This window comes from Vibrio sp. SCSIO 43009, assembly GCF_023716525.1.
Lineage (GTDB): Bacteria > Pseudomonadota > Gammaproteobacteria > Enterobacterales > Vibrionaceae > Vibrio > Vibrio alginolyticus.
In genome coordinates, this window is the sequence record NZ_CP071843.1 from 1,670,103 (window position 1) to 1,727,773 (window position 57,671).

General features: G+C 45.1%; 53 protein-coding genes (2 of these 53 cut by a window edge). 20 read left to right on the top strand and 33 right to left on the bottom strand.

The genetic code is table 11. The annotated features are described in order from the left end of the window. Positions 1–474 carry the beginning of a tryptophanase gene (locus J4N43_RS22985; protein WP_005384172.1) on the bottom strand. 927 nt of this gene lie to the left of the window's left edge, so only the first 474 of its 1,401 coding nucleotides appear in the window; the start codon lies at positions 472–474; the stop codon falls past the left edge of the window. 298 nt (positions 475–772) lie between these two features. Next, entirely contained in the window at positions 773–2,017 is a 1,245-nt protein-coding gene (locus J4N43_RS22990; protein ID WP_053349382.1) for an NADH:ubiquinone reductase (Na(+)-transporting) subunit B, read from the bottom strand. Positions 2,018–2,176: 159 nt separating this feature from the next. On the opposite strand from J4N43_RS22990, the gene J4N43_RS22995 reads away from it, so the two are divergent. From J4N43_RS22995 to J4N43_RS23005, 3 genes are all read left to right on the top strand, one after another. Beyond that, a complete protein-coding gene (locus J4N43_RS22995) occupies positions 2,177–3,565 on the top strand; it encodes a cytochrome ubiquinol oxidase subunit I (RefSeq protein ID WP_053349383.1) in 1,389 nt (462 codons plus the stop codon). A gap of 10 nt (positions 3,566–3,575) precedes the next feature. Beyond that, positions 3,576–4,574, top strand: a complete 999-nt coding sequence (gene cydB / locus J4N43_RS23000; protein ID WP_053349384.1) for a cytochrome d ubiquinol oxidase subunit II — start codon at positions 3,576–3,578, stop codon at positions 4,572–4,574. A 174-nt stretch (positions 4,575–4,748) separates the two neighbouring features. Beyond that, positions 4,749–5,141: a hypothetical protein gene (locus J4N43_RS23005; RefSeq protein ID WP_053349385.1), complete on the top strand. Its 393-nt coding sequence runs from the start codon at positions 4,749–4,751 to the stop codon at positions 5,139–5,141. A 46-nt stretch (positions 5,142–5,187) separates the two neighbouring features. On the opposite strand, the gene J4N43_RS23010 is transcribed toward J4N43_RS23005, so the two are convergent. From J4N43_RS23010 to J4N43_RS23030, 5 genes are all read right to left on the bottom strand, one after another. Continuing rightward, a complete protein-coding gene (locus J4N43_RS23010; RefSeq protein WP_033906248.1) occupies positions 5,188–5,670 on the bottom strand; it encodes a hypothetical protein in 483 nt (160 codons plus the stop codon). Beyond that, on the bottom strand, positions 5,667–5,984 hold the full coding sequence (locus J4N43_RS23015) for a GrpB family protein (RefSeq protein ID WP_053349386.1): 318 nt from the start codon (positions 5,982–5,984) through the stop codon (positions 5,667–5,669). Before J4N43_RS23015 ends, J4N43_RS23010 begins: the two co-directional genes overlap by 4 nt. 144 nt (positions 5,985–6,128) lie before the next feature. Next, a complete protein-coding gene (lhgD, locus tag J4N43_RS23020) occupies positions 6,129–7,361 on the bottom strand; it encodes an L-2-hydroxyglutarate dehydrogenase (protein WP_053349387.1) in 1,233 nt (410 codons plus the stop codon). An 8-nt stretch (positions 7,362–7,369) separates the two neighbouring features. Beyond that, positions 7,370–9,493: a TRAP transporter permease gene (locus J4N43_RS23025; protein WP_158159450.1), complete on the bottom strand. Its 2,124-nt coding sequence runs from the start codon at positions 9,491–9,493 to the stop codon at positions 7,370–7,372. Positions 9,494–9,581: 88 nt separating this feature from the next. After that, positions 9,582–10,592, bottom strand: a complete 1,011-nt coding sequence (locus J4N43_RS23030; RefSeq protein ID WP_017635521.1) for a TAXI family TRAP transporter solute-binding subunit — start codon at positions 10,590–10,592, stop codon at positions 9,582–9,584. 836 nt (positions 10,593–11,428) lie between these two features. Between J4N43_RS23030 and brnQ the strand changes: the two genes are divergently transcribed. Together brnQ and J4N43_RS23040 are read left to right on the top strand one after the other, a co-directional pair. Then, positions 11,429–12,739 carry a branched-chain amino acid transport system II carrier protein gene (brnQ, locus tag J4N43_RS23035; RefSeq protein ID WP_005374201.1) on the top strand — a complete coding sequence of 437 codons (1,311 nt, stop codon included), beginning with the start codon at positions 11,429–11,431 and terminating at the stop codon, positions 12,737–12,739. A gap of 103 nt (positions 12,740–12,842) precedes the next feature. After that, positions 12,843–14,051, top strand: coding sequence for a GGDEF domain-containing protein (locus J4N43_RS23040; protein WP_005374203.1), 1,209 nt, complete (start codon positions 12,843–12,845; stop codon positions 14,049–14,051). Positions 14,052–14,094: 43 nt separating this feature from the next. Here the strand turns inward: J4N43_RS23040 and J4N43_RS23045 are convergent, their stop codons facing one another. Then, positions 14,095–15,444, bottom strand: a complete 1,350-nt coding sequence (locus tag J4N43_RS23045) for a sigma-54-dependent transcriptional regulator (protein WP_053349389.1) — start codon at positions 15,442–15,444, stop codon at positions 14,095–14,097. A 178-nt stretch (positions 15,445–15,622) separates the two neighbouring features. Between J4N43_RS23045 and J4N43_RS23050 the strand changes: the two genes are divergently transcribed. Together J4N43_RS23050 and J4N43_RS23055 are read left to right on the top strand one after the other, a co-directional pair. Further along, complete coding sequence (locus J4N43_RS23050) at positions 15,623–17,683, top strand: sensor histidine kinase (protein ID WP_053349390.1); 2,061 nt, start codon at positions 15,623–15,625, stop codon at positions 17,681–17,683. 147 nt (positions 17,684–17,830) lie between these two features. After that, entirely contained in the window at positions 17,831–19,222 is a 1,392-nt protein-coding gene (locus tag J4N43_RS23055) for a glycoside hydrolase family 1 protein (protein ID WP_053349391.1), read from the top strand. Positions 19,223–19,321: 99 nt separating this feature from the next. Here J4N43_RS23055 and J4N43_RS23060 read toward each other — a convergent pair whose 3' ends face one another. Beyond that, complete coding sequence (locus J4N43_RS23060; protein WP_053349392.1) at positions 19,322–21,358, bottom strand: PhoX family protein; 2,037 nt, start codon at positions 21,356–21,358, stop codon at positions 19,322–19,324. Positions 21,359–21,624: 266 nt separating this feature from the next. Here J4N43_RS23060 and J4N43_RS23065 point away from each other — a divergent pair, with 266 nt between their 5' ends. Both J4N43_RS23065 and J4N43_RS23070 read left to right on the top strand, forming a co-directional pair. Beyond that, positions 21,625–21,963, top strand: coding sequence for a YggL 50S ribosome-binding family protein (locus tag J4N43_RS23065; RefSeq protein WP_005374208.1), 339 nt, complete (start codon positions 21,625–21,627; stop codon positions 21,961–21,963). A gap of 1,337 nt (positions 21,964–23,300) precedes the next feature. Beyond that, positions 23,301–24,200, top strand: a complete 900-nt coding sequence (locus tag J4N43_RS23070; protein ID WP_053349393.1) for a LysR family transcriptional regulator — start codon at positions 23,301–23,303, stop codon at positions 24,198–24,200. Here the strand turns inward: J4N43_RS23070 and J4N43_RS23075 are convergent. Both J4N43_RS23075 and J4N43_RS23080 read right to left on the bottom strand, forming a co-directional pair. After that, positions 24,168–24,512: a DUF5329 family protein gene (locus tag J4N43_RS23075; RefSeq protein ID WP_033906240.1), complete on the bottom strand. Its 345-nt coding sequence runs from the start codon at positions 24,510–24,512 to the stop codon at positions 24,168–24,170. The genes J4N43_RS23070 and J4N43_RS23075 overlap by 33 nt on opposite strands. 95 nt (positions 24,513–24,607) lie before the next feature. Next, on the bottom strand, positions 24,608–25,621 hold the full coding sequence (locus J4N43_RS23080) for an MBL fold metallo-hydrolase (protein ID WP_053349394.1): 1,014 nt from the start codon (positions 25,619–25,621) through the stop codon (positions 24,608–24,610). Between the two features lie 155 nt (positions 25,622–25,776). Here J4N43_RS23080 and J4N43_RS23085 point away from each other — a divergent pair, with 155 nt between their 5' ends. From J4N43_RS23085 to J4N43_RS23095, 3 genes are all read left to right on the top strand, one after another. Further along, on the top strand, positions 25,777–26,391 hold the full coding sequence (locus tag J4N43_RS23085; protein ID WP_025768062.1) for a TetR/AcrR family transcriptional regulator: 615 nt from the start codon (positions 25,777–25,779) through the stop codon (positions 26,389–26,391). 329 nt (positions 26,392–26,720) lie between these two features. Beyond that, positions 26,721–27,626, top strand: coding sequence for a 30S ribosomal protein S6--L-glutamate ligase (gene rimK / locus J4N43_RS23090; protein ID WP_005374224.1), 906 nt, complete (start codon positions 26,721–26,723; stop codon positions 27,624–27,626). Between the two features lie 65 nt (positions 27,627–27,691). After that, positions 27,692–28,120: an ATP-dependent zinc protease family protein gene (locus tag J4N43_RS23095; RefSeq protein ID WP_005384193.1), complete on the top strand. Its 429-nt coding sequence runs from the start codon at positions 27,692–27,694 to the stop codon at positions 28,118–28,120. Positions 28,121–28,185: 65 nt separating this feature from the next. On the opposite strand, the gene J4N43_RS23100 is transcribed toward J4N43_RS23095, so the two are convergent. Then, the gene (locus J4N43_RS23100; protein ID WP_044129549.1) at positions 28,186–28,911 is read right to left on the bottom strand and encodes an MBL fold metallo-hydrolase; all 726 of its coding nucleotides are present in this window, start codon (positions 28,909–28,911) and stop codon (positions 28,186–28,188) included. A 323-nt stretch (positions 28,912–29,234) separates the two neighbouring features. Here J4N43_RS23100 and speA point away from each other — a divergent pair, with 323 nt between their 5' ends. The 4 genes from speA to J4N43_RS23120 all read left to right on the top strand — a co-directional run bounded on the left by speA (position 29,235) and on the right by J4N43_RS23120 (position 36,159). Continuing rightward, positions 29,235–31,145 carry an arginine decarboxylase gene (gene speA, locus J4N43_RS23105; RefSeq protein WP_033906546.1) on the top strand — a complete coding sequence of 637 codons (1,911 nt, stop codon included), beginning with the start codon at positions 29,235–29,237 and terminating at the stop codon, positions 31,143–31,145. A gap of 1 nt (position 31,146) precedes the next feature. Further along, complete coding sequence (speB, locus tag J4N43_RS23110; protein ID WP_005374233.1) at positions 31,147–32,067, top strand: agmatinase; 921 nt, start codon at positions 31,147–31,149, stop codon at positions 32,065–32,067. 409 nt (positions 32,068–32,476) lie between these two features. Further along, entirely contained in the window at positions 32,477–33,682 is a 1,206-nt protein-coding gene (gene emrD, locus J4N43_RS23115; RefSeq protein WP_053349395.1) for a multidrug efflux MFS transporter EmrD, read from the top strand. A gap of 311 nt (positions 33,683–33,993) precedes the next feature. Then, a complete protein-coding gene (locus tag J4N43_RS23120) occupies positions 33,994–36,159 on the top strand; it encodes a S9 family peptidase (protein WP_053349396.1) in 2,166 nt (721 codons plus the stop codon). Between the two features lie 215 nt (positions 36,160–36,374). On the opposite strand, the gene J4N43_RS23125 is transcribed toward J4N43_RS23120, so the two are convergent. The 10 genes from J4N43_RS23125 to J4N43_RS23170 form a co-directional block, all read right to left on the bottom strand. Then, positions 36,375–37,370 carry a porin gene (locus tag J4N43_RS23125; RefSeq protein ID WP_017635534.1) on the bottom strand — a complete coding sequence of 332 codons (996 nt, stop codon included), beginning with the start codon at positions 37,368–37,370 and terminating at the stop codon, positions 36,375–36,377. 215 nt (positions 37,371–37,585) lie between these two features. After that, complete coding sequence (locus tag J4N43_RS23130; RefSeq protein ID WP_053349397.1) at positions 37,586–38,455, bottom strand: metal ABC transporter solute-binding protein, Zn/Mn family; 870 nt, start codon at positions 38,453–38,455, stop codon at positions 37,586–37,588. A gap of 22 nt (positions 38,456–38,477) precedes the next feature. After that, on the bottom strand, positions 38,478–39,353 hold the full coding sequence (locus J4N43_RS23135; protein WP_109168823.1) for a metal ABC transporter permease: 876 nt from the start codon (positions 39,351–39,353) through the stop codon (positions 38,478–38,480). After that, a complete protein-coding gene (locus J4N43_RS23140; RefSeq protein WP_017635536.1) occupies positions 39,353–40,081 on the bottom strand; it encodes a metal ABC transporter ATP-binding protein in 729 nt (242 codons plus the stop codon). Before J4N43_RS23140 ends, J4N43_RS23135 begins: the two co-directional genes overlap by 1 nt. Continuing rightward, positions 40,081–41,007, bottom strand: a complete 927-nt coding sequence (locus J4N43_RS23145) for a metal ABC transporter solute-binding protein, Zn/Mn family (RefSeq protein ID WP_130546497.1) — start codon at positions 41,005–41,007, stop codon at positions 40,081–40,083. Before J4N43_RS23145 ends, J4N43_RS23140 begins: the two co-directional genes overlap by 1 nt. 22 nt (positions 41,008–41,029) lie before the next feature. Further along, entirely contained in the window at positions 41,030–41,581 is a 552-nt protein-coding gene (locus J4N43_RS23150; protein WP_042523417.1) for a DUF6162 family protein, read from the bottom strand. Continuing rightward, on the bottom strand, positions 41,578–41,898 hold the full coding sequence (locus J4N43_RS23155; RefSeq protein WP_005374251.1) for a hypothetical protein: 321 nt from the start codon (positions 41,896–41,898) through the stop codon (positions 41,578–41,580). Before J4N43_RS23155 ends, J4N43_RS23150 begins: the two co-directional genes overlap by 4 nt. A gap of 42 nt (positions 41,899–41,940) precedes the next feature. Further along, on the bottom strand, positions 41,941–42,771 hold the full coding sequence (locus tag J4N43_RS23160) for a DUF4198 domain-containing protein (protein ID WP_025768070.1): 831 nt from the start codon (positions 42,769–42,771) through the stop codon (positions 41,941–41,943). Between the two features lie 15 nt (positions 42,772–42,786). Continuing rightward, a complete protein-coding gene (locus tag J4N43_RS23165) occupies positions 42,787–43,326 on the bottom strand; it encodes a DUF2271 domain-containing protein (RefSeq protein ID WP_025768071.1) in 540 nt (179 codons plus the stop codon). Between the two features lie 20 nt (positions 43,327–43,346). Then, a complete protein-coding gene (locus J4N43_RS23170; RefSeq protein WP_021035904.1) occupies positions 43,347–43,976 on the bottom strand; it encodes a PepSY-associated TM helix domain-containing protein in 630 nt (209 codons plus the stop codon). 379 nt (positions 43,977–44,355) lie between these two features. Between J4N43_RS23170 and J4N43_RS23175 the strand changes: the two genes are divergently transcribed. After that, a complete protein-coding gene (locus tag J4N43_RS23175) occupies positions 44,356–44,844 on the top strand; it encodes a hypothetical protein (RefSeq protein ID WP_042523421.1) in 489 nt (162 codons plus the stop codon). Positions 44,845–44,910: 66 nt separating this feature from the next. Here the strand turns inward: J4N43_RS23175 and J4N43_RS23180 are convergent, their stop codons facing one another. From J4N43_RS23180 to J4N43_RS23220, 9 genes are all read right to left on the bottom strand, one after another. Then, a complete protein-coding gene (locus J4N43_RS23180) occupies positions 44,911–46,083 on the bottom strand; it encodes a tetratricopeptide repeat protein (protein WP_053304673.1) in 1,173 nt (390 codons plus the stop codon). After that, positions 46,080–46,700: an energy transducer TonB gene (locus J4N43_RS23185; RefSeq protein WP_005374256.1), complete on the bottom strand. Its 621-nt coding sequence runs from the start codon at positions 46,698–46,700 to the stop codon at positions 46,080–46,082. The genes J4N43_RS23180 and J4N43_RS23185 overlap by 4 nt, the downstream gene beginning before the upstream one ends. Next, a complete protein-coding gene (locus tag J4N43_RS23190; protein ID WP_005374257.1) occupies positions 46,700–47,104 on the bottom strand; it encodes an ExbD/TolR family protein in 405 nt (134 codons plus the stop codon). Before J4N43_RS23190 ends, J4N43_RS23185 begins: the two co-directional genes overlap by 1 nt. Next, positions 47,101–47,655: a MotA/TolQ/ExbB proton channel family protein gene (locus tag J4N43_RS23195; protein WP_017635540.1), complete on the bottom strand. Its 555-nt coding sequence runs from the start codon at positions 47,653–47,655 to the stop codon at positions 47,101–47,103. The genes J4N43_RS23190 and J4N43_RS23195 overlap by 4 nt, the downstream gene beginning before the upstream one ends. Continuing rightward, on the bottom strand, positions 47,655–49,022 hold the full coding sequence (locus tag J4N43_RS23200; RefSeq protein WP_053350833.1) for a MotA/TolQ/ExbB proton channel family protein: 1,368 nt from the start codon (positions 49,020–49,022) through the stop codon (positions 47,655–47,657). Before J4N43_RS23200 ends, J4N43_RS23195 begins: the two co-directional genes overlap by 1 nt. Continuing rightward, positions 49,023–49,790 carry a DUF3450 domain-containing protein gene (locus tag J4N43_RS23205; RefSeq protein WP_005374260.1) on the bottom strand — a complete coding sequence of 256 codons (768 nt, stop codon included), beginning with the start codon at positions 49,788–49,790 and terminating at the stop codon, positions 49,023–49,025. 74 nt (positions 49,791–49,864) lie between these two features. After that, positions 49,865–51,958 carry a TonB-dependent siderophore receptor gene (locus J4N43_RS23210; protein ID WP_158159449.1) on the bottom strand — a complete coding sequence of 698 codons (2,094 nt, stop codon included), beginning with the start codon at positions 51,956–51,958 and terminating at the stop codon, positions 49,865–49,867. A 207-nt stretch (positions 51,959–52,165) separates the two neighbouring features. Then, complete coding sequence (locus J4N43_RS23215; protein WP_158159448.1) at positions 52,166–53,539, bottom strand: sensor histidine kinase; 1,374 nt, start codon at positions 53,537–53,539, stop codon at positions 52,166–52,168. Continuing rightward, positions 53,539–54,204 (bottom strand): response regulator transcription factor, encoded by a 666-nt coding sequence (locus J4N43_RS23220; RefSeq protein ID WP_005386018.1) that lies wholly within the window; start codon positions 54,202–54,204, stop codon positions 53,539–53,541. The genes J4N43_RS23215 and J4N43_RS23220 overlap by 1 nt, the downstream gene beginning before the upstream one ends. Before the next feature lie 230 nt (positions 54,205–54,434). On the opposite strand from J4N43_RS23220, the gene J4N43_RS23225 reads away from it, so the two are divergent. After that, complete coding sequence (locus J4N43_RS23225; protein WP_005386019.1) at positions 54,435–55,145, top strand: glycerophosphodiester phosphodiesterase family protein; 711 nt, start codon at positions 54,435–54,437, stop codon at positions 55,143–55,145. Between the two features lie 35 nt (positions 55,146–55,180). Here the strand turns inward: J4N43_RS23225 and J4N43_RS23230 are convergent, their stop codons facing one another. Continuing rightward, on the bottom strand, positions 55,181–55,663 hold the full coding sequence (locus tag J4N43_RS23230) for a L,D-transpeptidase family protein (protein WP_054574480.1): 483 nt from the start codon (positions 55,661–55,663) through the stop codon (positions 55,181–55,183). A 241-nt stretch (positions 55,664–55,904) separates the two neighbouring features. Between J4N43_RS23230 and J4N43_RS23235 the strand changes: the two genes are divergently transcribed. Together J4N43_RS23235 and J4N43_RS23240 are read left to right on the top strand one after the other, a co-directional pair. Continuing rightward, positions 55,905–56,900, top strand: coding sequence for a 2-hydroxyacid dehydrogenase (locus tag J4N43_RS23235; protein ID WP_053350830.1), 996 nt, complete (start codon positions 55,905–55,907; stop codon positions 56,898–56,900). 85 nt (positions 56,901–56,985) lie between these two features. Beyond that, positions 56,986–57,342, top strand: coding sequence for a YibL family ribosome-associated protein (locus J4N43_RS23240; protein WP_005374274.1), 357 nt, complete (start codon positions 56,986–56,988; stop codon positions 57,340–57,342). Positions 57,343–57,505: 163 nt separating this feature from the next. Here the strand turns inward: J4N43_RS23240 and J4N43_RS23245 are convergent, their stop codons facing one another. Next, positions 57,506–57,671: the 3' portion of a hypothetical protein gene (locus J4N43_RS23245; RefSeq protein ID WP_005374275.1), read on the bottom strand. Its footprint extends 866 nt past the window's final position; only the last 166 of its 1,032 coding nucleotides appear in the window; the start codon falls outside the window, past its right edge — the gene reads right to left on this strand; the stop codon is at positions 57,506–57,508.

Below are 57,671 nucleotides of genomic sequence, written 5' to 3' on the forward strand. Positions count from 1 at the left end.
CGTAGTGGTGTCGAATGCTTCTTCCGTTACCACGTTAATCGCTTTACCGCCATTGAGTTCAATGTGACCCGCTGTGGTATCAAAATGGTAGTTCGAGATAAATACTGGCGTTTCGCCACCACGCACCTGACGCATACGCTCAATCAAAGCGGGGAACAAAATTTGCTCGGCACCACGCCCTTGGTGTGCAGGCACGGTGAGCTTATAACCGAAGAAGTGCTCCACTGCATCACACAGGTTGTAGTAATTTCGACTCCCCGCATAGGATTCATCCCCCATCATGATGCCAGCCCACTGATTATCACTCATGGCACCAGTTCCTGAGTCAGTCAGCAAATCGATATAAACATCATCACTACGAAGAAGAAATGGATTATAGCCCGCTTCTTTTAACGCGACTTCACGGTCTGCCAAAGTCGTCATTTTGATTGGCTCAACCATTTTGATACGGAAAGGTTCTGGAATACGTTTCATTGTTAATTTCCTTATACGCATTGCCCTACGCAGTTTCACGTAAGACTAAAAAACAAATAGATAGAATGCTTTTCAATGCGATTGCATTGAGGAAATCAACGAGAAGAGATTTTACTAAGAAGAGACAAGCAGTAGTCTAGGTTATACCAGAACGACAGCACCAAACGGCTATCGAGAATATCCTTTATTCTCATCGTCTTCGTCCTCCTGATAAAAATAAAAAGTCAGAAACCCCATGTGTCTGACCTTTTCAATATAGTGCAGTTTTCAATCAATTTTCAGTGAGGTCACCCTCATTTTAAGAAGGTCTCGCCCTTTTCATTCTGCGTTTGATATTACTTTCTTTGACTAGGTAATCGAAAAGTGGCGCGAATAAGTTAGCAAATAGAATCGCTAACATGATGCCTTCTGGATAAGCCGGGTTCAGCACTCGGATAAAAATCGTCATCACGCCGATTAATACTCCGTATGCCCATTTCCCGTTATTGGTAAAAGCAGCCGAGACAGGGTCTGTCGCCATAAAGAAGGTACCAAACGCAACCCCACCAATCACGAAGTGCCAGTAGAACGGCATGGAGAACATGGGGTTAGAGTCTGAACCGATCGCATTCAATAGTAATGAAGCTCCGATTAAACCGACCAACACGCCCGCAACAATTCTCCACGATGCAATCTTCATAAAGATGAGAACCAAGCCTGTTAGTGCGATCAACAACGTGGAGACTTCACCCATCGAGCCTGGTAAATTACCAACAAAAGCATCTCCCCATGAAATTGTTTGTCCTGTCATATTATTTATCAAAGCACTTTGCCCGCCTTCATACCATTGACTAAGTGGAGTAGCGCCAGAGTAACCATCAGCCGCGACCCACACAGCACCACCGGACATGTTGGCAGGATAGGCAAAGTATAAGAACGCTCGCCCTGCTAAAGCTGGATTTAGGAAGTTTCGTCCAGTACCACCGAAAATCTCCTTCGCCACAACAATACCGAAAGTGATACCTAAAGCCGCTTGCCATAGTGGAATTGTCGGGGGAAGGATCAGCGCAAAGAGTATAGAGCTGACAAAAAAACCTTCATTTACCTCATGCTTTCGCACAATAGCAAACAGAACTTCCCAGAAACCACCAACGATAAACACCGTCGCATAAACCGGGAGAAAGTAAGTAGCACCAAGCCACATTTTACTTCCCCACCCCGCTTGTGAAACCGCATCTAACGAGCCCCATACCCAACTCAGTTGCCATGAAGAAACAAGCGCTTGCTGAGCTGAGGCTTGATCCATTCCATACAACAAGGCATCACTCGCTTGCTGGCCTATGTTGTACATGCCCCAGAACATGGCAGGGAAGACCGCCAGCCACACCATGATCATAATACGTTTTAAATCGATGCTATCTCGAACGTGAGTCATGCCCTGGTTTACCTTACCAGGCGTGTAAAAAATGGTTTCGACAGCTTCGAAAAGTGGGTAGAACTTGTGATACTTCCCACCTGGACCAAACTTAGGTGTCGCTTTCTCGAAGTAATGTTTAAGGCTCATAACGCTCCTCCTTTATCTAAAAGATGGTACGCACATGTGTAAAAAGCGATCGTTTTTTAATCTCTTCGTCTTCCTTCTTCGTATTTCACCTTGTTCGCCACTCTTCTGTCTCCTCTTTAAATCCGGCGAACTGTTTATCCAACGAAAAAGGGACCGCTCATGGACACACTCGCCATTGACCTAGCTAGATTCCAATTTGCCTTTACTGTCTCTTTCCACATTATTTTTCCAGCTTTTACGATTGGTTTGGCAAGTTATCTCGCTGTATTAGAGGGCTTGTACTTAAAAACGGGCAACAAACAGTACATGCAAATCTATAAGTACTGGCTCAAAATCTTTGCCATCAGTTTTGGTATGGGTGTGGTGAGTGGCATCGTGTTGAGCTATCAATTCGGTACTAACTGGAGCGTGTTTGCCGACAAAACAGGCCCAATCCTAGGCCCGCTAATGGGTTATGAAGTTTTTACTGCGTTTTTCCTCGAAGCTGGGTTTTTAGGCGTGATGCTTTTCGGTATGGATAAGGTAGGTAAGAAGCTTCACTTCGCCGCGACTTGTATTGTTGCATTCGGGACGTTTTTGTCTGCGTTTTGGATACTTTCGGTTAATAGTTGGATGCAAACACCAGCGGGCTATAGTATCAACGAAGCCGGACAGTTTGTCCCAGAAGACTGGTGGGCGATTGTCTTCAACCCTTCTTTTCCTTACCGGCTCGTTCATATGTTGCTCGCCGCTTACCTTACTACTGCCTTTGTTGTAGCTGGCGTTGCCGCTTATCACTTACTAAAAGCAAACCATAACCCTCTAGCCAGAATTATGTTCTCGATGGCAATGTGGATGGCTGCCATCGTGACACCAATTCAAATCGTTGCTGGAGACATGCATGGATTAAACACCCTTGAACATCAACCCGCCAAAGTCGCCGCGATGGAAGGGCACTATGAGTCTCACCAAGGCGCGCCATTGATCCTCTTCGGTATCCCTAACGATGAAGAAAAACGCATGGAATACGCACTGGAAATCCCCAAGCTCGGTAGTTTGATTTTAACTCATGACCTCAACGGTGAAGTGAAGGGATTAGATGCTTTTCCAGAGGAGGAACACCCTCCTGTATCTATCGTTTTCTGGTCTTTCCGAGTAATGGTCGCGCTTGGTTTTGGCATGCTTGTTATTGGTTTGTGGAGCCTTTGGCTAAGAACACGTCGCAAACTTTTTGATTCAAGGGCACTTCAACGTATTTGTGTCCTGTTTGCCCCAGCGGGGTTCATTGCAGTTTTAGCAGGCTGGATAACTACCGAAGTCGGTCGACAGCCTTACACCGTATACGGTCTTTTAACCACAGCCAATTCGGCATCGCCTATTGATGCCGCCGCGGTGAGCGTCTCCCTGACGGCGTTCATCGTGGTTTACTTTGTGGTTTTTGGAGCTGGCTTCTTCTATCTCCTACGCTTGATGCGTAAGTCTCCAACTCGATATGAAGAAGGTCTAGATAGCCGACTTCCTGATGGCACGAAAACCGATGCCATCACACATTCTAACCATCTAACCTAGGAGCTAACTCATGGATTACGCATTAATTTGGTACGCTTTGATTGGGCTCGCCGTTCTGATTTATGTCGTGTTAGATGGCTTTGATCTCGGTATTGGTATCCTATTTCTCAGCGCTAATGACGATGAAGAGCGCGACATGATGATGAACAGCATCGCTCCTGTTTGGGATGGGAATGAAACTTGGCTAGTTCTTGGCGGTGGTGGGCTTTTTGCCGTGTTCCCCCTCGCCTACGCGGTCATTATGCCAGCACTCTATGCTCCCCTGATTTTAATGCTGCTCGGGTTAATTCTGCGCGGGGTTTCTTTTGAGTATCGCTTCCGAACACAACGCGGAAAGTTTTTATGGGATAGCGCTTTTTTCATTGGTTCACTCACCGCGGCATTGATGCAAGGCATTATGCTCGGAACCCTGCTCCAAGGTATAGAGGTTAGTGAACGAGCATACGCAGGTGGATGGTTTGATTGGCTTTCACCATTTAGCGTATTTTGTGGCCTGGCGCTTGTTTGTGCTTATATTCTGCTCGGTTCATGCTGGTTATTAATCAAGCTTCCAGAAGAGCTGATGGGGCGCTATTACGTGGTCGCGCGACGATGGGGACTAGCGATGGTAGCCTGTATATTCATCGCCAGTTTGTGGCTGCCATTGAGCCAAAATATCGTATTTGAACGTTGGTTCTCATTACCAAACTCGCTACTGTTTTTCATTTTACCAATTATTGCTGCGGCACTTATTTGGCAGCTATTCAAAGCATTGCTCGACCACAAAGCCGTCCGAGCCTACGTTCTTGCGATCGGCCTGTTTCTTGTGTCCGCGATGGGTTTCGGTGTCAGTACATTCCCTTACTTGGTCCCATTCGCACTCACTTATCAAGACGTCGCCGCGCCAGACAAAAGTTTGGCATTTTTACTTGCCGGTGCGATGGTATTACTTCCTCTGATCATAGCCTACACGGCTTATTCGTACTGGGTTTTCCGCGGCAAGATGAAACGTGGAGAAGGATATCACTGATGAAACTAAAACCCATTTTGTGGTTCATTGGCATTTGGCTGGTAAGCGTGGTCGCCTTGTTTATCATCAGTTCGTTGATACGAACTGCGATATTGTAGGCCCAGAGTCTACTGCACCACATCTGAAGCCATTGAGGTCTATACTCAAACAAGAGTAAAACAACGGAGTGTTTTTATGACCTTAAAGCGGTTTCTGGTAACTTTGATTCCTTTGACGGTTCCACTGTTTTCACCAAATGCATTGGCCGTAGACAAGCAGATGTCATCCGCCATGAAAAGTAAAATGCGGTCTATTTGCTCCGCAACAGACGAGCAGGGCCATTGGCAACTTGCTGAAGCAACTCCTGACGCCAGACGCTCACTCAACATGGTGCTTTATCAAATGAATGCCGATGATAAATTGAAAGCAATTCATGAGGTGAGAACGAAAATGGTCGGCGGCACCCATTATGCGTTTGAGTTCGAGTTGCAAGATGGTCAAGTCTGGAATGCAATTGTATTGCACAGTGCCCGAGGCGATTACATGATCGAAAGACACGCAAAGAAAGGCGAACTCTGCCCTAAATAGCAATAGACACTACGACTCTACAGCCGACACAATAAAGTCGACTGATTCAGTCGCCTTTATTGTTGGTATGTTTAGGTATCGCTTCAAAAGCTTGGGAAAAGTAATAGCTTTCAACCTGAGGCCTAACTAAATCACAAGCTAACCCAAGGTCATCATTTTTTGTGAAAGGTAAATGTTCTGATAGAACCTCTTTTGACTTTTTATCAACCGTTTTAAAAGATTCAATAATTCTTAGAGGAACGTGAAACTGATGATCTCTCACGAGAAAGAAATAGTATTGGAGATGCTCGCCATATGTCGCAGCGTTATTAATCTCGCTACCAATTTTCACAGCTTCAACACGACTGCCTTCACAATCAAATTTAAACACATTGGTAATTTCTGCTTCCATAGAGCCTGGTACATAAACGATATAGCCAGCACTGAGCTCATGACCAATTAATACATAGCTCTCGTCGCGCTCATGCAGTTGATACGCAAAAGAATGAAATGCACTACAAAGTAAAATGAATCCAAGCCGTTTCTTCATTTTGTCTTCAACTCATCTATGACTTTACGTACGAAGTTTGCCTTAGCATCCGTATATTTTTCGATGGTAATTTCAGCTTGTTCCATCAAAGAAAGTTTTAGAGAAACATGAGGAAAGTGCGCAATACCTAGTACCATATCGATAATAGGTTTGGCAGGCATATCCAAAATGGCAGTACTGCCAATATGCTCGATTTGAGTTGACATCATCTCCGTCACTAACGCCAGTTCAGATCGGCTGCGTGCAAAATCCTGTCGACATGCAGGATCATGCTTAACAACACCTACGTTGTAATGGGCTAAACCTAATTTCATCCATCCCTCTCCTAATAAATCCAAATATCATAAGAAGGAAATTATCCAATCACCAAAGTAAAAGCCAAACTTCCGGCACACCCGACACTAATTACTCAACAAATAGAGTCATCTCTGGTGTACTTTTGGTTTGGCTTTCTACTGTTAAACCGTCTCGGTTTTCGCCTCTATCTTCTCATTCACCTTATCGCAAATGTACTCCCCAATCGGCATTGCAGATGTCGCTGCTGGAGAGGGGGCGTTGCAAACGTGCAGGCTTCTTGCGCTCTCTGCAAACAAAAAGTCATGAACCAAGGTTCCGTCGGATAACACCGCTTGCGCGCGAATACCCGCAGGATATGGTTTGAGGTCTTCGACCTTGATGCTTGGGCAGTACTTATTGACCAGTTTGAGATAGCCCGGCTTCCACCACGAGTTCTTGAACTCATCCAATCCGGTTTTTAGATGCTTTTGTGTTACCTTCCAGAAACCGGAGAAGCTCAGCATTTGCATGGTATCTTGCAAGCTGAAGTTAACCTTGTCGTACCCTTCTCGCTTCCAGCCTTGCACCGCATTTGGACCTACGGTCACACTGCCATCAATCATGCGAGTCAGGTGGACGCCCAAGAATGGCAAATCAGGGTCGGGAATTGGATAAATAAGATGATTCACCACTCGGTCGTGTTTGCTATCTAAGCGGTAGTATTCACCACGATAAGGGATGATCTGAAAGTCAGTTGGAATACCCATCATCTTAGTCATGCGATCCGCCATCAAGCCGCTGCAAGTAACCAAGAACTTGGTATTAAGTTGCATGGTTTGCCCGTCTGAAATGCAGGTCAGTTGAACTTCTTCATCCTTCTCTTCGGCAGCCACCACTTTGGTTCGCAGACTGATTTGGCCGCCAAGCTTTTTGAACTCTTCCGCCATCTGCTCAGTGACCAAACGATAGTCCACAATACTGGTGGTTTTGACATAAATCGCGCCCAATCCCGTGATGTTTGGTTCAGCCAGTTTAAGTTGGACTTCATCGAGTAGCTTTACGTCGATGCCGTTGACATGGCAGCGCTCATAGAGGGCATTCATGCGCTCGACTTCTTGCTCATTGGTCGCAACCAGTAACTTGCCACAGTTCTCCACCGGAATATCGTGCTCGGCGCAGAAAGAAATGGTTCGCTCTACCCCGCGCTTACAAAAGTCCGCCTTTAAGCTGCCCGGCGCGTAGTACACCCCGGCATGAATCACGCCGCTATTGTGTCCGGTTTGATGCTGGGCAAAACCGGACTCTTTCTCAACCAATAAAATGGATTTGTCTGGATGACGTTGCTGTAGTTGCCATGCTGTCGACACACCAACGATACCGCCACCAACAATGATGTAGTCATAGACTGATTTCATACGACCTCTTATAAAACCGATAGTTGAGATTGTTGCAATTTGAACTTGCGACCACTGTAAATGAACACCGCGACAAATACCGCGCAGCTTGCCACACGAACCAACATTGGGATGTCGTGCCAAACCAGCAAAGTACCTACCACTACCAACAAGAGACGCGTCAGAATGTTTAGAGGACCTTCCAAGTAGCCTTCAATCGCACCAATCAATGCATAGGTACCGATGATGGCAAAGAAGCCCACGGTAATTACCGACGTCACATCCCAACTGACTAAGCCTGTGTAAGCAATCAACAGCGGGACAAGATACAAACCTTTGGCGATTTTCCACGCCATCAAACCGGTGCGCATTGGCGGTGTTTTTGCGATGGTTGCCGCAGCAAAGGCGGTCAAACACACTGGGGGTGTAACGTTACTGTCTTGCGATAACCAGAAGATGATGAGGTGAGCAGCCAGCAATGCCAAACCTACCGCTTCCATACCCAAACTTTGCTCTAGTAGGGTTTCCATAAAGTCCGCAGGCACTAGCGCCACCATTTCTTTCGCGGTTTCCAACGCCATTGGTGCATTAAGCAGTTCCAGCTTTTCTGGCGCCGCCAACATGAAGATCGCTTTTGCTTGTTCAGGCAATTGACCTGACACCATCAATTCAAGCAGTTGGTTTTCCGCAATCAACTTGTAAAGCGCAGGGGCAGACAGTGTGCCCAATACAATATACGCCGCTGTCACGGGTAAACCCATCCCCAAAACAAGAGAAGCAAGCGCAATCAGAACGATCATGATGAACAAGTCGCCATTCGCCCAACCGTCGATCATCAATGAGAACGTGTTGCCGATGCCCGTGGTGCTGATCACGTTGATCACCAAACCAATACCCACCAGCAATATGGCGGTTGTCGCCATATTTTTCGCACCTTGTGATAGCGCTTCGATGATCGCTTTTGGTCCCATCTTATGATCTTTCGAGAACCAAGAAGCCACCACCACAGAAATGATCGACAAGCCCGCAGCGTAAGTTGGCGTAAAGCCTTGAACCAACAAAGTAACCAACACCGCCAGCGGGATAAGATTGTGCCAACCGCTGATCAACACTTTCAGTAGAGACTCATCGCTGGTCGTGATTTTTTGCACGCCGCTGCGTTTGGCTTCGATACGCACAAAGAACGCCACAGACAAGAAATAGATAAGAGCAGGAATGAAAGAAACGGCAATAATATCAACATAAGGAATTTGCGTGTAAGACGCCATGATGAAAGCACCCGCGCCCATCACTGGTGGCATCAACTGACCACCTGTCGACGCCGCAGCTTCAACCCCCGCCGCAAAGCGTGAAGGGAAACCTGCTTTTTGCATCAAAGGAATACTGATAACACCGGTGGAAACCGTATTTGCCACACTTGAGCCAGATACTGAGCCCATCAATCCCGAGCCAATCACTGCTATAAAACCGGGACCACCAATGATTTTGCCAGCCGCAGCACGTGCCACATTGATGATGTAATCACCGACACCAGAGCGAACAAGAAACGCACCGAACAGAATGAACATGAATACGAAAGTCCAACTGATGCGTGAGATAGAGCCAAACATGCCCTCAGAAGAATAGAAGCTGCGGTAGAGCAAGGTTTCCATGCTCAAACCCGGGAAGTGGAAAATACCTGTCGCCCACTTACCCCAAAGCACAACGTAGCTTAAACACACCACAATCAACACTGGAATAAACCAGCCCATGGTGCGTCGAATCAGTTCGATAACAATCAAAATTGCCATGATGGCGAAGACCCAATCGCTGGTCACGAACTTCACACCGCGTTCATATAGCGCATCTTCGGCATAGGGAATGTAGAGCAAACACGCGACCGCGCCCATGGCAATCAACACATCGATGCCGAGTGCAATCTTACTCTGCTTGAGAGAGATATGAGCCGGATACCAAAGCGCACAAATCACCGCAAAGCCAGCAAAGTGGGTCGCGGAAATCCATAACTCTGGTAACGTCGATAAGGTATTAAACCAAATGTGCAAAGCAGACAACACCACGCCAAACACTGTGATTGTGGTGGTTACCCACGGAAAATCAGTGCGCGTGGGCAGCTCAAACTTCTGCAATTCCTTTTCTATTGAGTCGCTCATCTCATACTCCAAGCTCTGGCGGCTTTTTCCATCTTAGAAATCGGTAGGGATAAAATGCCCCGAGCCGAAACTCGGGGCGAAGTTGGCGTTATTTCGCCATTAGGTCTGATGGGATTTCGATGCCCATTTCTTTGTAGTAACGCACCGCACCTGGGTGAAGAGGCACTGGCAAGCCAGCGATCGCTTTCTCAATCGCCATTGCTTTTGTTGCTTTGTGGATGCCTTGTAGGAAAGGCAGGTTCTCGTAGATCGCTTTGGTTAGCTGGTAAACGTCTTCTTCCGAGATATCTTCACGAACTGCCAAGAAGTTAGGCTGTGCAATGGTGGTGATCGGCTTATCTAGACCCGGGTACGTGTTCGCTGGGATCTCGTACTTCGTCCATAGGTTGTAATTGCCGTTCGCCTCTTTGATTTGTTCGTCAGTAAACGAAAGAATCGAAATGTCTTTACCCAACGCAGCAAAAGCTTGAGTGACCGCACCAACAGGTACACCCGCAGGCGTGTTCATGCCGTCAATGGTGCCGTTTTGAAGTGCGCTCGCACTGCCGCCGTAACCCATGTAAGCAAGATTGAATTTATCAGGGTCGACCTTCAGACCTTTCATGATTTGGCGACCAGAGTTCTCAGTTCCTGAGTTCTTCTTACCGATAGAGAACTTCTTGCCATCTAGGTTGTTCAGATCAGTCACTGTGCCCGTTTTTGCTAGGTCAGAGCGAACAATAAAGTGCTCAACGTTTTGCCAAAGCATAGAGACTGAGCGCAGTTGTTCTTGGCGACCGCTCTTCTCATAAGGACCTTCACCAGACCAAGCCCACGCACCGTAAAGACCTTGTAGAATCGCGAACTGTGCTTCGTTTTCATTCAGCAGTTTAACGTTTTCACCAGAGCCCGCAGAGCTGATTGCAGAAAGGGAGAAGTGGTGCTTTGGTGCCAACTTCACTTTGCTTAACGTCGCCAACGCTACGCCCACAGGGTAGTAAGTACCACCTGTCGATGCCGTTGCAAGAATATAGCTACGATCTTCTGCCGCAGCGTTAGCAGCAATACCAAAAGAAGTCACAGCGACAGCCAAAGCTTTTACCAGCTTATTCATTTTCATTATTACTCTCCGTGTAGTCGTTTCACGATTGGGGATTTACATCATGTTAAACCTTTATTAACAACACATTCCCTAGAGCAATTGAAATGCCAACTTTTAACCCTTTGTATTTATTGAACTAAGAGCTGAAAGACATCAAAAATGAGCAAAATCATGCTGATTTGATAGCAAAGTAATGAGCAAGATCTTGCTCATTGAAGAGGAGAAGGTTGCACGCCTAGATCGCAAAAGGTTAATAAAATGTGATCAAGACAAAATAAATGCACGATTCACTAATAAGCAATATTTTGCCGATGCAATTTTGGATTGAATTGCAACTAATGAGAGTCTTAACAATAAGAAGAAAAAGCGCATCATTCTAAACTGCTCAATTTATCAGCTGAGGTTTATAGCCTAAACGACTACAAATAGCACAAAAATACAGCAAAACAAGCCATGTTACAAAAATGAAAAGTCATTTATTCTAATTTTTAATTTAAAAAGCAGCTCGATCCACCAGTTCAGAAATAAACATTGACCGTATCAACTTATTTTCTACTTCGGGGTTGTGCCAATGGCCCTATGTTCGTTAGTGTAACAACACGCCAAGGCAAACGTATTCCTTGGTATTTTTTCGTCTTTAAGGATCACCCATGTCAGCAACTGCGCAATTACAATTCGCTTTAAAACGCCCATCTGGCGTTGCTGCTGCGATCCTCCTGCTCTCTCTGAAACTGATTCAGAGCTGACAGGCTATATCTAAACTTTCTGTCAGCTTGAGAAGAAGCTGACGGGAACACCACATACTCCTCCCATTCCTTTCAGTTTCTTCCAAGCGAAACATAAGAGGAATAACAATGTTAAGCGCACGCAATATCGCCGCTTTGGGCTTCATGACTTTCGCCATGTACTTAGGCGCGGGTAACCTGATCTTCCCTCCATTTTTGGGTTACCAAGCAGGTGAAAACTTTCTGAGCGGGATGTCTGGCTTCCTCTTGACGGGTGTAGGTCTGCCTGCGATGGCACTGGTGATGGTGGCTATCGTAAACGGTTCAGACAAATTAACCGCTGCCCTACCTAAACCTTTGGCGACCAGTTTTTGGGTGATGGTGTTTATCGTGATTGGCCCTGCGTTCGTGATCCCACGTGCAATTACCGTGGCTTACCAATTTAGCTTTGCGCCAATGTTTGGTGATGCAGCTTTGGTGCCTTTCACTATTGCCTTCTGTGCTATCACCATTCTATTTGCCCTATATCCGGGTAAATTGGTCGACAACCTAGGCAAGATCTTAACGCCTGCCTTGATGGCAATCTTGATCATCATGTCTGTGACGGCTTTGGTTTCTCCTGCAGGTGAGCTAACTGCCGCAACGGGACCATACCTATCTGGTGCATTTGCTGAAGGCTTAACCCAAGGTTACATGACCATGGATGCATTAGGTTCTATCGGTTTTGGTTGGATTATCTTCCGCGCGATTCGCAGCATGGGTGTGGATTGCCCGAAAGCCACCGCAAAATACACGCTAATCGCAGCTTTGATGTACGCGGTTGCCATGGCGTTTGTTTACATCTCATTGGCTTACATTGGCTCGACAAGCTCATACTTGGGTTCTGAGTTCAGCAATGGTGGCGACATTTTAACGGCATTCACCTTCAGCCACTTCGGCGCGTTTGGTTCACTACTACTAGGTGCCGTGATGGTATTGGCGTGTTTGACTACTGCTATCGGCGTAACCACCGCAGGCAGTGAGTTCTACGACAACACTTTCAGCAAAGTGAACTACAAAGGCTGCGTTATCACGACCATGGTATTGGCTGGTTTGATCGCCAACGTAGGTCTAGAGCAACTATTGGCTATCACATTGCCAGCGGTTGTGGCGCTTCACCCAGTCGCGATTGCGTTGATGATCATGGCACCAGTGCGCAACAAGATGTCGCAAATCATGGTGGTAGCAACCGCATTCACTGCTCTAACGTTTGGTTGTGTTGATGCGCTGCACATCCTAGGTTACATGCCAAGTTCCACTGATGAGTGGATGGGTAATTACATGCCTCTGTACAATGACTTTGCTAGCTGGATTGTGCCTAGCGTATTTATGATGATTGTTGGTCTGCTGTTTACGACGAAAACCAACCAAACCGAACAATTCGAGCTGGTGAATGAATAGCCGTTTAACATAAGACATCGCTCAATAAGTGCGTTACTATGTAGCTCGCTTATTGATATCAGGCAAAGGAGTTGCCTGAATGAAAGATTGATATGGGTCGCCTATGGATAATCAGTATCTAGACATCAGAACACTGAACTTTATCGTTATTCTGTTCTCTTGCATTTACTCTATTAGTCTGCTTTGTTATCAATACACTCAGGGTAGAGTCAAAGGCTTAAAAACCTTCTCGATATCACTACTGTTTATTGGTTTAGGCCCTTTTTTACTTGGCTTTAGAGGCTCTGCGCCAGACTGGCTGACCATCGTCATAGCCAACACTCTCATATTAGTCGGCTTCTTGCTTACGCTATATAGCGTAAGCATTTTTCGTCAATACCCTTTAAAATTGGCTCACTGTCTTACCTTGTTAACACCTGTTTTCAGTGGTTCATTTTACTATTTCACCTTCCATGACCCTTCTATCAAAAGCCGCATTATTTATCTGAGCATGTATATTTGTATCGTCACCTTCTTTAGTGGTGTCGCCATGCTTAAAGGTACCCAAAAGGACTTAAAGCTCCCTGTTAAAGCAATGGCTTACTCTTTCTTTGGATTTAGTTTTTTTATGGGATTTAGGGCGCTTTGGAGTACTTTTTCAGGTGAGTTACCAAGCTTTATGGTCGCAGGCCTTATCCATCAGCTGACGTTCTTATTTAGCATCTGCCTGATCGTTGCTTTGAGCTTTAGTATGCTGTGGTTAATTAACGGACGCTTGGTGCAATCCATTAATGATCTCTCTCATTTAGATGCACTCACAGGGCTATATAATCGTCGAGCCATGGAAGAAATCGTTCCAAACTTGGTTAGTAAAGCACATAAAAAAAGCCAAGCAATCAGCATTATTATGACTGATGTCGACAAGTTCAAAGCGATTAATGATCACTATGGTCACACGGTTGGCGACTCCGTCATGGCAACGATCTCCACTATTTTTAAAAAGCATCTTCCTGAGTCCGCCTGCATTGTGCGATTTGGTGGTGACGAGTTCATGATTGTTTTGCTCGAAAAAGCACAGCAAGCCAAAATTGTCGCAGAGCAAATTCGCCTTGCGGTCGAAACTGAAACCGCTTTGCAATCATTTAAAACTGAAGTGACCATGAGCTTTGGTATCAGTCAGTTATCTGAGGGGCAATCACTTCAAGAGGCGCTTGCTGAAGCAGACGAAGCGCTATATAGCTCTAAACATACTGGAAGGAACCTCGTTACCTTGTTTGGAGAAGGTAAAGACCTAAATTATAAGTTTGTCCCAGCTCCAGCCAAAAGCGCATAACGTGTTTGTTATGCCAGTAATTTCGAATTAGCTAGAAATCGCACTAAGTATAGTCGGAGCGATTCAAACCAAACTTCTGCATCTTTTGGTTAAGGGTTCGACGTGGTAAATCCAACTCCTGCATCACCTCATTGATGCGTCCATGATGCCTGACTAAAGAATCATGTAGCACCTTACGTTCAAAGTTATGTAGCTGAATCGCCAACGGCACGCCCGCATGCGTCTCTTCGGTTGTTGAGGATGGTCGACTGGAGAGAATTTCCATCACAGAGACGGTTTCATCCAATGCAAAACGCATCGCTACATTCCTAAGCTCACGTACGTTACCGGGCCAAGAGTAAGCAAGAATGGCCTTTCTATCGGCTTCACTCAGCAGACGACTCTCAGGATTACTTTTCAGAGCAAAGTGTTCGAACAAGATCAACGCATCTTCTTCTCGCTCACGTAGCGGTGGCAAATAGATCTGCGCCACATTAAGACGATAGTACAAATCCTGACGAAACTCGTCATGATCATTGAGATCTTCTTTCGCGGCGGCGATCACTCTCAAATCAACTGAGATCTGTTGGTTGCCCCCAACGCGCTCTACCGTATGTTCCTGTAATGAACGCAACACTTTCACCTGCATGGACAGCGGCATACTCTCGATTTCATCAAAGAATAAAGTGCCTTTATCCGCGTATTCCAACTTACCAATGCGCTTTTTACCCGCTCCGGTAAATGCCCCTGCTTCATGCCCAAACAGCTCACTTTCAAACAGGTTCTCAGGAATAGCGCCACAGTTGATTGGCACAAAATGATAGGATCTGCGTTGGCTTTCATTATGCAAACTGGTCGCCACCAGCTCTTTACCACAACCTGTTTCGCCGTAAATGATCACGTTAGTATCAATGCGTGCTAACTTGGCTACTTGTTCTCTAAGCTGTTGCATCACTCGGCTTCGCCCAATCAACACCTCTTCTAAGCCGCTAACGCTAGATAGGTACTCTTGGCGATCTTGAGTAGACGTTTGTGCGCGATAGCTCTCGACCGCTTCGGTTACTCGTTGGGATAAACGCTCAGGTTGGAAAGGTTTCTCAATAAAATCGAACGCACCGTTTTGTAACGCCCCTACTGCCATATCGACGTCACCATGTCCGGTGATCAAGATAACTGGCGTTGGGACGTGATTGGCAATCAGGCTTTCTAGTATCGACAAACCATCGGTGTCTGGCAGGCGAACGTCACTGACAATCGCATCAAATTCTTGGCTCAGAATGGCCGCTTTGCCCTCTTCGCCTAAACTGAATGAGGTCACATCGAACCCCGCCAGTTGCAGCCATTGGCTGGTAGCCTGACGAACAATGTCATCGTCTTCGATAAGTGCAATTTTAGGGATGTCGTCAAAAGCCATGAGTTACTGCCTGCTTTATGGGGTGGGAAAGAAATCGATCTTTATTAACGGTAGCAAAAACCACTGAGGAGAAAAGGAGCTAGATCTCACTTCTTGCTTACAAGTCTTTAACATCCAACCAGTTAGGCGCACTCTTTAATGACTGTTGGTGAGAACGCACTAGCTGAATGGAGTCGGTATGCAGCGCAAAAGGAATGGCAAAACATGGCTTGTGGTCGCAATTGCGGCAGTGCTGATGTTGTCTTGCTATAGCGCCAGCAGAGAGGTTGCCCGTCAGTGGTTGAGTGTACAAACTCAAACCGAAGCTCAACAAAAACTACTCGACTATATTGGTGAAGTTCGCCGTGCACTCAAACGCTTCTACCACTTACCTTACCTCGTAACCAATAACCCAGAAACCATCGCGTTTGTGAAAGGGAATCTGACTTATTACGAGCCATTGCAAACCCAACTGACTCAGCTAGATAAAGCCGCCAATACGGAAGGTTGGCTAATCCTGTCTAACTCTGGCGAAGTATTGGTCTCGAGTTTAATCGAAGAGCGCTTTAGCCTGTCTGACCGAAAAGCCATTGTGGAACAAATTCACAACCAAGGCGGCGGTGTTTCCTTGGTGAACAAAACCAAAGGTTCGAGCCCATTGTATTATCTTGCAGCCCCTATCTACGATGGTCTGGATATCGCTGGCATTGTGGTGGTGCAAATCAACCTTAGCTTGTTGACCGAACAGACCATTACTAGCCAAGACATCATCACGTTGCAGAATCGTCAACAACGCTTTTTCCTATCGAGTAGCGCGCTTTATAACGCTGACTGGTTTAACGAACCGAGCAACACCGTTCAGTTAGAAACGCAACGCTTATACGACAACACCAATATCAGTGTGTGGACGCTCAACCAGCAACGCTATTTTGCGCACACCGTTAAATTGGATGATTTGAATTGGTACGTAAGCTACCTCACCCCTTCTAAGCCGATTCAACAAACCATCAACGTGATTGGTTGGAGCGTCGCTGTGTTGCTCTTATTGGTTGTATTACTCGTCATCATTGGTCTACAACGTCGCCAAAAGCACATCAACCAACAACGAATTCAAGCCCTGTTGGAAGAGTCCCAATGCCGCTTGAAACAGATGATCAATAAGACCCACGTTGGTTTGCTATTGATTGATGAACAAGGGCAACTGTTCGATCTCAACCCAATGGCAAAGCGCTTGTTCTGTTTGCCAGAAAGCGTCAATCGACATGCTTTTGCTTGGGAGTTATTCGATGCAGGCAATCCCAATTCCACCACACTCAAGTTGCTTAAGGATTTACCTAAACATAAAGAGCTCGCAGAGATCAGCACGGTCGAAACCATTGCCAGACGCAGTGACGGTAGCGTCTTCCCTGTCTTGTTCTCACTGACCAGTTTCCCTTGGCATGGCGAGCAGTATTTCCTTGCGACGATCATCGACATCAGCAAGCGGAAAAAAGCCGAGCAATCACTGCAACAGGTCAACCAAGAACTGGCGCAGCGAGTAGAAGAGCGTACTCAAGCGCTAAAAGAAGCGCAAAGCCAGTTAATTGAATCGAGCAAAATGGCCGCCTTAGGTCGCATGTCGAGCGCGATTACTCATGAGCTCAATCAGCCACTGACAGGCTTGCGTACCCTGCTCACCACGAACGAACTGTTGGCGGAACGCGGCGAAACAGAGATGATGAAAGCCAACAATGTTTTGGTGCAGAAGCTGATTGATCGTATGGCAAGCATGACCAGTCAGCTAAAGACGTTCGCCTATAACAAACCAGAAAGCCTACAAGCAATTTCTCTTACTTCCGCACTCGAAGAAACCCTACGCGTTTATCAAACCCAACTAGACAAAGTGGATGTGCGTGTTCGAGTTCCTCATGACTTACCTAACATCTTGGGTGAAGAACAACGACTGCTTCAGGTGCTCGGTAATCTTGTCTCGAATGCGCTAGACGCAATGAGCAACGCCACCAACCCGCAGCTCAGCTTGATCGTCAACCCAACCGGCAATCAGGTCGAACTGATCGTCAGTGATAATGGCTGCGGCGTGTCGAATGAGATGCTTGAATCCATGTTCGAACCCTTCCAAACCTCAAAGAAAATTGGTGAAGGATTGGGGCTGGGTTTAGCGATTACGGCCAACAATATGCGTGATATGAACGGGCAAATTACCGTGCATAAGAATGAACAAAGTGGGCTGACTTTCACTTTGTTGTTCAAATCAGCCTAGGTTGATATTGATTACAAAATCATCATTAGAACTAGGCATCCCCGTTGTTTGAGAAAAACACGATCTCGATACAAGAATCCCTCCTTGACCTACACTATTCTCAAGCAAATAAAACGAATAACTTCCGAACGATAAAGAGTGAGAAACATGATTAAGTTTCCTAAACATTTTCTTTGGGGCGGTGCCATTGCTGCAAACCAAGTAGAAGGGTCGTACAACCTTGGGGGTAAAGGGTTATCGACATCAGACATGCTGCCAAACGGTATTTTGAGTCCGCATCAAACCCGTGAAGAACGTACGCCGGGTATAAAAGACGTGGCGATCGACTTCTACAATCGCTACCCAGAAGACATCGCGCTGTTCAAAGAGATGGGCTTTAACTGTCTGCGCCTATCTTTAGCTTGGAGCCGCATCTTCCCGAACGGGGACGAGTTAGAACCGAACGAAGAAGGTTTGGCGTTCTACGATAAAATTTTTGACGAACTTACCGAGCACAACATCCAACCTTTCGTGACCTTATCTCACTACGAAATGCCTTACGCACTGGTTGAAAATTACGGCGGTTGGGGCGATCGTCGCGTCATCGAATTCTTCGAACGTTATGCTCGCACCGTGCTGGAGCGCTACAAAGACAAAGTGAAGCTGTGGTTAACGTTCAACGAAATCAACATGTCTCTACACGCACCATTTACTGGTGTTGGTTTGCAAGAAGACGCCAATGAACAAGAGATTTACCAAGCGATTCACCACCAGCTAGTCGCAAACGCAAAAGCGGTAAAACTGTGTCAGCAAATCGTATCAAACGGCAAAATTGGTAACATGCTGCTTGGCGCAATCAACTACCCATACACCTGTAACCCTGATGACGTGCTTGCTGCAATGCATGAAAACAACAAGTGGTTGTTCTTCGGTGATGTACAAACGCGTGGTCAGTACCCAGGCTACATGAAGCGTTACTTCCGTGAAAACGGTATCGAAATTCAGATGGAAGCAGGCGACTTAGAAGAAATTGCATCGGCAAGTGTCGATTTCATCTCATTCAGCTACTACGCAAGTGGCTGTGCAAGTGCGGATCCGAAACAGAAAGAAGTGGGTAACATTGTCGATAGCGTACCAAACCCATACCTTGAAAAGAGCCAGTGGGGTTGGTTGATCGATCCAAAAGGCCTGCGCATTCTGCTTAACTTCCTTCACGATCGCTACCAAAAACCACTGTTTGTCGTAGAAAACGGCTTAGGTGCACGTGATGAAATCGATGAAAACGGTGAGATTCAAGATGATTACCGCATCGCTTACTTGAACGACCATCTTGTTCAAGCACACGAAGCGATTCTGGATGGCGTTGAGCTGATGGGCTTTACCAGCTGGGGGCCAATCGATTTGGTCGCAAACTCAACCGCTGAGATGAGCAAACGTTACGGCTTTATCTATGTCGATCGTCATGATGATGGGCAAGGAACGCTAGAACGTAAACGCAAGAAAAGCTTTTTCTGGTATCAAGACGTGATTCGTACTTCAGGCGGTTCATTGAAAAGCTAAGCCTGTTGTCTAGGTATAAAGTGCAACTAGGCATTCGCCTAAACCATCAAGCCCTGCAATTGCAGGGCTTGAATTTTAAGGTGTTTATTCATTTAGAGATTAAACTGCAATCTCTCCACCGTCTTCACGTCGAATAACCACTGTCGCCGCTCGTGGGCGCACAGAAACACCAGCAGGCGTTTCTTCGGCTGCATCTTCACTGTATGGCCAGTTGCCTGGGTGCTGAATATTCACAAACAATGATTTGTAATCAGGGCTGATGGTAAAGCCTGTTACTTCACAACCATTTGGTCCGACAAAGAAGCGTTTCAATTCAGCTTGATTATCCGCACCAATCACAGCTTGATCACCATTCTCATCTGTTAGCTTAGATGGAACAACAGCCAACATTTGATCATTGGTGTAAGACGTGACTTCATCTGCGCCGTTATCAGTCTGAATCCACAAAATACCACGGCCATCAAACGCTAATCCGTCTGGGCTCGCAAACTGGTTTAGCTCATTCAAGCCAGAACGGTTGGTATCTGCATCACCATTTGCTGGCGAACCGAAGACAAAGATATCCCAAGTAAAGTCAGTTGCTGCAGCACCTTCATCCCAACGAATAACATGACCAAACTTATTATTCAAACGTGGATTCGCAGGATTGGTTTCATCTGTACGGCGCGTATTGTTCGTCAATGTTAAATATACTGAACCCGTGAATGGATCAACCGTACACCACTCTGGTCGATCCATTGGTGTTGCCCCAACTAAATCCGCCGCACCCGCAGTATTGATGATAATTTCAGCCAGTGAATCAAAGTGATCCGCTAACGTACCACCAGCGGTTGTTACGCTATCAAGCGTTAATGGTAACCAAGTACCTGTGCTGTCTTCATTGAAGCGCGCCACATACAGTGTGCCTTCGTCCATGTACTTGTCACCCATCGCCAAGCGGTTATCAGGGTTAGCATCTGCTGGATCCCACGCTGCCGCAGATTCAAATTTGTATAGGTATTCAAAGCGAGAATCGTGGCCAGAATAAAATACCACTGGTTTGCCTTCTTCAAGCTTACCGAAAGTACAGCCCTCGTGACGGAAACGACCTAGCGCAGTACGTTTCTTCGCACGTGAGTTTTGCGTGTAAGGGTCAATCTCGACAATGTAACCGTGACCATTGGCTTCATTACGGTAATCATCCATCGCACTTGCTCCTGTTGGAGCCACATTAAAGCGAGAGAACTCATCAAGACGCTCTTCTGAATTTCCTGCTAATGTCTCCCACAAGTAGCGTGTGCTTTGGTCATCAACACCAATGCGATCTTGCTCTTCTGTACGAGTCCCGGCGTTAACAAAGTAACCAGGCCAGTTCTCTTCACACGTTAAGTAAGTGCCCCACGGCGTGTAGCCGTTGCCACAGTTGTTTAACGTACCACGCGCTTGGCTGCCATCTGGTGAGAAACGAGTGACAGTTAAAGATGTGTGGGCTACCGGGCCAGACAAATCCATGACTGTCGCACCAGTATAACGACGGTTTAGTGGGTCGGTATCAACCAACTTCCACATGTTGTCTTCCAGTTGAATGCGAACCACTGATACACCGTGCGCGTTAATCTCTTTGCGCACTTCATCTACAATGGTACGTACGCCATTTTCAACCGTCGGACCGTTTGGATGCAGTGCTGATGTGTCGATGTACTCGTGGTTAATACATAGCAAGCCATCTGTAGTGCTATCGTTCAATGGGAAAAAATGCATGCCGTCATGGTGCATGCCTAGCGCATTTAACTGATCGGTACTGGTGTTGGTACCATCATTTTGCCATGCGCTGCCTTGTGCATTAAGTGGTGTTCCCCAAGGTACTAGTACTTGTGCGGTGTAGCCTTGTGGAATTGAAACTGCGTCAGTGAGTGAGCCAGGGATAGATTCAAAGTTAAGAACGGCTTTAGATGCGCCCGAACCACTGCTTACTGTACTCCCTGAGTCAGACGAGTTACAACCAGCCAATCCGAAAGCACCAAACGCTGTCATCGCACTGATACCTAAACCACCTTTCAGAATGCTGCGTCGAGATAGGCTCGCTTCTAATACATCTTCAAATGGTTTGTTTTCACTTTGGTTATAACGCGTCGCGTCAAAGGTTTCCTTGCTCATTTTTACTTTCCCGATCTTATAGTTTAATTAATAAATAAGTGATTAGTTGAACGGCAAGAAGTTTGGATAAGAAAAATGACAAAAGTGCTTAAAACATATGAAACTTGTGTTTCAACAATACTGCAAACCAACCAGCACAGCTAACGAAGCAATTAAATTCTGGTCACATAATCACCAACTGTATCGCTTCATTCTGATTTTACTTGGGCTAAAGTGTGATAGAAGGTATAAGGTGTACGAAATCAAATCATCTACGAGAGATAATCATGAAATTAGACAAGATCGATAACAAGAGCCGTCGTATCCGTAAAAAGCTGTTCTTAGGTGAGTTCGCAATCCTAGGTTTCGAGATCAGCTGTGAAACAGACATTAACGACTTCGACCGTTACGATGCATTCGTTGATGACTTTATCGACTACATTGACGAGCTTGGTCTTTGCTTCGGTGGCGGTGGTCTAGAACTGTTTGAAGGCTTCCTATGTTCTACTGACCGTTACGGCAGTGCGACTGAAGAACAGAAAGCGCAAGTTATCAAATGGTTAGAAGCACGCCCAGAAGTGAAAAGCGCGCAAGCGGGCGAACTAGTTGACGCCAACTACCTGTAACTAAAGGGCAACCTGTAATACGCAGAGCTCAGTAAATGGTAGAGAAAGCTGGTCTTAAGACTGGCTTTTTTATTTTTGGAAGAATGCGATATTAAAAATAGGGTGCTTGGGAAGTTGCGCGGAGTGATTGTGGCGTTTTTGAGCTGGCAATCAACGGGAAACTGCGTTCCACAGCCAGCTCGTGCCTTTAGGTATAATTAACTATGATTTTTTAGCTGGGGCGTCTTTCGTGTCTTTCCAGTATTGAATACGCACACGATGTAGCTGAGCTCTTCTAGTCTTTTTCATAGTAAAGTCCCTCATCTTATATAAGTAACGCTCCTCATGGAGCTTATTGTCTAAGGTCGTATCCCCTTCAATCTATAAGGGAATCAATCATTTAACCGTGACCAATTTCACAACATAATGATAATTACCGGTTTCTTGCAGCCTGTTTTTACTGGCAAACGGCATATTATCTATCTGACACGGTTAACTTACTCACCAGATATGACAGAAAAATGGCAATCAAGTTCCCTACTTATACTGTCATTGAATCTTAATAAGGATTAACAAGGTGGGCATTTCAGATTTACCATACTGTTTATAAAAACCGCAAGAATTTTTATTTCTTTTCAAACAAATCTCTACTCAAGATCAATTCACTTTCATCTTTATCGTCTCCCTTTTAACGCATTGTGATCCAGTTCAATCCACAGAACTCGGAACAAAAAGCGCACATTAATACATTCACCACCAAACTTGTGCGAGATCTCTTACAAGAGTTGTAAGCAAATAGATTAATCACCTCTAAGAGCAATGCCAGAAAAAACATTAAATATATGATTTAAAAGTAATATTTAAATTCACTTAAAATAATAAGTAAAAATAATTTAGAAAAGTTAATTGAGTCAAATCAGCAAAACATCAATACTCAATTTGTCGACAGGATGTTGGCGGGAACAGGAAAAAAGCCTAAAGGATTGGGTATCTTCAGGATGAAGATTTGATAACTTAGGATGAGTTGTCAGCAAGGATGTAGTTAAGCTCTAGGATAGAGTTCGCCCGTCAGGATGATAGGCAAGAATGGACACCGCTAGGAAGGCGATGAACAAGGAACTCGGTTAAAGGACTTAGCCACAATCAAGGATAGATGCAGGGAGCACCTATTAGTATAGTAGCTGGATTGCTGCGAAAAAGAATAAGCCCCGTCTGGGAAACCAGGCGGGGTTTTATTTTGTCTGTAATGTATTGATAACGATTCATCTTTTATCGTTTAAGTCTTCTCTGTTTTCATAAAACACCGTGCTATCATTTTCTTTACGTCTCCCAACAAAGCTCTCAGAAAATCACACACTATGCTTAATCCTGTTTGGTTACATACATTTAAGACATTGATTGAAGTCGGTCATTTTACGCAAACGGCAGAAAAACTTTTTATGACTCAGCCTGGCGTCAGCCAACACATCAAAAAATTAGAGCAAAGCTGTCAGCATGCCTTGATCAAGCGCGAAAACAAAAGCTTCGAATTAACCGAGCAAGGCAGGATTGTCTACGCATATGCGCTCGAGTTAGAAGATAGAGAGAAGAAGCTGCTCGAAGAGCTCAGTTTTGATGATGCGTTTTCAGGCCATTGTAAACTGGCTTGTTCTGGTGCAATGGCGTTAATGTTGTATGGGCCCATTTTGGAGAAGCAAAAACAGCACCCGAGCTTATCGTTACATTTAGAAGCCGCGCCAAATCAATCTATTCTCAACGCCATAACGCAAGGGCACATTGATATTGGTATCGTGACTGACGTTCCCAACAAAGGTCTGTTTCACAGTGAGCGAATTGGTAAAGAGAGGTTGTGCTTGGTTCTGCCAAAGCAATATCAAAATAAGCAGATAACGCCACAACTCTTGCATGACTGTGGTGTCATTAGCCACCCTGATGCCGAGCATTACATGACACTTTTTTTTGACCAATGTGAAGAACCACAGCTCCAAGAAATTAAGATGAGCGATTTACCATTATCCGGCTACGTAAATCAATTGAGCCAAATTTTGCTGCCTGTCAGCAAAGGACTTGGCTTCACCGTGCTGCCTCAAAGTGCGGTCGACAATTTTCCGCTAAAAGACACGTTACACATTGCTCAATTGAAAAACACTGTATGTGAAGAGCTATTTCTAGTTCGTAAGCGCAGTCGTGCTCTACCTCTGCGCTATCAGACCATCAAAGAAGTGTTATTGGATGTGATCGGTGGCGCGCATCAATGATGTTAGCCACTCTTCGCTGGTAATGCGTTCCTCTTGGCAATCCACCCAATATGGTTTGCCAGATAACCAGCTCTTTGACGCGACCTCTTTTATAAACACATCCACGGAATCAACGTCATCTTTGGCGTAATCCCATTTATTGCGCATGTGTTCTGCCGCTTCTTGATTAGTGTACGCCTTGCCGTTGCGGATAAAGGTGCAAGAGGATTGCTCAACTCGTTTTATCAACGTCGAGATATCTTGCTCTACCCCTGCTAGTGCAAAGGTCGGCAGAATGCTTAATGTAAGTAACAACGTCCACTTTGCTTTCATCGCACCTTTATCCTTATCCCTGACCACGTAACTACTAATAGTAACTACTGATAAGTGACTTAACTATTCTGGTGTTTGGCTGTTTAGTTCAGCAATTATTGCCACCATGCCTGAGCAGGCTGAGGCTCCGCAATCGCCAAGCGTTGACCGATCTCAGGGCTAACTAACGTTACACCGCGCTCTTCACTGATGTCTAACGCGCGTTGCATCGGTTCATTCCAATCGTGCATCGATAAATCAAACGTGCTGTTATGGATCGGCATCATAACTTTGCCCTGCACATCGATGTGTGCTTGAACGCTTTGCTCTGGGAACATGTGAATGTCTGACCAGAGTTCATTGTACGCACCTGTTTCAATCATGGTGAAGTCAAATGGACCGTACTTTTCGCCAATTTCTTTAAAGCCATTGAAGTAACCAGAGTCACCACTGAAGAACACTTTGTGTTGTTGTGCATTGATAACCCAACTGCCCCACAGCGTCGTATCGCGGTCTGTCAAACCTCGACCAGAGAAATGCTGAGTCGGAGTTAGTGTATATTCAATGCCGTCAACAGAGTGTGACTCCCACCAGTCTAGTTCGATCACTTTCTCTTTGGGTACACCCCAATTCACCAGTAATTGGCCAACTTTTAACGGCACCAAGAAAGTGCCCACCTTGTCGCCTAGCACTTTAATAGAAGCTTTATCTAGGTGATCGTAATGGTCATGACTGATCACCACCACATCGATAGTTGGCAAATCTTCTATCGTGATGGGGGTTTGGTGAAAGCGTTTTGGCCCTGCCCATTGTACAGGAGACGCGCGATCACTGAATACAGGGTCAGTCATCACCAGTTTTCCATCGAGCTTCATTAATACGCTTGAGTGACCCAGACGATAGATGACGTCATCTTGCTCTTCTAACAGTTGCCGCGCTGTGATCACATGCACTGGAATTTCAATCGTTGGTGTTGGGTTAAGGCGCTCAGTCGTAAAATACGCTTTCATGATTTCGAACATGTCGCCCAAACCGCTTTTGTATTCCAACTCTGTATTTGCAAATTTGTCCGGGTATGTTGGCGCTTTTTCAGTATCAACATTAGAACAAGAAATCATTGATGTACCCATCGCGAACGCTCCTACTGTGGCTAGCAAAGTTTTTTTCATAAAAAGTTAACCCGAACAAAAGTAAACTACACGGTGCAGTTTACATTCTAATTATCAAAAGTAAACTACTTAGTGTAAAATAGATCAAGAAATGATCTTCTTAACTTAGCAAGCTTATGAATGTAAAAAGAAAAAGTCGTAGCGAAACCAAAAGAGAAGCCATCTTGTGCGCGGCAAGGCAAGCGTTCCAAGAGTTTGGGGTGCAAAACACCAGCATGGATAAGCTCTCTGCAATCGCACAAGTCTCTAAGCGCACGGTCTATAATCACTTCCCTTCTAAGGAAGCGATCGTGACGGAGTTGCTGACTGAGCTTTGGCGTTCGTCAATGATGGAAAGCGATATTAAACGCTTGGCCACTCTGCCACTCAAAGATCAATTGATTGAATTACTCTACAGCGAGATCATTGTGGTAACGGAACCAAACTATATTGAGCTGGCAAAAGTGGCATTTGGGCACTTCTTATTTAAGCCGGAAGATCTCAAAGAACAAGCAGAACAAATGTCGAAACAGGAAACCGCCCTGTACCGCTGGCTTACTGAGAAATCGAACAGTGGCGCTTTGCAAATTGATGATGTACATATAGCAAGCACTCAATTGCACAACTTACTTAAAGGCAGTGCATTCTGGCCACAGTTAATGGGAATTCGCCCCTCTTTGTCGAATGAAGAATCTAGGCTGTTAGCTACCCAAACGGCGGAACTTTTTTTAAGTCACTATCAAAACAGCTAAAAACAGCGGTCAAATTGGCCGCTTTTTTAAGCGATAATTCGTGACAAAGCGATGAAATTTTTGCTCAATTTTATTTATCTCACCCTTGACAGTCTCATACCGCAAGGCGTGAGCGTTCGATAAAATATTTTTGTCGTGTCGACGATGCTTTTTCGTTTTCATCTCACAAAAAAACGCCCTAAGGTGCGCACCTCTGACGACGTGGTTGTTCAACCACAATTCTAAATCGTTGAAGTAAGTAGGTTATGTCATAACATGATCACCTGCCTACTGCATTCTATGCTCTATACTTATATTTTAATTTGGTACTGACTTACTAAGGAATTGCCATGCGTATTGCTATTCTCTCTCGTAATGAGAATTTATATTCAACCATGCGCCTAAAACAGGCGGGTGAAGAACGTGGGCATCAAATCGATGTGATCGACACGCTTCACTGTTATATGGACATTACGAGCAACAACCCTAAGATCCGCTACAAGGGTGAAGAATTACCGCAATACGATGCTGTTATTCCGCGTATTGGGGCATCTATTACGTTTTACGGCACTGCTGTTGTACGTCAGTTTGAAATGATGGGTACATTTTGTGTCAACGAATCTGTCGCGATCAGCCGCTCTCGTGACAAGTTGCGCTCATTACAACTGCTATCACGTAAAGGCATCGGTTTGCCACGCACTGGCTTTGCTCACCATCCTGACAATATTCAGGACGTGATCAAAAACGTTGGTGGCGCACCTCTAGTGATTAAATTGCTAGAAGGCACTCAAGGCATTGGTGTTGTACTTGCTGAAACAAATAAAGCGGCAGAAAGCGTGATTGAAGCTTTCATGGGTTTGAAAGCTAACATCATGGTGCAAGAATTTATCGAAGAAGCAAAAGGCGCGGACATCCGTTGTTTTGTTGTCGGAAATAAGGTGATTGCCGCAATGAAGCGCCAAGCGAAAGAAGGCGAGTTCCGTTCTAACCTTCACCGTGGTGGCTCTGCACAACTCGTGCGTTTGAGCAAAGAAGAGCGTGCGACCGCTGTAAATGCAGCGAAAGTGATGGGCTTGAACCTTTGTGGTGTGGATATCCTTCAATCTAAAAATGGCCCAGTGGTAATGGAAGTGAATTCTTCCCCTGGTCTAGAAGGCATCGAACTAGCAACGGGTAAAAACATTGCAGGTATGATCTTCGATTTTATCGAGAAAAACGCTAAGCCAAATTCAAACCGTACTCGCGGTAAAGGTTGATTTTTGTTTAACGTACAAGAGAGCCAAAAACCGGCTCTCTTGTTACTCGTCGCTAGGATGACACTATGAATCAGAAAATGATCATTGGGAATGCCGAAGCTATTTGCTTGCCAGAGTTAGGGATTACTCACCTTGAAGCGCGTATTGATACAGGCGCTCAAACCTCTTCATTACATGTAGACAATATTGATTGCTTTGAAAAAGATGGTCAGTCTTATGTTGCATTCGATCTACACCCAGATGTATACCATTTAGAACAAGTGGTTCGCTGCACAGCGAAACTAAAAGCAAACCGTAAGGTTAAATCTTCTAACGGTACTTTTGAGCACCGCTGCGTGATCACGACGATGCTGCGTATGGGCGACCAACAATGGCCAATCGACATTACGTTGACTAACCGTGAAAAAATGACTTACATGATGTTGTTAGGTCGTCAGGGCATGGCAGACAAGGTGCTCGTTGATCCTAGCCAATCTCACTTATTGGCATCTTAACCCGTAGCTTCAGATGAGTGATCGAACGTTTTTGTTGAGCATCACTCGTCTGGCTTTATCTTCGCCTACTTCCTACGAAATAACGCAAACAACAATCCCTTCGCTTTAACTTTTGTCACTCGCCAGTGCGTCATTGGTTTAGTCGGCGCTGTATTCAAAATGTGCTGATACGCTTTTTCATCCAAAGTCACCTCTCCCCCATGTGCCAAAAGCAAACATTGCGGATTCATCTCAAACACACGCTTTAATGATTGCCGATATTGATTCGGATGAAATATGGGAAACGGCGCAATCAGATGCTTTTTCACCTGCACCATTAAATCCGCCACATACAACACATCTTGTTCAGAATGATAAACCGACAGATCTCGGTCGGTATGCCCTAGCGTTTCTAGCACCTGCCAATCATCAAATCCAGGAATAAACTGTCCATCAATAAGTTCAATATCTGGCTTTAGCTTGCGGGAATACCACAGGTTTTGCTTTGGTTTACGCATCCGATTCGCCATCCAGCGTGCTAACATCAAATCGGTCAAATGCATTAGCCAACCGTCTACACCGCTATACCACTGGTTCTCTCGCTTTGCGGCCAATAGCTTGCATCCTGTTAAATCACGTAGTTTGTGCGCACCACCAGCATGGTCTGGATGCATGTGGGTCACAACAACCAACTTTAGGTCAGAAAAAGGACGATGGAGTTGATGTTCAATAAAGTCTTTAAGATGAGGGATGTCTGCTCGACTGGCACCATCAAGCAACAATAATTTATCGGGATATTCGGCGAGATACATGGTCTGAATGTACCCCTGAATTCTGTGCAGCTGCAAAATATGTCCTTATTTTAGTGAGATGCTTCATGACCGAATCCTTACTGGTCAGACCAACTATAACAGCAGAATGGACGCTTCGGTAAACAAATATTCACACGTAGCGACGACAACAAATCATAATCGAGATGATAGATTTTAATCATTAGACTCAAGGGCCCTTTTATCCGTTAATGCGCGCACACGGAGTTCGTGTCAGGGTATGAGGTAAATACCTCATGATTTGCTTTTTTGTACTTTTCCTTCTAATTAATTAAGGAGTTAAGTACATTTTTGTGAGAATCGAGTTGGAAAAAGCAACTAAATTAGACCGCATCCGCGCGGACTACAACGTTCACTACTGGAGCCAAGGTTTCTACGGCATTGATGACCAAGGCGAAGTATATGTATCACCACGTAGTGATCGTGCACATCAAATCCCTTTCAGCGCTATTGTAAATGAGCTAGAAGCGAAGCAGTTAAATCTGCCTGTATTAGTACGCTTCCCGCAAATCGTGCACCAACGTGTGCATGGTATTTGCCACGCATTCAACCAAGCAATTGAAGAATACCAATATCCAAACAAATACTTGTTGGTGTACCCAATTAAAGTAAACCAACAACGTGAAGTGGTGGATGAAATTCTAGCGAGCCAAGCTCAACTAGAAACCAAGCAGCTTGGTCTTGAAGCGGGTAGCAAGCCAGAATTGTTGGCGGTACTTGCATTGGCTCAACAAGGTAGCTCCGTGATCGTGTGTAATGGCTACAAAGACCGTGAGTATGTGCGTCTTGCACTGATCGGTGAAAAGCTGGGTCACAAGGTATTCATCGTACTAGAGAAGCTTTCTGAGCTGGATCTGGTACTAGAAGAAGCGAAAAGTTTGGGCGTAAAGCCGCGCCTTGGTTTACGCATTCGCCTCGCCTCTCAAGGCGCAGGGAAATGGCAAGCAAGTGGCGGTGAAAAATCGAAGTTTGGTTTATCAGCATCGCAAGTGCTTAGCGTTATTGAACGTCTTAAACGCGAAGGCAATCTAGACGCGATGCAACTGGTTCACTTCCACCTTGGTTCACAGATGGCAAACATCCGTGATGTACGCAATGGTGTGAACGAGTCTGCACGTTTCTACTGCGAACTACGCGCACTCGGTGCAAACATCGAGTACTTCGATGTGGGCGGCGGCTTGGCAGTGGATTATGACGGCACACGCAGCCAATCATCGAATTCGATGAACTACGGCCTTGCAGAATACGCACGTAATATCGTCAACACAGTGGGCGATGTGTGTCTGCAATACGAACAACCAATGCCAGTGATCATTTCGGAATCGGGTCGCTCGCTAACAGCGCACCACGCTGTATTGATTTCTAACGTAATTGGTACCGAATCGTACCTACCGGAAGAAGTACATGAGCTTGATGATGACGCTCCGCTTTTGCTACAAAACATGTGGCGAAACTGGGAAAACTTACAAGATGGTACAGACGCTCGTGCGTTAATTGAGATTTACAATGATACCCAAAGTGATTTGGCAGAAGTGCACTCTCAATTTGCTACAGGCGTGCTTAACTTGGAACAACGTGCGTGGGCAGAACAATTGTCACTGCGCATTTACTTCGAATTAAGCCGCAAGATGAGCACTAAGAATCGCTTCCACCGTCCGATTCTGGACGAGTTGAGCGAACGTCTTGCGGATAAGTTCTTCGTGAACTTCTCTCTCTTCCAATCTCTACCAGATGCTTGGGGTATTGATCAGGTGTTCCCTGTTCTGCCACTTTCTGGTCTTGGCGAGGCGGAAGAGCGTCGTGCAGTGATGTTGGACATCACATGTGACTCTGATGGCGCGATCGATCACTACGTTGATGGTCAAGGCATCGAGAGCACGCTACCTGTACCAGCTTGGAGCAAAGACAAACCGTACCTAATGGGCTTTTTCCTAGTAGGCGCATACCAAGAAATCCTTGGTGACATGCACAACCTATTTGGTGATACCCACAGTGCTGTAGTCAATGTTGATGAACATGGTCAATTTGAGATCAGTTACATCAACGAAGGTGATAGTGTAGAAGACATGATGCGCTACGTTCATATCGACGTGGATGCAATTCGTGACAATTATAAACAATTGGTTTCACAGCGAGTTGAAGCCAATGAACAAGCACAAATCCTAGCAGAACTAGAACAAGGTCTAGCAGGATACACCTATTTAGAGGACTTCTGATATGAATGATTTGTTTACTAAAACTGATTATTCGCTTTACTCCAACTCTATGTCGTTTTTACGTCTGCCGTACATTCGTAACCCGGTATCGGCAGACGCAGACGTTGTGGTGTTGGGAGTCCCTCTGGACATGGCAACATCTGGTCGTCCAGGTGCGCGTATGGGTCCAGATGCAATTCGCCGTGCCTCAGTCAACTTGGCATGGGAAGGTAAGAAGTTCCCGTGGAGCTTCAACGTATTGGATAAACTGAAAGTGATCGACGCAGGTGATCTCGTGTTCGATTGCGGTGATGCGGAAGATTTTACTTACCGCCTTGAAGCGGCAACCAGTGAAATTCTAAAAAGCGGTAAAACCATGTTGGGATTGGGCGGTGACCACTTCATCACACTGCCTATCCTACGTGCTTACGCAAAGCATCATGGCCAAATGGCTTTGATTCACTTTGACGCTCATACGGACACCTATGCAAATGGCAGTTCATACGACCACGGTACGATGTTCTACCATGCGCCGAAAGAAGGTTTGATCTCAGCAAAGAACTCAATACAAATCGGCATTCGTACGGAGTACAAACAGCAAGATCACGGCTTCAATGTGATTAATGCGATGCAAGCGAATGACATGTCGGTGAACGAGATCCTAGAAGAAATTCGTCGCACCGTCGCAGACAAGCCAGTATATGTCACTTTTGACATCGACTGCTTAGACCCGGCCTTCGCACCGGGAACTGGTACACCAGTTTGTGGTGGCTTGAACTCAGACAAAGCGCTGAAAATTATTCGTGGTTTAGCCGGCATGAATATCGTGGGTATGGATGTTGTCGAAGTATCGCCTCCATACGACCACAGTGATGTTACCGCACTAGCGGGAGCAACCATCGCACTAGAAATGCTTTACGCATACGCATCTGAGCGCGAATAGACATAATCATTTCTAAGGGAGCTTCGGCTCCCTTTTCTTTCTGATGCCTTCCTCTACCTTTTATTCACTCGTTTCATCTTGAACTCAGATCAACCGAGCAGACGCTTTATTTTTGCACTTTAACCATTAAAACCAGTTACCTATAAGGCTCATTCTATTCACGAAAAGTAAAAGATTTAACTTAATTAGACAAAGAAATGCATCTCTTTTTGAAAACAAAATCGGATTAGTTTTTCTAATTGAAATCATAGATTTTTATCTTGCTCAACTTCACACTTTTCGATTGCTAATTATACAAGCAAGCACTATTATCTCGCGCAAATACCCCCGCAACACAAGAATTCAGTTGGCACTCTATAAAAGAGCGCTAAGGGTTTTTACGTCTTAAATTTTTTGGAGAGATACGCAAATGTCTGCTTCGTTTCCATTAGCGAAACTTACCTTTTTAATCGCTATATTGACTGCCGTGGGTCAAATGACCCAGACAATGTACGTGCCTTCAATCGGTCATATGGCGGGCGAGTTTTTGGTATCTGCGTCATCACTTCAAGCTGTGATGGCTTGTTACCTAATCCCATATGGCTTGTCGCAATTTGCGTATGGCACACTATCGGACCGCTTGGGACGCAAACCGATCATCATCGTCGGTCTACTTATCTACATCCTAGGTACTTTGGTGGCGCTATTTGCACACCAATTTGAGTGGTTCTTGGCTGGTAGCTTCATTCAAGGTTTGGGGATCGGTTGTGGCGGCGCGATGTCACGAACTCTAACTCGCGACTGCTTTGAAGGTGCTGAGCTGCATCGTGCAAACAGCTTGATCAGCATGTGCGTGATTTTCTCACCACTAATGGCACCAGTACTTGGCGGCTACCTAACAGAAGCATTTGGTTGGCGCTCTAGCTACCTATTTCTAGCTCTGTTCGGCATCGCGGTGGTGATTACCATGATGACCAGCATGATGGAGACTCTGCCAAAAGAGAAACGCAAGTTCGAACCAGTGGCAAAAAGCTACAAGCACGTTTTGTCTGACCGCCGCTTCCAAGGCTTTTTAATCTGCCTAGTTGCGACGTTTGCTGGCGTAGGTGTGTTCGAAGCAGCTGCTGGGGTATTACTAGGTGGTGTATTGGCATTACCAGCCACTACCGTAAGTTTGCTGTTTATCTTGCCGATCCCGGGCTACTTAGTGGGAGCAGGTTTGTCTAGCTATATCGCGCAGCGTCGCTCTGAGCGTCGTGCGTTAAATGTTGGTTTGGTGTCGATCTTTATCGGTTCAGCCGTCGTATTAATCCCAGGCTTGTTTGGCGTAACGACTGCACTGACGTTAATTGGTGGCGCAACTATTTATTTCCTAGGTGCGGGCATTCTGTTCCCAGCAGCAACAACTGGAGCGATTGCGCCATTCCCATACCATGCAGGAACAGCAGGCGCGACATTGGGTGGCATGCAAAACTTGGGGGCAGGTGTAGCAACTTTGCTCGCGTCACTATTTCCAGCGCATAACCAGATGCCTTTGGGCATTTTGATGATGGCAATGTCGGTAATTGCAATGCTTGGGTTAATGTGGGTGAATCGAGCACACAATCACTCAAACGAAGTACCGCAAGTTATCTGATCATTATCAGCTTACTTTCAAAATCCAAAAGGGACACACTCAACAAGTGTGTCCCTTTTTTCATATCACACTATATCGATTTCCCGATGAGAATGATTTAACTTTCGAATTGATATTTGTTAAAAATAACAGCTGCTTACACAATGTGTTTTCAGCTTCCTTCAAATTGAGTAGCCAACTCGAAAATATTGAGGATTCTCACTTTTTCGGCATACCCCATAACAAAGAATGGACAACTGAAAACCACTAACAAAATGAAAGCCCAGCCCTCAGGATGAGGCCACTTGGGTGTACAATAAGGATAAAATCAGATGCGTTTCACTTTAACTACGTTGGCCGTCTCGGTCGCGCTTGTCGCCGGATGCAGCAATCAAGGAATCCCCAGCATGACTCAATACTCCCAAACACAGATCGTTGCTCAACAAACTCAAGCTCCGGTTGCGAAAAAAGTCCCTCACGCGATGACTATTCATGGCGATACCCGCGTTGATAACTACTACTGGATGCGTGACGACGAACGTAAAGACCCTGAAATTTTACAGCACCTAGAGACAGAAAATCAGTACGCAGAAACCGTTCTAAAGCACACTGAAACACTTCAAGATACGCTATTTGAAGAAATTAAAGGGCGCATCGCAAAAGACGACAACTCAGTACCGGTTCGTAAAGGCAACTACTTCTACTCCAGTGAAGTGACCGGAGATAACGAGTACGAAGTCCATTTGCGAGCTAAAGACTTTGCAGGCAAAGACAAACAAATCATTTTAGATGTCAATGAACTAGCAAAAGAACATGAATTTTTCAGTATCGGCGGCCTATACGTTAGTCCGAATGAAAACTTATTGGCGTATGGCGAAGATACATTAAGCCGCCGCGTGTACACCCTTAAGATCAAAGACCTGACAACAGGCAATTACCTACAAGATGAAATCGAAGGGGCCTCAAGCGCGATTGCATGGCAGAACGATAACAACGCCTTTTACTACATCAAAAAAGATCCACAGACCTTGCTGGGCTACCAAGTGTATCGTCATGTTTTAAGCACGCCACAAAGCAGTGATGAGTTGATTTTTGAAGAAACCGACAGCGCCTATTACACCTCACTAAGCAAAAGCAAAGATGGCGAAGATATTTATATCTGGCATTCCAGTACAGAAACCAGCGGCGTCTCCATCATCGATGCGAACAACCCTAAAGCAAAGGCGAAACCGTTCTATCCTCGTGAAGATGGCATTGAATACAGTATTTCTAAGCTAGGCGATTGGTACTACATTTATACTAACTATCAAGCCGTCAACTTCCGTTTGATGAAAGTTCATCAAAATGACATGCATGACCGCTCTAAATGGCAAGATGTGATTGCCGCAGACGACAACACTCAACTTGTCGACTTCGAGTTATTCGATGATCACATCGTCTATGAGCAGCGCTCTAACGGCCTAGCAAGCGTCACTGTACGTCAGCTTTCAACAGGAAAAGAACTCCCCCTCACATTTAATGACGATGCGTTTGCTGCCTATTTGACAGGTAACCTAGAGCTGGATAACGAGAAAGTTCGTATTTATTACAGCAGTTTAACCACTCCAGGAACCTACTACGATTTCGATCTAAAAACGGGCGGGTCAGAAATCATGAAGCAAACACCTGTACTTGGTGATTTTAATCCTGACAATTACCAATCAGAACGCATCATGGTCACAGCCCGTGACGGTAAAGAAGTACCCGTTTCTTTGGTGTATCGTAAAGACTTATTTAAGAAAGATGGTACGAATCCACTCTACCAATATGGTTATGGATCTTATGGCGCAACCATTGAGCCAACTTTCCGCTCGACACGTTTGAGTCTATTGGATCGCGGCTTTGTTTACGCCATTGCTCATATTCGTGGATCTGAAATGCTTGGCCGCCCTTGGTATGAAGACGGTAAAAAACTAACCAAGCAAAACACATTCAACGACTTTATTGATGTCACTAAAGGTTTGGTTGAACAAGGCTATGGCGCTAAAGATAAAGTCTTCGCTGTTGGTGGCTCTGCAGGAGGTCTCTTAATGGGGGCTATCATCAACCAAGCACCAGAACTGTACCGCGGTATCGGTGCACATGTTCCGTTTGTGGACGTGGTAACCACTATGCTCGATGAATCAATTCCATTGACCACCAATGAGTATGATGAATGGGGTAACCCAAATAACAAAACATACTATGACTATATGTTGAGTTACTCGCCTTACGACAACATCAAGGCGCAAAACTACCCGAACATGTTGGTAACGACTGGCTTGCACGACTCTCAAGTACAGTACTTTGAACCAATGAAGTGGGTCGCCAAACTTCGTGAAATGAAGACAGACGATAACGTCTTGTTGTTCAAAACCGATATGGAAGCCGGACACGGCGGCGCATCTGGTCGATTTAAGCGCTTAAAAGAAGATGCGCTAGAGTATGCCTTCTTCCTCGATTTACTCGATAAAAAATAAGCGTATTAATAGAACTGTATCTCTAACAACAAAAAATGCCCGCAAGTTGCGGGCATTTTTATAGACGCACTCTCTAAACAAAGAGTTGAGTTACCTAAGCACAGAATGACTAGCGTCTCTTATAGCCAAAGGATAGCAGAAAGAAAAACGCCTACTCACAACGAGTAGGCGTTAACACAATAAATGTGTTTAGGCAGTAGAAACTGGCCTATTTATTAGAAGTAGTAACGAGCACCTAGAGTCCAGTAGTCGTTCTCTTCATTGTTGTAGTCGTTACCTAGATCAAACTGGTAAGCTGCAAACGTTACGAAAGCAGGAGTTACAGCGTACTCTGCTTGTAGCGCAGTTTCGCTTGAAACTGTCTTATTGTCTTCTTCGTCTTCTACGCCTTCGTAGTTAACGCTGAATGTCCAATCGTTTACGCCGTATGCCAAAAGAGCTTCAAGTTGAGAAGTGTCTTTACGCATTTGGTAGAAGTACTCGTTCATACCGTATACTACCGCTGCGTAAAGGCCTGAACCGTATTGACCGTAGTTTACAGAGAATAGGTGTGATTCAGCGTTCTTAGTACCTAGAGTCGCGTTTTTAACATCACCGCCGCTGTATACGTAGCCTAGACCAAAGCCAGCTACAGAACCGCTCAATGCAACTTGACCACGTTGCTCGTATGTTGTTGCATCTGAAGTTTGCTCACCTTGCCAACCTAGACCTAGGTTGAAAGCAAAACCTTCACCAAATTCAAAACCTTTACGGTAGCTAAGCATTTTATCAGCACGAGCTGAGCCTAGGTTGCCGTGGTTGTCGTACAAAAAGTCGTTCGCAAACGCGATTGGTAGATCCGCAACGCCAGCGACATCGTAGTAAGGTGACCATTGAGTACCTGCTACTAAACGGCCAAACTGCTCATGAGTAGCACCGATGTAACCTAGACGAGTTTTGAACGATTGCTCGCCACCGTTTAGGTAGTTAAGCGCCCATTCACCTTTAGCGTCGATAGTAATACCGTTGCCAATGTCTTTCTTACCCGCAACGTTAATACGTGGAGACACTTGGTGAACTTTTACATCTTCTTCGAAATACTCACCCACGCCAACTGAAACGTGACCGCCGATCGATAAAGATGTACCATCGCTGTTGTAAACTTCTGCTGCGAAGGCCTGTGAACCACATGCTAGTGCCGCCACTGCAACGGCTAGAGTTTTCATTTTCATTGTTAACATCCGTATAGTTGTTTGTACCGGTTCGCTTAGAAACAGATTAAATCCGAATCAATCGCAACGAACACATAACAAAGTAGTAATGAAATAGAAATGAAACAAACACTTTCTTATGCAACCAGTGGTATTAATGCTCACATTTTGAGCTGAGTCACAAAAAAATAGGGAACTTTTCATTCCCCATCATAAAATCTGTGGCTTTTTACGTGTCACATCTCCCAACGTGCGAGTGGCTTCTCAGTTTTGATACCCTTACTGCCCCAGCGGTCAATAACATCAATTTGCAGTATGCGGCTCGGTTTAATAAGCGATGTCAAGGTTTTCGACGGTCGTTTATCCGTCACTAACCATAGCGTTTTATCTTGTTCAAACTGAGCTTTTAAAGATAATTTGTCTTCTTCTGTCCACTCAAATTCCGGCTTAAATTCGCGCCCAACCACAAACAATTGGTTGCCAGAGGCAAAGTCCTCTAATGACTCACTCATCAGTACCACTGAATCGATGCCTTTATCGAAGATCTCTGCCTGTTGTTGGTTGATCAGTTCACGCACATTGAGCATAAGAGCCTGTTGATTCGTTTGAATCGCCTTTTGGTGTTCAGGATATACACGTTGTAGATCCTCTCCAACAATACCCGCCATTCGGATTAAGTTTGTAGGGTTCAGCCATGCGTACTTCGATGTTGACCCGTTTTCCAATGTCAGTACTGCAACTCCTTGAGCTCTAGGAGAAATAGCCTGCGATGCATCGATTTCAATCAAGTGAATGTTGCCCTGTCGAGCGTAAACATAAGTCGGGTCTTGTTTCCAAATCGCACCAAGAGTAACAGCAACCGTCGCGGCTTGACCCGCTTGCTTAACTTGCTCTGTACCTTTATTTGCGAACCAGTTCTCAAGACGCTCAACGCCGTAACGCTTTGGAGGCAGATACTGAGTCTCTATCCCTGTACCTTTCATGAGTTGCTCAGACAACATGTACGTGACGGGAGTGCTGGTTAAAATGTCTTTGGCGCTTGCCAACGATGGAAGTGTCGTCGCTATAACCAAACCAAAAGTTATCGCTAATTTTTTTATCTTCATGTTCATTACTTTATAAAAAGGGTTACGCTTTTTGGATAATTCGGTAAACCGTTGCTGTTAGGAAAAATGCCGCAGAAACAATGATGATGGATGCGCCTGATGGCACTGGTAGCTCAAGCTCCATCGGCAGTATGGCTCCTACTAAACACGCAATGGTTGCCAATAAAGAAGAAAGGAGAACAAAACTGCCCATGCGTTTAGTCAATAACCGAGCCGTTGCACCAGGAATCAGTAGCAATGCACCAACCAATACAGCGCCAATAATCTTTACCGCGGCGATGGTGACCAAGGTGATCATCATGACAAATAAGTAATCATAAAAGCTGGTATTAAAGCCGCGTACACGTGCAATATCCGGGCTAATACAAGTCAGCAAAATGCGGTTAAACGTTGGAATAAGAAGCAGTAATATGATCAAACAACTGATCGCTAAAATAAGGATATCGTTGTCCGTCACAGTCAAGATCGAGCCAAACAACACGTTCTCCAACATGTGAATGTTGATCTTGCGAGCAACGTACATTAACAGCGCAGCACCAACCGCTAACGCTAGTGCAAGAAAAACCCCAACCAGTGTGTCGTAAGGTACATTCGTACGATTACGAACAAAGTGAAGCAACAGCGCAAAAATCATACAAAAGCTAAACAATCCGATGATCGGATTCTCTGGCGGCTCACCGAGCAACACACCAATCGCGATTCCGGTAAGCGCAGCATGCCCAACCGCTTCAGAGAAAAAAGCCAGTCGCTTGGCGATGACTAATGTACCAAGACCACCAAGTAATGGTCCTAATATCAGCGCTGCAACAATTGCGTTCACCATGAAAGCATAAGAAAAGCTATCGCTTAACCATCCAGCTTCAACGCCGCTAACCGCTAACTCTCGCAACCAATCCATTATGCAGCCTCCACTTTTGCTGTGTAGTGCTTGAATAATGTTTCTATACGATCAGGACTTAGTACATCTGAATGGTGCCCTGACGCCACAATTTGACGATTTACAACATGGACCTGCGCATCTAAACGGCGCACTGCGGTCACGTCATGGTGTACTGCCAGTACCGTTTTGCCTTCTCCAACGACTTCATGAATCAAGCCTTCAAGATATCGAACACCTTGCTCATCCATGCCAGTTGTAGGTTCGTCTAAAACCAATAAATTGGGCTCATCCAGTAAAGCTTGCGCAAACAAAACACGCTGTTGCTCACCGCCAGAGAGTTGCCCCATACGACGGTCGCTACGCGTTGCCATACCCACGCGATCCAGCTGGGCCAGGGCATGTTGAGTTTGTTTCGTTTTACGTCGCCAAAATAGAGGGATACGGGTTTGGTTAAGCAGTACAAAATCCATCACGGTTAACGGGAGGCTTGCTTCAAACATCGCTTTTTGTGGCACATACCCTATCTTCCCCGAGGCAGCTGATGGCTCTGGCCAATTGAGTGCAATGTTTCCCGAAAATGGCGTAAGTCCAAGTACCGAACGAAGCAAAGAGGTTTTACCACCGCCGTTCGGTCCCATAATCACGTGACATTTCGCGTTCTCGAATTCGGCGCTGATGTTCTGCAAAATGATATTGTCGGCGTATTTTAGGCCCACGTTACTTAAGGAAACGGAAGGTCCGGTCATTACGCCTTTTCCCCTGCTCGCTTACTCGCCACAAATTTCATGGCTTCGATTAGTGTTTCCACATTATCTCGCATCTCAACCTCGACTTTATCAGCCTCATACTCACCGTGAGTCATGTGAGAAAAGCGATAAAGCTGCACCCCAGTCGCCTCTTCGATGGTATCAACAAAGCGATTCGGCATATTGAGCTCATAAAACAGCACATCAATGCCCGATTCACGAATTTTCTCTATCGTTTCCTGTAGCTGACTTGCACTTGGTTCAACGCCATGAGCAGGCTCAATGACAGCGGCAACGTCAACACCAAACTCCTGAAGGATATATCCGTAAGCATTGTGGGTTGTCGCCACCTTCATACCAGCCGTGTCCAGCTCACCAAGAGACAACATTGCATCACGCTTCATCAGGCGAAATGTTTTCGCGTATTTACGAGCATTTTGGCGATAGAACGTAGCATTGTCTGGGTCCAATTGGCTTAGCTCACTCGCGATGGTGTAAACCTTTTGAATGGTTGTTGATAGACCGACAAAGGTGTGAGGGTTCACTGCTCCTTGACCAACAGACTGCCCCATAGCGGGCAATAAAGGCACTTCTTTGTTCGCTTCGATAACCACGAGATCATCACGCTGAGAAGCCTTGATCACTTTCAGTGCAAAATCGTCATGACCAATACCATTGATCACTATTACGTCCATTTCATTTAAGCGCTTAAGATCATTAGGTTGTGGCAAATAGTTGTGAGGATTAAAACCAGCATCAACCAAAGGAATGATGTCCGCCTTCTCACCAACAACGGCTTTAACATAGCTGTAATAAGGTTGTAGCGTAATACCAATACTGAGTTTTTCGGCAGCAAAGCCAGTAGAAGACACCGTCAATAACGCGGTGGCTGTAAGAATACGACGTAAAAGAGAGCGTTTGATCATAGTACTTATCAATTATGTTGTCTTAATGGGCGTGAGAGTGAGAGGAAGAGTCTGACAGAACGATTTGTTTCCACCCGAAATCGTGGCGTTTTGCTAGATCGCTTAGTCCCTCCACATTTAACGAACGGCTAGAATCATTAAACCAAATATCAGCTTGAGAACTGCGGCTATCCAACAGCATGGAAGCAGAGCCTTGGGCACTGGTCTTCACGCCAATGTAGACACCGTCATCAATTCGTTGCCACTGATGAGAACCTTTACGCTTCCAGTTTTGGTCTTTCACGAATGGAGCAATCCAAAGCGCCTCCATATCAGAGATCTCAGGCCAAGTTCCGGTATCTAACTGCAAATCACGAATCTCTTCATGAGCGAGCTTAAGTTCAGCGATCAACCCCAACTCATTTTGATGTAAATCCGTGATTAACACTTGATGAGACTGCATGTCTGGCTTTTCAGTCGCGACCTGATGGTAGGGCATAAGTATGGCTGCTGAACTGAGAATCGCTGCGATTGTCAGTGCGACCCACTTTCCTTCTCGGTTACCATCATCAGGGCGAACTTTCTGAACGCTCATTTCTCTTTCAGCTCAACGATATCCACTTCCACCGGGCTTTCATGTCCGGCATCAAATACCAAATAGAAATCTGTTTCAGGGTGAGTAAATTCTGCGATGGAACGCTTATCTGTTTTTTCTTTGGCGATCAGATTGTCGTCGTAATCGTACATTTCGACATCGTAGTCGACCGCTGTCGATCCATCCGAGTAGCCCGCTTCACAAATCACTTTATCTTGCGCCAAGTGACAGCTCATCAGAGGAAAATGTGCAGCAGCGTGAAAGGACGCAAATCCAGAAAAAAGCAAAACCGCTTTTAGAAGAGAAGTGTTATTCATGATAATTCCAAAATGGCCCAGCAATTGCTGAGCCTAATTCGATTAGTTAAGTTGAGTTTCAAACGTAAGGTGAACATTGGCACTCGCTTTATCCGCCAATGGATTATCTTTCAATTCACCTTTGTAGTTCGCTTTCATTAAGTAGCGCCCGGCGACTTCTGGCGTGAAGATCACTTTGCCATCTTTATCGCTCACCACATCGATTTGTTCTTGATGGTTTCGGTACATAGTACCTTCACGTGTAATCTCAGCAGTAACGCCCTCTTGTGGCTCTCCGTTAAAGAAAAACTGGAAAGTCACAGGCTCACCTTCAATGATGTCCGATGGATGCGTGATCGGTTTCATCTCCAGCATTTTGCCTTCAATCTCCAACGCTTTGTCCGTTGGCATACCAACCGTAATGTAGCTTTCTGCTCGGGTGTAACTTAGTTGAGTAACCACATCACGCGCTTGCTCGGGAAGCACATCACCACGCTCAGCTTTGCTTGCTCGCGCCCATTTCACCGTATCACGACGGCCCGCTTTGTATTGTGTGTAGTAGCTCGGCTGATTATTAATCGCAACTTTGTGCGTGCCTTCTTCTGTAAAAAAGAAATCAAACATAGAGCGACGCTTGCCACGAACAACAAAGTTAGGACGCTCAGAGCGGCCATCCGGCATCACCACAAATGCCTGATCACTACCCGCAGGCTTATCAAAAACAAACGTTCCGTGAGAGGCAGTAACATCAAATGTCAGCCAGTCACCGCCTTCTTTAGAAACCGTAAAGTGAGAGGGCAGAACCCAACGTGGATGTGCTTGCGCGGTGGTGGTTACAGCCAATCCCATTGCCATTACACTCGCCAATGCCACTGCTTTCATTTTGGTTTTCATTGTTGTGTCCTTTAATCACTTAACTTGATAATTGACGGTGATGACACCCGTCTCTTGTGTTGGTTTAAGCTCATAGCGCACGTCACTGTCCGCTAGCGTTATTTTTTGACGTAAGTAGTTTCGCCCACCGTGTTCACGAACGACTTCGACGTACAACGTGTAATTTCCTTGTTCCAAACGCTCCCCTGAGTCATTGGTTCCATCCCAGACAAAGCGGTATTGACCAGCAGGACGTGTTGCAGAAGTCACCGCATCAACAAGTTCACGATCATAACGACCCGTTTTTCTCCACCAGCTGCGTAGATCTTTTAACCATTCGTCTTTCCCTACCCATAACTGAATGGTTTTAACCGGTTTACGCTGATCGTTTTCAACCCAAACCGCCACATAAGGGCGTGCATACATTGAGGTATCTATCTTTGGAAGTTCGAGTTCGAAGTCGACCTTCGCGTTATCTGGTAGAGGCGCCGCGGAAAGAGAGAAAGGAGTAAAAGCCGCGATCAAAGCGGCTTTACAAAAGTGATTACGGCGGAAAAATCTTCCTGTGTTCAACATAAGTGTTCTCTAAAAAGCTGTTATGGAACAGCAACAAAATAAATTACGAGCGACAGTAACGTACCAAAGCTCATCCATTGCATTGACGTTCTGAGCGTCTTCTTCTTAGGCAGTAACAAGCACACGCCTGTAAGAACAAAAAACACCATCAAAAGCGCAGTGACGTCGATAAACCACTTCCAAATCCCACCACTGTTGCGTCCTTTATGTAGATCGTTCAGCAGCGCAACAATACCGTAGTGCGTCGTTTCGACGTCTGCTGCACCAGTAGTCATATCAATAAAGACCGTAGCGTTATAACCCGGGCCTTTAAAATCCATAGAAAGCTCTCCGAGTAACAACTCACCTTGCTCAACTTCGGTATACACATCTAGTGCGGAGGGAGTGCCGCGAAGCTCGGTTTCTTTAGTCAAGAAAGCTACCAGTTCTTCACGATTAGGTTGAAAGGTATCTGAATGTGAGAATAGAACTGAGTGCGGAACCGTCAGAGTATGTTGTTGAATGATAGGTTCACTGCGTTCAAACAATTCGGGGCGATTGAGGGTAATACCAGTTACTGCAAAAAACAGCGTAACTAAGAGAAGAGCCATCGAAATATAGATATGTAGGCGGCGAGCCCAAGTTTGAACACCTTTGCTTTTAAGCAACATAGAAACAATCATCACCAATAAATGTGGGGCATAATTTAGGTGATAATCATTCGTATTGGCATTTAATTTACATTGTTTACTTTTTCAATTCAGCTTGGCTTGCACATGTTTTAGCTATTTGGCCCAATGCGAGTTACCGATTGCCTACCCTCTAGATAATAACCCTATCAATTTTAATGACTTAAAATTTAATGATATTTCCAATACTAAAAAGTGGGATAGACTCCACCAAAATGCGCCTTTATGTATATTTAATGAAAAGCTTAAAAGCTATCCATAAACTAGATAAAAAAGGTAAGCTAAGAAGTTAGTGTAGGGTTAGATAGAGAAGATTTTCTGATGCTAGCCAAACGTTATGGTGTAGTTCAGAAGGAAAAATATGAACAAGAATGTTGGAATAATTCTCTTATCACTTTTCTCAAGTGTCACTTTCGCAAGTGAAAAGTTTGAAGCCAGTTTGTTTAACAACGTAAGCCAATCTATCGATAATTATGGTGCTAAGATAAAGCTGTGCGAATCTATGGCAGACCAGAATACACCTGACAAACAAACCCTAGAGTATTCAAAGAAGCATATAGAAGCATTAACTCCTGTTCTGCCGTTTTTAAGCGAGAAAGCTTTTGAGGCTTGTGTATTAAAAGAGAAGCAAGAGCTAGCATATTATCTATTAATAGCAAAAAATAACGCTTCAAGAACCTCAACATTAAAGCTTGTAGAATCGACTGAAAGCCTAACTTTTCATATCGAACCTACATCGAGAGAAAAGTTTGAAACACTGAGCAAGGTACATCAAGAATATATAGAGAAAAGCCCTTTTTTCTCCCGACCATTTGATGCATTAGCTTTTTATGAAAAGCTCATACAATAAATAGCCTTTATGACTTTAGACAAAAAATACCCGAGACTGAGCTCGGGTATTTAATAAAAATGTTCGCTATGAGTTCTGCGTCGATTCTACTTTGCGTAGCTGTGATAGATACTTAACCCAACTCTTTGCCTGATTCGATGGCTTAATCTCATTCGCTCTTTTGGCATTAGCGAGCGCATCGTCAAACCGCTTAAGTTTGTAGTAAGCGCGAGTTTTGATAAGTGCAACATCCGCTTTACGACCTCTGACCTTATCGAGCGCGGCAATGGCATCTTTATAATGGCCTTCTTGCACCAACAGTTGAGAATAGTTCCAGTAATACTGCCTATCTAGCTGAGCTGCAATACGCCAGCTATCAATAGACTCTTCCCACTCTTTTGCCATTTGCCAATACGTTGCTTGCTGAGCTTTTAGCTTACTATTCGAGTTTACATCCTCTAGCTCGTTCATCACCAACGCAGCTCTCTCAGGAATACCTCGTTTCGCGTACAATTGTGCCAGCAGCTTTAAGTCATCTTGGCTAAGTTGTAACCCTTTCAGTTTTGCCAACGCCAAAGAGTCTAGGGCACGTTTGTTGTCATCAACCCGTAGGTATAGAGCAACAAGCTGACGCCACCATTCAATTCGCTCAGGTTCAATCACTATTAAGCGTTTGATGGTCGAGATTGCCGGCTTCCACTTTTTCAGTTCTAGCTCAGCAGAAAGCTTTATCGACAATGCGCCAAGCTTGTCTGGCTGACCAAACTTCTCATAACGAGCCATTGCTGAAAGCACTTTTTGCCACTGACTCAGTTGATAATGAGATTGGGAAATACGTAGCCATAGCTCATGCGCTTGTTGACCTTTAGGAATGTTTTGGCTCAAGGCATAGTAATGAGGTAACGCCTTAGAAAAACGTTGCTCGTTCAGCAGTATATCAGCCAACATTTTTCGGGTTTGCCATGCTTGCTCATCTTGTAGCAAACCACTATTGACTGCCAACTCAAGTTGCTTAATCGCCGCTTGAGTTTGCTCGTTCTGCCAGTAAAAAATACCCAACATTCGAGCGACATAAGCTTGGTCATATCCACGAGAAAGCTCCATAGCTTCAAGAGATGAAATCGCTTCTTTTAGTTTCTCCTCTTGAGCCAAGTTGTGTGCTCGTTGAACTCTCGCTGCGGTGTATTGGCTTAACTCACTGGCAATGGTTGAGAGTGCACTCAGGCTTAATACCGTACCGATTAAGAATTTTTTCATCATTTGGCTAACTTGAACTCCACTTTAGCGGTTTGTCCGAACTGCTCAATTGACACACCATCCTCAACTTTTGGCTGATACTTCCATTTTTTAAGCGCACGGATTGCTTCCCTTTCAAACATGCGCTCGGGCTCAGCCTCGATCACTTCAATATCTTTTGGTCGTCCAGTTGCATCGATCGTGAAACGCATAATGACATAACCTTCCACTCTACGTTTCAGCGCCTTACTTGGATAGCGAGGATCAACACGATACAACGGCAGTGCTTGCTGGTTGCCCATTGTTCCCTTCAAGTTTGGGGCACTGATCGCGATACCTTCAAGGGCAGTGTTTAAACCTAAAGCACTGACTGGCGTCATCTGACTCATTGGTTCCATTTGAGTGTCAGCTTGAGACAGATCCATTGGCTCCGGCGCTTGAGGTGGTTCTGGTTGCTCCGGCACTGAACGTTGACGACGCTGCACGTCTGCTTCATTCTCTACCATCACCATATCAAAACGAACGGCTTCTGAAGCTTCTGGTGCACGCTGGTTGCCTTTATCAACCATCCACGCCATAAAGCTAAACAAGCTCACAGAAATTAACAGTGATGCTGGTAGTGCAAGTAACAGCCTGCCCATTAAGGTTTCTCCGCCGCCAATGCAATGTTCTTCACACCCGCCGCCTTTGCAGCGTCCATCACTTTCACGACAGTGCCATTGTAAGCATGCTCGTCAGCTTGGATAACTAACGAGGCATCAGGCTGATCAAGTAACAAGTGCTCAATAGAGGCCTCAACACGCTCAATATCAACCACTCGTTTGTCGATGTACACATCATTCGCTGCCGTTACTGCGATAAAAATGCCCGCATCTTTTTGGCTTACTACATTAGAAGCCTGAGGGCGATTCACTTCTACACCGGATTCACGTACAAACGAACTGGTCACAATGAAGAAGATCAACATGATGAAGACGATATCAAGCATCGAGGTTAAATCGACTTGAGCTTCATCTTGTTGGTTAGGTCTGCGTCCGAGTCTCACTTTTGACTCCTTAAAGATTGTTCTAACTGGATAGCTTTTCGTTCACACACTTTGCTAAGGCGAGCATGAATAAACATGCCCGCAAGCGCTGCTACCATACCTGCCATGGTTGGCAGCGTAGCAAGTGAGATACCAGAAGCCATCAATTTCGGATTGCTGCTGCCTTGCGATGCCATTACGTCAAACACCGTAATCATGCCTGTCACCGTCCCTAACAACCCTAGCATTGGGCAAACCGCCACAAGTAGCTTAATAGTCGATAGGTTTTGGCGCAGTTCGATTTGCGCTTTTGCAATCCATCCTTCACGGATTTGATGCGCGTACCAAGAGTGGTGCTCTGATCTTGCTTGCCACTGCTCACAAAGCTGTTTTTTTACCCCAGGGAAAACCGTTGTGAGATAAATAACTCGCTCCATAACCAACAGCCAGCACACCGCCACGACGGCGGCCAGCCACCATAGGATTTGACCACCTTGCTGCATAAAGCTCATCAAGGTTGTGGCCCAATCCTCACTGATCAAACCCAATGTGCTGAGTAGGATCTGCTCCATTACGCTGCGTTCTCCGCTAAGGTGTTAGAGTGACTTTTGTTACTCGGCATATCACGCTCAGCTTGTTCTGCAACTAAACCGATGCCTTGTTTTTCTAAGATACTGCGAATATTTTCTGCTTGAGAGCTCAATACGTTGTGCGCTAATAGCAAAGGCATGGCTGAAACAAGGCCAAGTACGGTAGTCACAAGTGCCATTGAAATACCACCCGCCATTACTTTCGGATCACCATTACCAAATTGAGTGATGACTTGGAAGGTTTCGATCATACCCGTTACCGTGCCTAGTAGGCCAAGCATAGGAGCTAGAGCAGCAAGAAGCTTAAGCATCGACAACCCTTTTTCTAGGTGGGTTTGCTCATCAACAACAGCTTCCAAAAGACGTAGTTCTAACGCTTCTACGCTGCGATGCTTGTCTTTCTGGTATACCGCAAGCACGCGACCCAAAGGGTTGTTTCCTGGCTGCGCTGGGGTTTTCAGTTGCTTCATGATTTTCTGGCGCGAAATCATCAGAGATGCACCACGTACGAGCGCAATCAATAGGCCGATAGCCAATAAACCAAGGATGATTTTGCCGACAACGCCACCCGCATTTAGGCGATCAGCCAAAGTCGGTGAGTTTGCGAGCTGCTCAAGAAGAATGCCACGTGACGGATCTATGACAAGCGCATCAATGTCACCAGAGGAAATAGTATTCGCTGTTGGACCGCTTTCAGGCTGACGAAGATAGTTTACCGCATCTCCGCGTTGACCATTCCACTTAACGTAGCCAGTGTCATCCAGCAGCGCCATAGAACCAAGACGAACACCACTAACCGTTTGTTCACGACCCTCGCCATTTAGCAGTGTGAAAGAGACGTTTGCCATTTCACCGCTTGCTTTGATTTGTTCTTCCATGCTGCGCCACATCGCCTGAAGTTGGGTCAACGTTGGCAGTGATTTAGCCGCAACAATAGCATCGATATCTTTCTGATATGAGTTTGCATCTACACCGGTTACTGAGCTTTTTAGCTCAGACTCTAGCTCTTTTGCGTTCTGGCGAACGACGCCAAATAACTCACCTAGGCTCCCGGTTTCTAGACGCAACTTTTCTTCTAGCTGTGCCAGTTCTGCTTCATTTTCACCGAAGGTAACACTTAATGAGTCCGCCTCTGCTTGAAGAGCAGCACGCTCTGCCACCAATTTATTCTTTATAGCCTGTAGGTCTTGCTCTGTTTGCTTAAAACCTGATTCACGCGCGACATTGTGCGATTGCTGTTGACGATTTTCTTGCTGCGCCTTTTGTAACAACGCATCACTAGCAAAAGTTGTATAAGGCATTAATGCGGCTGTCGAGATTAATGCAACCGATAACCATTTTTTCATCATTTATTTGCCCTCCGCAGCGGTTAACGACACTGGCAGAGTTAACATACTCGGCGCGATCTGTTTATTCGCCATAGCGAACGCTTTGTCTAGCTCTGATTTTTGCTCAGAACCCACTTGTTGCCATGCTTGTTGTTGCTGTGACCAGCTCCAAAATGTGTCACCAGATAAGCTACGCGCTACCAAAGACAAACGGCCTAAATAGAGAATGTCCGCCTCCACAGCTTCATTGTCACCCAGGTTAATCTTGCCTTGGTAAACGCCAAGCTTGGTGCCGTAATCCATTTCAATTTGGTACGCTTCTAAAATACGACGAAACTTCTCTGCATCCGCAACGTCTGCACGCGTCATCATGGAATCCAGCTTTGCAATTCGCTCCTCACGTTGCGCTTTGCGTATAGGCTTGTCGTTAGCGACGAGCACTTTTAAGCCCTCAAGCATGTGATACATTAAAGGCACGACACCTTGACGAGTTTGAGCAATCTGTTCAATTTGCTCGTTCAAGCTATCAACTTCTTGATTTTGGCTCTCAACAAGGCTTGCAAGATGATCGCGATAAATCTTCAAGTTACCGACTTCTTCTTGCAGCTGCTCAATTTCAGCTTCTAGAGTAAGTGATTTTTCTGCGCTTGCATCAATACGTTTTTGGCTTACCGCCGACGACTGGTTTGTTTTACTCTGCACAGCTTGTGCATCGTTTAAGTTCGCCGCGTGAGCGGGAATCAAAACCGATGATATCAACAGAGCGATACTTGATTTCATTAGATTCATACGAGTTATATTTCTGTGTTCCAAAAACGACCAAAGGGGAAGACTACCCTTCCCCTTTAATAATCAAATTGTTATCAGTACTTGAACTGGATTGTTGCCATGTAGTTGCGGCTTTCTCCAACCACAACCCCACTCGCACCTTTTTGCTCGCCATTCGTGCTACCACCACCTGCGAAGTAGTCGGTATCGAATAAATTCTCGACATTGAATCGAGCAATGATATCCAAGTTTTCATCGTACTTATGTTTGTATGACACGCCCATATCAACGCGAACGTAGCCATCTTTCTTGAAGGTGTTCTTTGCATCACCGTAGCGATCACCTTCATAAATCAAACCAAGGTTTAAGTTAGTGTTGTCTTGAACCTTGTAGCTAGACCATAGACTTGCCGAGAACTCTGGCACGTCTACAGGGCGGTTACCTTCATATCTTTCTGCCTTCTTAAGCTCTGCATCCAAATACATTGCAGAAGCGGTTAGCGACAACTCTGGGGTCACAAAACCTTGAGCCATTAACTCAGCGCCTTTGTGAACTTGCTCACCACCTTGCGTTTTCTTGTGTAGGAGATTGCCGCCCGCGTCTTTGCCGCTTTCAACATCCAGCGAGATGTTCTCTAACGTGATATCAAACACAGCACCAGATACAAATAAACGCTGATCAAACAGTTCCCACTTCGTACCGATTTCATAAGAGATACCACGCTCAGCGTCGAGTTTCTCACCTTCATTGATGTAGGTACGACTACCGTTGCTGACTTCACCTTGAGGCATGAAGCTTTCAGAATACTGAACGTAAACCGAGCCATTCGTCGATGGGTGGAAAATGACACCAAATTTTGGAGAAACCTGGTTTTCGGTCAGTTCATCATCACGCTTTTCGTCATAACGAACACCTGCAAGCACTTGCCAGTAATCATTAATCGTCATCATATTTTGCGCGTAGATACCCCAAGTATCGTACTCAGCAGTTGGTGATTTCTTCGAACTACGATAGCTAGGCTTAGGCACCGTTTCTCCTGGCGCAATACTCGCCTCATTATGAAATGCCATAAAGCGATCATAACTGTAATCTAAGTAGTTAGCGCCCACTAACAACGTATTTTCCGTACCGAACAAAGTAAAGTCCGTCGTCACATCTATATATGCAGTATCAAATACCCAATTATCGGAGCGATCGTTGCCTCGATGCTTAATCGTATTTAACTCTTCATACTGATCAAACTTAGGGTAAGACTCTACATCAAAACGCTTAAAGTCTTGGCGGTTGTAACCTGCTTTTACGTTCACGTTATCCGTGACTTGCGCATTAATATCGACACCGTAGTTTTCTACTTCGTTATCAATTTCAGACCACTGCGCATCCCAAATGTACTTATCACCGCGAACCGCTTTGCCATCAACAATGTATGCGCCAGAGTCCACGCTACCATCGTCTTTCGTGCGATCGTAATGAGCCGATACCATAAAGTTGTCTGTGATATCGTACTCAACCACTAGGCCAGCTACCGTACGATCTGTTTTAGGCTCAGTGCCATCACCGTACCTGCGCCAAGAGCCGTAGCTTTCTTTGGCAAAAATTGCGCGCGCTCGCAGTGTCTCTGCATCATTTAGCGCGCCGCTCACATCAAGCACAGTGCGTGAGTGATCATTCGAACCTAGATCTTGGCTCAAACTTGCTTGTGTTTGAGTTGTTGGTTTTTTCGAAACCATGTTTACCAAGCCACCCGGCTCAGATTTACCGTATAGCAGACCTGATGGACCTTTAAGCACTTCAACACGCTCTAAAAGCTCAATTGGCTGACGGTAGTGTGACCAGTGTTGACGGCCATCACGAAGAAAACCGTCTGAACTGCTAAGTTCAAAACCACGTAGAGAGAAACGTTCGCGGTTACGGCTTGTACCACCCGCGCTAACACTTGCATCGTTACGTAGCACTTCACCAAGTGTACTTGCACGCTGCTCATCAATTACCGTTTCATCGATAACCGCTACTTGTCCCGGCGTTTCCAGCTGCGTCATTTCCATGCGCATTGCTGTACTGTTTGTATCCGCCTTGTAGCCGAACTCTCGACCTTCTACAATTACATGTTCGTCTGTTTGAACTTCCGCCACTGCAGGTGTTGCTAACACTGCACCGATCACTAACGCCAAATGGCTCTTAGTAAACATATCCTTTCACTCCGATTATTATTTTTCGGGTCACATACTTGTTGAATGCGATTCCCTCTTAATTATTTCGCGGGTGAATATAAGTGATAAGTATTACCATTTGCATTAAATTTACATTCTTTGCATTTGCAAACTTTTGTAAAGTACTCTCTGATGATGCGCCATGATAATGTGACGTTAATCACAAAAATTACGACTTAATCATACTTATTGCTTGAACACTAAAGTAACCCTCAGACCACCTTGCTCACGGTTTTTCGCCGTAACTGCTCCACCCATAATACGCATGGATTCTTTGACAATCGCAAGACCTAAACCGTAGCCACCAAGCTTTTTATCTCTAGAAGCATCTAAGCGTGTAAACGGATCAAAAATATCGACCAGCTTGTTATCTGGAATACCAGGCCCATCATCAGATACTGACATGATGGTGAACTGCTGCCCTTCTTTGACATAATTTTCCAGAGAAACTTCTATCTGAGATGCTGGTCCTGAATATTTAATGGCATTACCAATAAGATTGTTCAAACAACGAATGACCAGCGTTTCTTCACAAATGGCTTTAGCACATACAGCTTCTGAGCGGAAAGACAACGTCTGTTCTGACTTCAAATCTATTTTGCAACGTTCTACTTGCGGGGAGAGCAAAACTTCTAAATCACAGCGTTTCGTGGCTTTGTCGAAGCGCGCATTTTCCAAGCGACTGAACTCCAATATATCGCTGATCAAATGGTTTAGCTCTTTTGCTTCATCTTCTAGCCTTGTCACTAGGCTTTGCTCACTTTCTCCAACACGCTTTCGCAAAAGATGCAGAACCAAGTTCTGCCTCGCTAACGGCGTTCTCAATTCGTGAGAGACATCTCTTATAAGCAGTCGCTGCTTTTCAGCGAGAGAATGAATCTGTTGCGTCATGTGATCGAAGTCTTGCGCTAACTCGTTAAACTCACGCGTGCTCGACTTCAGCTCTTTCACGACACTGACATTAAAATCGCCATTAGATAGCTTTTTGCTTGCTTCTCTCAATCGATCCAATGGTTGCTGTAAGTTACGTGCCATTAGCAGCGAAAAGAGCGCCAAAATAACCACTGCAATCACGACTTTGAGAATAGAGAAATACAGAATGAAGTCATTTGCAGGGTGCAGTCGATGTGGCAATTGAATCACTAAAGTATTGCCATGAACTAAAGGAATATTGATGATGGGGCGATTCACTTTCCCCTCAAGTTGATCATCAATGCTTCTCTTAAATTGAAGTTTGAACTCGAAGTGCGGATGCATCAGACGGTGCGTAACTGGTTGCTGATGTTCATTCAACACAAATAAATAAAAGTTTTGCGCATTTGCCCAGTCAGCAAGTTCGTCCATGTCTCCGTGCTCAATCAATACATTGGCTTGATGTGCAAGGTCTAGCATTTCTTCTCGCACACTATCGGGCACTTTCAACATGGCTTTCACCAGAGCTTGTTCCGCTAAGGATTGCACGACCAAAATACTAATGACAATTGCGGTCATGCAACTAAATAACTTGAACGCTAAGCTATCTTTACGTTTTGCAATAAAAGGTGGACTCCGGAGCTTCATTAACGGTTTACAGCCTCTAAATAACTGTAACCTTTGCCACGGAAGGTTTTGATATGTTGCTTGGAAAGCCCCGCCTCAACTAACTTGCGACGTATGTTACTGATGTGCATATCAAGGTTGCGATCAAAAGGACTCAGCTCTTTCTTTAACACTTCGGTTTGAAGCTCTGCTTTTGAAATCACGACTCCTTGGTTTTTTACCAAGTAGCTCAATAGTTCAGCTTCCGTACTTGTGAGGGGTAAGCTATTAAGCTGGTCGCTGATCGTTTGAACGGTACTACACATCGTCTGACGTTGACGTTCCAAGCCAACACGACGAAGAATCGCTTTGATGCGCATTAGAAGCTCAGCGACATTAAAGGGCTTTCCGATATACTGATCGGCCCCCGCTTGGTAACCATCAAGCATCGAGTTTTCATCGTTGAGAGCGGTAAGCATTAGAATAGGTGTCGCGAAGCGCTGACAGATCCTACGAGCAACTTGCATGCCGTTAAGGTTTGGTAACATGACATCAAGCAATACAAGATCTACAGGCGTTTTTTCCATATATTGCAGCGCACTTTCACCGCAATGCACAGAAGAGACGATGTAGCCCTCCTCTTGCAAAACCGCTTCTAACAGCTCACACAAAGGAACGTCATCATCGACTATCAAAACTCGTGACATTACCACTCACCATTCAAATAAAAATGGTTCGCATTTTATTACTCATTTACTAATTAAACAACTACACACTCTAAGGCTTTAAGTCCACAGGACTCAGTCCAAGAAGCAGCAACGTGCCATTAGAGTTTAATGTTCACTTTTACTAAAGGTTCCTAACAATATGCACCTAGATATATCTTCATAGAAAAAACGAGTACAATCTGGCAACCGCAAAGCAAAAGATAAAGCGAATGGAAACGTTATTAATTGGTCACCGTGGCGTGGCAGGTTCATACCCTGAGAATACAAAAATAAGCATTCAGGCAGCCATTGACCTGGGGTTGAAGTGGGTGGAAGTGGATATACAGCCTACCAAAGATAATGTTTTAGTGGTTTGCCATGATCATACCGTCAATCGATGCAGCAATGGACAAGGCCGTGTTGATGAGCTCACCCTGGAAGAGTTAAAAGCATTAGATTTCGGTAGTTGGTTTAGCACAGACTTTTCAGGCGAGAAGATCGTGACACTAGATGAACTGCTCACTTTAGCTACTGAGAATAAGCTTAACTTGAATATCGAAGTTAAAGTAGACAACCATCCAGCGGAAGAAGTGGCGCAGACTCTCGCCAATGCGTTAGCAAAAAGTCCAATGCCGCAAGAGAATGTACTCCTATCGAGCTTTAGTCATGACGTCATTAGAGCGATGCACAAATACTGCAGTGGCTACCGATTGGGTGTGTTAAGTGAATTCTTTACGAGAAAAGATAAACGCCTTTTGGAAGAAGTTAGTGCCTATAGCTGCAACCTAAACATTAACTGGGTTCGTACTCGCCAGATAAACAAACTCCAACAAGCCGGTTACAAAGTGATGTGCTATACGGTGAACAATCCAAATAAGCTGAAATACCTGCCTCAGTTAGACGGTATTTTTAGTGATCATCCACAGCGCTTTATGCCATAGCCTATAAGAGCCAGAACATTAAAGGGGACCTTTTATTACCACTCAATCTGAATTGGTGTCCCCATCTCGACGAGCTGGATAAATTCGTCCATTTCCTCGTTGGTAATCGCAATACACCCATTAGTCCAATCAAAACTTTGGATGTAAATCGGCAACTGACTCTCACCGTTTTTTAAGCCATGAATTTTGATGTTCCCTCCAGGGGAGACACCTCGGCGCCTCGCTTCCAACGTATCAATCGCATCAGGGTAACTGATATGCACAGAACGATAAAAAGCAGAGTCCTCTATAACATAATCTAGAGTGTACTCGCCCTCCGGCGTGCGATTGTCTCCCTCTTCTTGTTTATGTCCTTGCGGGTTCGCTCCTAAAGCAATTCGGTATTCTTTTAGCACTGCTCCTTGTTCCATCAAATACATTCGACGCTTAGACTTGTCGACTTTAACGAGGTCAACAGCTGCGTGAGTGCCCGAAGCAAACACACAACACAAGAACATAGAGAACCATTTTACTGACATTGTCGTAACGCCTAAGCTAATAAAGTGAACAAGAAAAGAGCGATAATGCTAGTCAGTTAATGCTCGTAAAGCAAACAGTATCTAATGCGGAACCGTAAGATAGCACTCGCTGAAAGGCGTACTTCTTATCGTTATTTGATACAACAAAGTCAAAAAGAAGATTTCTCTATTCATTGCGGCTAAGTTGCATTACTTTATAAGCATATTTATTTATAAAGTCCGTACTTTTTGAGAGGGAACCATGATTAACATTGCTTTTTTTAGTGCAAAATCCTACGACGAAGCCTCTTTTAATAAAATTAAAAATAACCGCGATTTTGAATTTCACTATCACGACTTCCGACTAACCGAAAAAACAGCCAAGATGGCGCACGGCAGTGATGTTGTATGTGCGTTCGTTAATGATGATCTTTCAGCTCCTGTCCTTAAACAGCTTTCTCTGGGCGGGACCAAACTTATTGCTATGCGCTGCGCGGGATTTGATAAAGTTGATCAACAAGCAGCCAAAGAACTAGGTTTACAAGTGGTTCGAGTTCCTGCTTACTCACCAGAAGCAGTGGCAGAGCACACGGTTGGTTTAATGATGTGCCTAAACCGCCGTCTTCACAAGGCCTACCAACGCACACGTGACGCCAACTTCTCGCTAGAGGGTCTTGTTGGCTTTAACTTTTACGGAAAAACTGTTGGTGTTATTGGTACGGGTAAGATTGGTATCGCGACGATGCGTATCTTCAAAGGGCTTGGCATGGAGCTGCTTTGCTACGACCCCTACGAAAACCCATTAGCGCTAGAAATGGGAGCCCGTTACTGTTCGCTTGAAGAAATCTACGCTAATGCGGATGTTATCTCTCTCCATTGTCCAATGAGTGAAGAAAACTATCACTTATTGAACGAAAAAGCCTTCGCGCAAATGAAAGATGGTGTAATGATCATTAACACCAGTCGAGGCGAGTTGCTAGATTCACTAGCGGCGATAGAAGCGTTGAAACAAGGTAAGATTGGTGCGCTTGGCCTAGACGTGTATGACAATGAAAAAGACTTATTCTTCCAAGATAAATCTAACGATGTCATTGTAGATGATGTTTTCCGCCGTTTATCGGCTTGTCATAACGTGCTGTTTACTGGCCACCAAGCATTCTTGACTCACGAAGCACTTAATAATATTGCCTCTGTGACGCTTGATAACGTCGAAGCCTTTTTCTCTGGTAACGTATCGGGCAATGAACTGATTAACTAAAGCCAGACAATCGAGAAGTATAGTAGAGCGTGTGATCTCAGCTATGCTATACTCCTCGACTATTTAAAATTTGAGCCAAATTACCATGAGCATAAAAACTGATATTCAAAAGCTGCACAACCGTTTAGATACATGCCAACGTAAACTTGATGCGGCACGTTCTCGTGGTGATCACGAAATGATTACAAAGTTCACGGATGAAGTAGAACAGCTGACCAAAAAGCTTAACCAGTTAAAGCACAAGCAAAACTATGAGCTGAACAAAGAACGTAAAAGCTTACTTGATATGCCTTTCTCTCGTGAAATCACCAAAGCAGAACAAGCGGACATAGGCAAACTAAAAAAACGCGTACGCGGCTTAGTAATCGTTCACCCATTAACAAAAGTTGGTAAAGAACTTCGCCTTGATGTGATGACAGGCTTTGCGCCAAAAGAGTTTTAAAACTCGCATTAACATTTATGGAGCCTAAGCATTTGCTTGGGCTTTTTATTTTGTACTGCTTCATTAGATTTCATCGAAATATCAATCCATAAGCTATTAAAAAGGCCAGCGACAAAAGCCACTGACCTATTTCGACCAATATCGTCCGCATTACATCTCAACGTTACGACAGTTGCTGCAACTTGTGCTCCACAACGGGATCATTCGGAACCAACTGCTGAGCGACTTCCAAAAGCTGTACCGCATCTTGCGGGTTGTCATACTCATGCTTAAGTGCAATATCAACAAGTGGCTGAATATCGATTTGCGCTTGATGCTCCTTCACATGT

What these genes read in the sequence shown, in the direction of transcription:
- J4N43_RS23025 (WP_158159450.1), bottom strand. Translation starts at nt 9,493, where the DNA reads ATGAGCGACTCAATAGAAAAGGAATTGCAGAAGTTTGAGCTGCCCACG.
- J4N43_RS23015 (WP_053349386.1), bottom strand. Translation starts at nt 5,984, where the DNA reads ATGAAATTAGGTTTAGCCCATTACAACGTAGGTGTTGTTAAGCATGAT.
- J4N43_RS23170 (WP_021035904.1), bottom strand. Translation starts at nt 43,976, where the DNA reads ATGTTGCTTAAAAGCAAAGGTGTTCAAACTTGGGCTCGCCGCCTACAT.
- lhgD (WP_053349387.1), bottom strand. Translation starts at nt 7,361, where the DNA reads ATGAAATCAGTCTATGACTACATCATTGTTGGTGGCGGTATCGTTGGT.
- J4N43_RS23155 (WP_005374251.1), bottom strand. Translation starts at nt 41,898, where the DNA reads ATGAATAACACTTCTCTTCTAAAAGCGGTTTTGCTTTTTTCTGGATTT.
- J4N43_RS23120 (WP_053349396.1), top strand. Translation starts at nt 33,994, where the DNA reads ATGCGTTTCACTTTAACTACGTTGGCCGTCTCGGTCGCGCTTGTCGCC.
- J4N43_RS23210 (WP_158159449.1), bottom strand. Translation starts at nt 51,958, where the DNA reads ATGTTTACTAAGAGCCATTTGGCGTTAGTGATCGGTGCAGTGTTAGCA.
- J4N43_RS23145 (WP_130546497.1), bottom strand. Translation starts at nt 41,007, where the DNA reads ATGATCAAACGCTCTCTTTTACGTCGTATTCTTACAGCCACCGCGTTA.
- J4N43_RS23050 (WP_053349390.1), top strand. Translation starts at nt 15,623, where the DNA reads ATGCAGCGCAAAAGGAATGGCAAAACATGGCTTGTGGTCGCAATTGCG.
- J4N43_RS23235 (WP_053350830.1), top strand. Translation starts at nt 55,905, where the DNA reads ATGATTAACATTGCTTTTTTTAGTGCAAAATCCTACGACGAAGCCTCT.
- J4N43_RS22995 (WP_053349383.1), top strand. Translation starts at nt 2,177, where the DNA reads ATGGACACACTCGCCATTGACCTAGCTAGATTCCAATTTGCCTTTACT.
- J4N43_RS23060 (WP_053349392.1), bottom strand. Translation starts at nt 21,358, where the DNA reads ATGAGCAAGGAAACCTTTGACGCGACGCGTTATAACCAAAGTGAAAAC.
- J4N43_RS23180 (WP_053304673.1), bottom strand. Translation starts at nt 46,083, where the DNA reads ATGATGAAAAAATTCTTAATCGGTACGGTATTAAGCCTGAGTGCACTC.
- J4N43_RS23215 (WP_158159448.1), bottom strand. Translation starts at nt 53,539, where the DNA reads ATGAAGCTCCGGAGTCCACCTTTTATTGCAAAACGTAAAGATAGCTTA.
- J4N43_RS23080 (WP_053349394.1), bottom strand. Translation starts at nt 25,621, where the DNA reads ATGGGTACATCAATGATTTCTTGTTCTAATGTTGATACTGAAAAAGCG.
- cydB (WP_053349384.1), top strand. Translation starts at nt 3,576, where the DNA reads ATGGATTACGCATTAATTTGGTACGCTTTGATTGGGCTCGCCGTTCTG.
- speB (WP_005374233.1), top strand. Translation starts at nt 31,147, where the DNA reads ATGAATGATTTGTTTACTAAAACTGATTATTCGCTTTACTCCAACTCT.
- J4N43_RS23055 (WP_053349391.1), top strand. Translation starts at nt 17,831, where the DNA reads ATGATTAAGTTTCCTAAACATTTTCTTTGGGGCGGTGCCATTGCTGCA.
- J4N43_RS23100 (WP_044129549.1), bottom strand. Translation starts at nt 28,911, where the DNA reads ATGTATCTCGCCGAATATCCCGATAAATTATTGTTGCTTGATGGTGCC.
- J4N43_RS23140 (WP_017635536.1), bottom strand. Translation starts at nt 40,081, where the DNA reads ATGACCGGACCTTCCGTTTCCTTAAGTAACGTGGGCCTAAAATACGCC.
- J4N43_RS23065 (WP_005374208.1), top strand. Translation starts at nt 21,625, where the DNA reads ATGAAATTAGACAAGATCGATAACAAGAGCCGTCGTATCCGTAAAAAG.
- J4N43_RS23125 (WP_017635534.1), bottom strand. Translation starts at nt 37,370, where the DNA reads ATGAAAATGAAAACTCTAGCCGTTGCAGTGGCGGCACTAGCATGTGGT.
- J4N43_RS23220 (WP_005386018.1), bottom strand. Translation starts at nt 54,204, where the DNA reads ATGTCACGAGTTTTGATAGTCGATGATGACGTTCCTTTGTGTGAGCTG.
- J4N43_RS23205 (WP_005374260.1), bottom strand. Translation starts at nt 49,790, where the DNA reads ATGAATCTAATGAAATCAAGTATCGCTCTGTTGATATCATCGGTTTTG.
- J4N43_RS22990 (WP_053349382.1), bottom strand. Translation starts at nt 2,017, where the DNA reads ATGAGCCTTAAACATTACTTCGAGAAAGCGACACCTAAGTTTGGTCCA.
- J4N43_RS23175 (WP_042523421.1), top strand. Translation starts at nt 44,356, where the DNA reads ATGAACAAGAATGTTGGAATAATTCTCTTATCACTTTTCTCAAGTGTC.
- brnQ (WP_005374201.1), top strand. Translation starts at nt 11,429, where the DNA reads ATGTTAAGCGCACGCAATATCGCCGCTTTGGGCTTCATGACTTTCGCC.
- J4N43_RS23030 (WP_017635521.1), bottom strand. Translation starts at nt 10,592, where the DNA reads ATGAAAATGAATAAGCTGGTAAAAGCTTTGGCTGTCGCTGTGACTTCT.
- J4N43_RS23240 (WP_005374274.1), top strand. Translation starts at nt 56,986, where the DNA reads ATGAGCATAAAAACTGATATTCAAAAGCTGCACAACCGTTTAGATACA.
- J4N43_RS23075 (WP_033906240.1), bottom strand. Translation starts at nt 24,512, where the DNA reads ATGAAAGCAAAGTGGACGTTGTTACTTACATTAAGCATTCTGCCGACC.
- J4N43_RS23160 (WP_025768070.1), bottom strand. Translation starts at nt 42,771, where the DNA reads ATGAAAACCAAAATGAAAGCAGTGGCATTGGCGAGTGTAATGGCAATG.
- J4N43_RS23070 (WP_053349393.1), top strand. Translation starts at nt 23,301, where the DNA reads ATGCTTAATCCTGTTTGGTTACATACATTTAAGACATTGATTGAAGTC.
- J4N43_RS23085 (WP_025768062.1), top strand. Translation starts at nt 25,777, where the DNA reads ATGAATGTAAAAAGAAAAAGTCGTAGCGAAACCAAAAGAGAAGCCATC.
- J4N43_RS23185 (WP_005374256.1), bottom strand. Translation starts at nt 46,700, where the DNA reads ATGGGCAGGCTGTTACTTGCACTACCAGCATCACTGTTAATTTCTGTG.
- J4N43_RS23150 (WP_042523417.1), bottom strand. Translation starts at nt 41,581, where the DNA reads ATGAGCGTTCAGAAAGTTCGCCCTGATGATGGTAACCGAGAAGGAAAG.
- J4N43_RS23135 (WP_109168823.1), bottom strand. Translation starts at nt 39,353, where the DNA reads ATGGATTGGTTGCGAGAGTTAGCGGTTAGCGGCGTTGAAGCTGGATGG.
- rimK (WP_005374224.1), top strand. Translation starts at nt 26,721, where the DNA reads ATGCGTATTGCTATTCTCTCTCGTAATGAGAATTTATATTCAACCATG.
- J4N43_RS23225 (WP_005386019.1), top strand. Translation starts at nt 54,435, where the DNA reads ATGGAAACGTTATTAATTGGTCACCGTGGCGTGGCAGGTTCATACCCT.
- J4N43_RS23230 (WP_054574480.1), bottom strand. Translation starts at nt 55,663, where the DNA reads ATGTCAGTAAAATGGTTCTCTATGTTCTTGTGTTGTGTGTTTGCTTCG.
- J4N43_RS23130 (WP_053349397.1), bottom strand. Translation starts at nt 38,455, where the DNA reads ATGAAGATAAAAAAATTAGCGATAACTTTTGGTTTGGTTATAGCGACG.
- J4N43_RS23200 (WP_053350833.1), bottom strand. Translation starts at nt 49,022, where the DNA reads ATGATGAAAAAATGGTTATCGGTTGCATTAATCTCGACAGCCGCATTA.
- J4N43_RS23010 (WP_033906248.1), bottom strand. Translation starts at nt 5,670, where the DNA reads ATGAAGAAACGGCTTGGATTCATTTTACTTTGTAGTGCATTTCATTCT.
- J4N43_RS23165 (WP_025768071.1), bottom strand. Translation starts at nt 43,326, where the DNA reads ATGTTGAACACAGGAAGATTTTTCCGCCGTAATCACTTTTGTAAAGCC.
- J4N43_RS23045 (WP_053349389.1), bottom strand. Translation starts at nt 15,444, where the DNA reads ATGGCTTTTGACGACATCCCTAAAATTGCACTTATCGAAGACGATGAC.
- J4N43_RS23195 (WP_017635540.1), bottom strand. Translation starts at nt 47,655, where the DNA reads ATGGAGCAGATCCTACTCAGCACATTGGGTTTGATCAGTGAGGATTGG.
- emrD (WP_053349395.1), top strand. Translation starts at nt 32,477, where the DNA reads ATGTCTGCTTCGTTTCCATTAGCGAAACTTACCTTTTTAATCGCTATA.
- J4N43_RS23040 (WP_005374203.1), top strand. Translation starts at nt 12,843, where the DNA reads ATGGATAATCAGTATCTAGACATCAGAACACTGAACTTTATCGTTATT.
- J4N43_RS23005 (WP_053349385.1), top strand. Translation starts at nt 4,749, where the DNA reads ATGACCTTAAAGCGGTTTCTGGTAACTTTGATTCCTTTGACGGTTCCA.
- J4N43_RS23095 (WP_005384193.1), top strand. Translation starts at nt 27,692, where the DNA reads ATGAATCAGAAAATGATCATTGGGAATGCCGAAGCTATTTGCTTGCCA.